Here is a 57,671-nt window from a genome sequence, read left to right as displayed (position 1 = left end):
AGAAAGCAGATGTCCCGCCGTGCCGAGAAGGGGACCGTCGTGCCGAAGACTTCGTACATCAGGGGCCAGACGGCCACCGGCGCATCCGGCATTTCCTGGGCCAGGACTTCGGCCTCTACCGTCGAGTGCGTGATCGTGCAATCGGCCGCCGCGACCGCTGCCAGCTCTCGCACCCGCACTTCCGCTGCCTCCGCCAGCTTCTCGGCGTCGTCCGCGAGTTCCGCCTCGCGCTGCTGACGCAGGAAGTGCAGATCGGCCACGTGAAAGAGCAGCGCGGCATCCTTCGCATGGGCGCGGATGTCATCGATGATCTTTTCAAGAACATGGTAGCGATAGACGAGAACGGCGTCGAACAGGTGGCCGTAGCGGCGGATGTAGTTGGTGAAACCCAGATCATACGGAGCATAAGCGCATTCGACACCGGTCTTCTGCAGATCGGTCGTGTAGCGATCCTGGAACAACCAGTTGTCTTCCGGTACGAAGTAGGCCTTGTAGCCGAGGCGATGGCAGACCCGCAGGGCGAGGACGGTCTGGACCGAACCCGCGTCCTGGTTGGGCGTCGGCGCGGAAACGTCGACAAGAAGAATACGCCGCTGCACGGCCCGCTCGCGCTCGAAATAGGGGGCTTCTGGATCGCGTCGATGGCTTTCCAGGGTTTCACGCCAGCGGAGGTAAAGCTTGCGGGTATTCGTCACCTGATAGGCTTTGACGCCCTTTCCAGTGTCCGTCCCTGAGGTTTTTCCCTCGTAATGGACGATGCGGGATTGCGGCTGCATCCAAACTTCGTAGCCAAGTGCTTCGACGCGGAGGCACAGATCGGCATCTTCGCAATAAGCGGGAGTGAAAAGCGGATCGAAGCCGCCAAGGGCGTGCCAAAGTGCGGTCGGAAGGGCAATGGAGCAACCCGAAATATAATCCACCTGTCGGGCGTGGCTGTACTCGGGACGGTTAGGGTCATCGTTGCGCCCGTAATTCCAGCAGTTCCCGCTGCGCCAGATGATGCCGCCTGCTTCCTGCAGGCTGCCGTCCGCATAAAACAGCTTGGAGCCGACGAGGCCAGCTTTCGGAAAAAGACCGAAACTATCGAGGAGCCCGTCAAGCCATCCCGGAACGACCCGCGTATCATTGTTCAACATGAGAACATAACGACCGCGCGCCATGGCGCCGCCTGTATTGCAGCTCTTGATGAACCCGCCATTCTGAGGCTGCAGGTGGTAGCGGATATCAGTGACCTCAGGCAGATAGCTGCCACTGACATCAGGCGACCGGTCGTCAATGATGATGAGCTCAGCGCTGTAGTTGGACTCGTGAAGGAAAAGACTCTCGAGACAGTTCAGCGTGTAGGCGAGCTGCCCATAAATGGGGATGACAATCGACACATCCGGACGGTCCGACGACGTGCCGCCCAGAACGCGTAAGCGGCGCGGCATCGCGTTCAGGGCTGCTACCGCGCCGGCGAAGTCGGGCGCGTCCCCGTCCAGATCAAAGCGCGCGAGAAAGGCTTTTCCTCTTTCGCCTTCGGCAATGACGACATCGTCCACACGGTGGTCATAGGGCCCGAATTCGCTGAAGGGGGTTTCTGGCTCTTCCGCGCGGCGCCACGGAAATCGCGCCCGCGGCGGTTCAAACCAGCCTCCGGTCCCCGCGCTTCCGCCACCGCCGCTCTCGATCTCCCGGCGCAGCCGGGTAATCTCCCCTCGCAGGGCCAGCGTGCCGTCCTCGACGGTGAGCAAGCGGTTGCACAGTGCAATCGCGTTCCCACCCGATTCGGTGACATCCGGTGCCTTTTCGGCCAGTTCTGAGACCCAGCTCAGGTCCATTGAGGCGAAATTCTCCTAAGGCGCGATTGCGTCGCGTTATGCCGCACCGCAGCGAACTGGATTATCACCACGCTAACGTCGGCTTAACAACATCAATGTCGTGCCGAGTTGCAAAAAATTCTTAACTTCTTTCAGCTGTCATGGCAGTGCCCGCCGGGAGCGCAGCAGCGCTGGATCTCGCAAAGAAAAATCGAGGTCAATCAGCGGCATAGGTAGAGGTTTAGGGCTTCTGTCGATGGTCGAGATGCTAAAAATTTTATCCAAAGAAAACGAGGGGTTTCCTTGGTTCACTGGCGCAGAGCGGAGAAGTTTTTCCCTTGCGTTCCAAACTTTAGTTTGTCTAAAGATATCGGATGACCGACCTCAAAACCCTCTTTCGGCAGAGCGGCAGGCGCCAGCGCGCCATTGCCGAGGCCGTCGGCCGGAGCGAGGGCGCTGTCAGTCAATGGGTCAATGGTGACCGGGAAATTCCCGCCGATCTCGTCCTCCGCATCGAGGAATTCACGGGCATTCCACGCTACCTTCTGCGTCCTGATCTCTGGGAGAAGACCATGCCGAATGACGTCCGCGAGGCTGTTCTGGCGGCGCCGGACCTCACGCATCTCCAGCGCTTGGAGGCCGAGAGCATCCACATCGTGCGCGAGGTCGCGGCCGAGGCCGAACGTCCGGTGATGCTCTATTCCATCGGCAAGGATAGCGCCGTGATGCTGCATCTGGCGATGAAGGCCTTCGCCCCGGGCAAGCCGCCCTTTCCGCTGCTCCACGTCAACACGACCTGGAAGTTTCGCGAAATGATCGGCTTCCGCGACGCACGCGTGAAGGAACTCGGCCTCGAACTGCACGAATGGATTAACCACGACGGCCTGGCGCGGGGGATCAACCCCTTCGATCACGGCGGCGCCTATACCGACATCATGAAGACCGAAGCGCTGAAGGCGGCGCTCGACCACTTCCAGTTCGACGTCGCCTTCGGCGGCGCCCGGCGCGACGAGGAGAAGAGCCGCGCCAAGGAGCGCATCTTCTCCTTCCGCGCCCCCGGCCACCGCTGGGATCCGAAGAGCCAGCGCCCCGAGCTCTGGAACCTCTACAACACCCGCAAGAACAAGGGGGAGACGATCCGCGTCTTCCCGCTCTCCAACTGGACCGAGCTCGATATCTGGCAGTACATCTACAAAGAGAGCATCCCGATCGTACCGCTCTATTTCGCCAAGCCGCGGCCGACCGTGGAGTATAACGGCATGACGGTGATGGTGGATGACGAGCGCATGCGCATCCCCGAAGGCCAGCAGCCGGTGATGAAGAGCATCCGCTTCCGCACCCTCGGCTGCTACCCGCTCACCGGCGCGGTGGAGAGCGAGGCGGACACGCTGCCCGAGATCATTCAGGAGATGCTGCTGACGACGACGAGCGAGCGCCAGGGCCGCGCCATCGACAAGGACAGCGCCGCCAGCATGGAAAAGAAGAAGCAGGAGGGGTATTTCTGATGGACGCCCAGAACGACCTGCTCTCGACTGACATCGAGGCCTATCTGAAGCAGCACGAGCAGAAGAGCCTGCTGCGCTTCATCACCTGTGGCTCGGTGGACGACGGCAAGTCCACCCTCATCGGCCGACTGCTCTATGACAGCCGCATGATCTTCGAGGATCAGCTTGCGGCCCTCGAAGCCGATTCCAAGAAGATGGGCACGCAGGGGCAGAACATCGATTTCGCCCTGCTTGTGGACGGCCTGGCTGCCGAGCGCGAGCAGGGGATCACTATCGACGTCGCCTACCGCTTCTTCGCGACCGAGAAGCGTAAGTTCATCGTCGCCGATACACCGGGCCACGAACAATACACGCGTAACATGGTGACCGGCGCCTCCACGGCGGATGCGGCCGTCATCCTGATCGACGCGCGCCGCGGCGTGCTGACGCAGACGCGCCGCCACTCCTACCTCGCCTCCCTCGTCGGCATCCGGAACGTCGTCCTCGCCATCAACAAGATGGACCTGGTGAACTACAGCCAGGAGGTCTTCAATCGCATCCTCGGCGACTACATGAATTTCGCGAGCGGCCTCGCCCTCGAGAACATCGTCGCGATCCCGATGTCGGCGCTGGCCGGGGATAATATCATCGAGAAGAGTGGCAATACGCCCTGGTATATGGGGCCGACGCTCATGCACCATCTCGAGACGGTGCCGACGCGTATATCCGATCGCGGCGCCTCTTTCCGCATGCCGGTTCAGTGGGTCAACCGGCCGAATTTGGACTTCCGCGGCTTCTCGGGGCTTATCGCGGCAGGCACCGTGCAGCCTGGGGATACGGTTCGTGTCATGCCTTCGGGCCGTGAAAGCCGCGTCTCCCGCATCCTGCTCGATGGCGATCTGCCCGCCGCGGTGGCGGGCCAGTCCGTCACGATCTGCCTGGAGGACGAGATCGACTGCAGCCGTGGAGACGTGCTGACCGGCGTGGATGATCCGATCGAGGTGTCCGACCAGTTCGAAGTGACCCTCGTCTGGATGAACGAGACGGCGATGCTGCCGGGCCGCAGCTATTTGATGAAGCTGGGGGCAAAGACCGTCGTCGCCGCCGTCAGCACGCTGAAGCACAAGGTCAACGTCAACACGCTGGAGCAGGTTGCTTCCAAGCAGCTGGCGATGAACGAAATCGGTCTCTGCAACCTCAGCCTGAGCCAGCCGGTCGCCTTCGACCCCTATGAAAAGAACCGTGAGACCGGCGGTTTCATCCTGATCGACCGCTTCACCAACGAGACGGTCGCCGCCGGGACGATTCATTTCGCGCTCCGCCGGGCTCAGAACATTCATTGGCAGGCGATGGAGATCGATCGCCAGGCCCGCGCCGCGCAAAAGAGCCAGAAGGCCTTCGTGCTCTGGTTCACCGGCCTGTCTGGCGCCGGTAAATCCACCATCGCCAATATCGTCGAGCGGCGCCTCTTCGAACTCGGCAAGCATTCGACCATGCTCGATGGAGACAACGTGCGTCACCGCCTCAATCGCGATCTCGGTTTCACCGAGGCCGACCGCGTGGAGAACATCCGGCGCGTCGGCGAGGTCGCGCGGCTGATGACCGATGCGGGGCTGATCGTGCTCGTCTCCTTCATTTCTCCCTTCCGGTCGGAGCGTCAGATGGCGCGCGAATTGCTGCCCGAGGGCGAGTTCCTCGAGGTGCATATCGACACGCCGCTGGCGGTTGCCGAGCAGCGCGATCCGAAGGGTCTCTACAAGAAGGCGAGGGCCGGGCAGATCGCGAACTTCACCGGTATCTCCAGCCCCTATGAGGCGCCGGAAAACCCCGAGATTCGCATCGACACCACGGCGCTTTCAGCCGAACAGGCGGCGGCCCGGATCATCGACGCGCTTGATCAGCGCGGCTTGTTGCGGAGCCCCGGCCTGTGAGCGGTCGGGTGACGGATAGCCTCGCTCTCTCGGCGTTGCTGGCCGCGGTGCGGCCGATCGCGGAGGAGGCGGGCCAGGCGACGCTTGCTTTCTACGGCGCCCATGCCGGCGTACGGGACAAGGTGGATGGTAGCCCGGTGACACTGGCCGACGAAGCGGCCGAAGCCGTCATCCTCCCCAAGCTGCGGACGCTCACACCCGATATTCCGGTGGTGTCGGAAGAGGAGGCGGCCAACGGGCTTGCCCCCACCAGCGTCGGCGCCCGCTTCTGGCTCGTCGATCCGCTAGACGGCACCAAGGAATTCATCAGTGGCAATGGTGAGTTCACCGTCAATATCGCGCTGATCGAGGGGGGATGCCCAGTGCTCGGCGTGGTCGTGGCGCCCGCCTTGGGGGAAACCTATGCTGGCGCGGACGGCCGGGCTTATCTCACCGATACGGCCGGCGAGCGGCCGATCCTGTGCCGGCGCCCCCCGCAAGAGGGCGAGACCGTCGTGGGTTCCCGCTCGCATGGCGATGCGAACGCGATGGATGCCTTCCTCAGGGGCCGTCGCGTCGCCGCCTTCCGCGCGGCCGGCAGTTCCCTGAAGCTCTGCCTCATCGCGCGCGGCGAGGCGGACCTCTACCCGCGTCTGGGCACAACGATGGAATGGGACATCGCTGCCGGCCACGCGGTGCTGGCCGCGGCCGGCGGTGGGGTGGTGACGCTCGACGGCGCGCCGTTCCTCTACGGCAAGCCGGACTTCCGCAATCCGCATTTTGTGGCCTACGGCGCGGCCGGTCTGTGACCGGCCTGCGCGGATAGACACTGCATCAATGACGGGATGTGTGGCGGCTCCGAAGGCCGCCGCTTGCGCCCGGTCTCGGGAGTGGTGAGCCTATGTCTTTCTCCTTCGCCCATACGCTTTCGGGATTTTTCGTGGGCCTGCTCGTCGGCATCACCGGGGTCGGCGGCGGTTCCCTCATGACGCCGCTGCTTATCCTGCTCTTCGGCATTCATCCGGCCACAGCGGTGGGCAGCGATCTTCTCTATGCCGCGACGACCAAGGCCGTCGGCACCGGCGTGCATGGCTTTCGTGGCAGCGTGGATTGGAAAGTGGTCGGGCGCCTGGCCGCCGGAAGCGTGCCGCTTACCGTGCTCACTCTGCTCTTTTGTTCTGTCTTCGGACTTACCCACCACAATGCCCGCTTCCTCAATGAAGCGCTAGGCGTCGTGCTCGTCATCACCGCTTGTTTCGTGATCTTCCAAGCGCAGGTGACACGGGCCTTTTCCCGCGCCTTGGGCACCATCGGCGAGAGCCAGCGCCTGTGGCTCACCGTCCTGATCGGGGCCATCCTCGGCGTGATGGTGACGCTGACCTCCGTCGGGGCGGGTGCCATTGGCGTCACCGCCCTCATCGTCCTGTATCCGACATTGGCGCCCGCGCGCCTCGTCGGTTCGGACATCGCGCACGCCGTGCCGCTCACCTTGCTGGCCGGCATCGGCCATTGGTGGCTGGGTGACGTCAATTTCGAGCTGGTCGGCGCCTTGCTGCTCGGCTCGATTCCGGGCGTCATTCTGGGCAGCCTCTGGTCCACCCGTATGCCGGATCGCGCCCTCCGCGTGGCGCTCGCCGCAGTGCTCCTCGTCGTCGGCTTCCGCCTCGTCGCCTGAAGGGCGCCGTCTGGCTGGAAAGTCGTTGACAGCCGCGTGACCGGACTCGCATGATCATATGTGTGCAAACGATCGGATGCGGGCAGGCCATGAGCTCGGACGGTGAGACGGGACCGGAGCCTCGGGGGCACCGCGCATGCGGCCGCTAAGGCTGCACGTCAATGGCACGGACCACCGGTTGACGCTGGACCCAGCGGCGCCCCTTCTCTTCATTCTTCGCAACGATCTCGCCCTCAACGGACCCAAATACGGCTGCGGTCTGGGTGAGTGCGGCGCCTGCACCGTGCTGGTCGACGGTGAGGCCGCGCGTTCCTGCTGCCTGCCGGTCGGCCTTGTCGAGGGGCGGCAGATTACCACGCTCGAAGGGCTGGGCACCGCGGAACAGCCCCATCCCGTCCAGGCGGCGTTCATCGCTGAAGAAGGCGCGCAATGCGGCTACTGCCTGAACGGCATGATCATGGCGGTCGTCGCGTTGCTGCGGCGTGATCCGCAACCCGATGACGCCGCGATCGCCGAGGCCTTGCAGCACAACCTCTGTCGTTGCGGGGCGCATGTCGAGATCATGCGGGCGGCGCGCCGCGCGGCGGGGCGGGCATGAGCGCGAAGCGGCATGTGCAGGACTATCTGGCCGAAACAGGCCAGCTTCTGGTCGTGCGGCCGCGGGCCGCCGCTGCGAGCCCAGATGACGTCGAGATTTTCGTCATCGTCCATGCGGATGGTCGCGTCACGGCCTTCAATGGCCATGTCGATCTCGGCACCGGCATCGGCACGGCGCTCGGCCAGATCGTCGCGGAGGAACTGGACGTCGCTTTCGCCCAGGTGACGGTGGTGCTGGGCGATACCGACCGAACACCGAACCAGGGTCCCACCATCGCGAGCGAGACGATCCAGGTCGCGTCCAAGCCGCTGGCGCGCGCGGCGGCGACGGCTCGCGCTGCTTTGCTCGCTCGCGCCAGCGCCCAGCTCGGCGTGCCCGCGGCGTCGCTCCGGATCACGGAGGGGGTGATATCGGCGGCGGCACCCGACAACCGGTCCGTCTCGTTCGGCGCGTTGATCGGCACCGAGCGGATCGTGCTGATCCTCGATGAGGCAGCGGCGCTCAAGCCCGTCGCCGCCTATCATATCGTGGGGCAGAGGGTTCCGCGCGTTGATCTGGCTGCGAAGGCCACGGGTGGTCTCGTCTACGTCCACGACATGCGGGTGCCGGGCATGCTGCATGGCCGCGTCGTGCGGCCCCCCTATGCAGGGATGGATGCCGGCCCCTTCGTCGGTACCAGCCTCATTTCGGTGGATGAGTCCTCGATCGCCGATATTCCGGGCATCGTGACGCTCGTCGTCATAGGCGATTTCATCGGCATCGTCGCGGAGCGTGAGGAGCAGGCGGCTCAGGCGGCCGAGCAGCTACGCGTGGTCTGGCGGCAGACGCCGCACTTGCCGGACCTGTCGGACATTCCGACGGCCTTGCGCGCCAACCCCTCCACCCGTCGGGAATTGCTCCACCGCGGGGATGTCGAGGCGGCCCGCGCGGCGGCGGCCGTGCCGATGGACCGCACCTATGTCTGGCCGTACCAGCTGCATGGCTCCATCGGCCCTTCCTGTTCGCTGGCCCACTGGCGCGAGGATGGGCTGACGCTTTGGTCCGGCACGCAGAACCCGCACATGCTGCGCGCCGATCTCGCTCGTCTCCTCGACATGGAGGAGGCTCGGATCGAGATCATCCGCCTGCAGGCGGCCGGCTGCTATGGCCGCAACTGCGCCGACGACGTGGGCGGCGATGCGGCATTGCTGTCCCGCGCAGTTGGCCGGCCGGTGCGCGTGCAACTCACGCGTGCGCAAGAAACCGCTTGGGAGCCGAAGGGCACGGCTCAACTGATGGAGATCGGCGGCGGCCTGGATGCGGAAGGCGCTGTTGCGGCGTACGACTTCTCCGTCCGCTACCCGTCCAACGGCGCGCCGCTGCTCGCCTCGCTGCTGACAGGCCGGGTGCCGCCGGTGCCGGCCGTCTTCACCATGGGTGACCGCACGGCGATCCCCCCGTATCAGTACGAGACGATCCGGGTCGCCGCGCACGACATGCCGCCGATCCTCCGTGCCTCCTGGCTGCGCGGCGTCTCGTCCATGCCGAATTCCTTTGCGCATGAAAGCTGGATCGACGAGGCGGCGGCGGAAGCGGGTGTCGATCCGGTGGAATACCGCCTGCGCTATCTCGAAGACACGCGGGCAAGAGACCTCGTGCGGGCGGTCGCCGAACGCGCGGACTGGGTGCCGCATACCAAGCCCGGTAGCCTGGGCGGGGAAGGGGACATCCTGCGCGGCCGCGGCTTCGCCTATGCCGTCTATGTCCATGGGCAATTTCCCGGCGTGCCGGCCGCCTGGTCGGCCTGGGTCGCGGATGTCGAGGTCAACCGGGCGACCGGCGACGTCGCGCTGACCCGCGTCACCGTCGGTCAGGATTCGGGGCTGATGATCAACCCCGCTGGCGTGCAGCATCAGATCCACGGCAACGTCATCCAATCCATCAGCCGCGTGCTGAAGGAGGAAGTGGCGGTCGGGCCGCGTGCGGTGGAAACGCAGGAATGGGGCGGCTATCCCATCATTACCTTCCCCGAGATTCCGCCCATCGACGTTGTGATGATGGACAGGCAGGATCAGCCGCCTTTGGGTGTGGGGGAATCCGCCTCCGTCCCCAGTGCGGCGGCCATTGCCAATGCGATCTATGACGCGACGGGCGTGCGCTTTCGTGAAGTGCCCTTTACGCCCGAGCGAGTCCTGGCGGGCTTGCAGGCGGCGGGTATCGCGGCCCCGGCCGCGATGCCGGCGCTCGGGCCGCCGCCCGTGAAGCGGCGTGGGATCTGGGCCGGGCTCGGCCTCGGGCTCGCCGGACTGGTGGGACTGGGCGCGGTCGCTTTGCCCTGGCGTGGTGCCATCGCGCCCGTCTCGCCACCTGCCGCCGGCCTCTATTCCGCGGAGACCATCGCGCGCGGCAAGCTGCTCGCCGCCGTGGGCGATTGTGCGGTCTGCCACACCGCGCCGGGGCGCGCCGTGAATGCCGGCGGCCGTGCGATCGAGACGCCCTTCGGCATCGTCCATTCCACCAACATCACCCCGGACGTGGCGACCGGCATCGGTACCTGGTCCTTCGAAGCCTTCCGCCGCGCGCTGCGCGAGGGTATCGCGCGGGATGGAAGGCATCTCTACCCCGTCTTTCCCTATGACCATTTCACCAAGGTCACGGACGAGGATCTGGAAGCGCTCTATGCCTATCTCATGGCGCAGACACCGGTTTCGGCGCCGGCGAAGCCGAATGGCCTGCCGTTCCCCCTGAACCAGCGCGCGCTGATGGCCGGCTGGAACGCGCTCTACCTCAAACCCGGACCCTTTACCCCCGATCCTGCGCGCTCCGCCGAATGGAACCGCGGCGCCTATCTGGTCGAAGGTCTCGGCCATTGCAGCGCCTGCCACACCCCGCGCAATGCGCTGGGCGCTGAAATCAAATCCCGCGCCTATGCCGGCGGTGTGGCTGAAGGCTGGGAGGCCCCACCGCTCACCGACCTTTCGCACGCGCCGGTGCCCTGGACAGAGCAGGCGCTCTACACCTATCTGCGCACCGGCTTCTCGCCCGACCATGGGCCGGCAACAGGACCGATGGCGCCGGTGATCCATGAATTGCAGGCCCTGCCGGATACCGATCTACGCGCCATGGCGACCTATCTCGCCGCGCTCTCCGCACCGCCTTCGCCAGAAGCGGTGGTGACGGCGCGGGAGGAGGCGCAAGCCCGCAATGCAGGCGCCATGCTGCCTTCCGCAGGGCCTGGCGGCCGTCTTTTCCAAGGCGCCTGCGCCGCCTGTCACGCACCCTCCGCGCCGCAGCTCTTCGGCGTGAAACCCGATCTCGCGCTCAACAGCAATCTGCAGAGCGACCGACCGGACAATCTCATCCGCATCATCCTGGGCGGCGTGCCGCAGCCCGCCATCGCCAGCATGGGCGCGATGCCGGCTTTCGGGCCGGTGCTGTCGGACCGTCAGATCGCCGATCTCGTGGCCTTTCTCCGCCACCAATATGCGCCCGGCCGCCCGGCCTGGAGCGATGTGGAGGCAACCGTTGCTCGGCTGCGCGGTGCACATCAATGAACGAGAACGCCATGGCTGAACCCGCTGCTGCTGTCTCCACCATCCGCTGCGATGCCTGCCCGGTGATGTGCAACATCCGCCCCGGCCTCGCCGGCGCGTGCGATCGCTACGCCAATGCGGACGGCGTGCTGGTCCGCGTCGATCCGCTGGTGCTGCTGGAAGCCGCGCGGGAGCAGGGCGCGCCGATGGTCGCTTTTCGGACGGAGGAGGCGTGGGACGGCAGGCTGGTGCGTGGCGCGGAGACCTTCGTCACCGCCATCGGCGCCGGCACGACCTATCCGGATTACAAGCCGGCGCCCTTCATCGTCTCGACCGAGGTCGACGCCGTCGACATGGTTACGGTCGTGACCGAAGGCGTGTTCAGCTATTGCGGTGTCAAGATCAAGATCGACACCGATCGCCACCTGGGGGAGGAGCGTGCCGTGGTGCGCGCGGCGGGCGAGCCGGTGGGGCACGTCACGACGGCGGAATACGGCTCGCAGATGCTCTCCCTCGGCGGCGTCGCGCATCTCACCGGCGGCAGCAAGAAGGAAGGCCGCGTCACCTGCGAGACACTGCTCGCCCTCTGCAACAAGCAGTCGGTAGAGCTCACCATCGATGACGGAGCAACGATCGTGGTGGCCGCCGGCCAGGCGCCCGTCGTCAACGGCGTGCAGGAGACGCGGATGCGGGTGGGCTGCGGGTCGGCCACCATCGGCATCTTCGCCCCACAATGGCTCGGCCTCGTGGATGAGGTGGTAGTGGTGGATGACCACATCACCGGCGTGCTCTCCGAACATCAGGGAGGCAAGCTGCTCGGCGTCTCGCCGACGGGGATCCGTCTGCGCGGCCGACGCTCCACCCCCGGCCGCTATTTTCAGGTCGCCCATCCGGGCACCGGATGGGGTGGCACGGACATCGCCGATCCGCTGTCGATCCTCGATCCCTTCGATCCCAAACATGCGCGGCCGGGCCTGCGCATGCTCATGGTCAGCACCACGGGCGAGCATTTCGGCTATTACGTGCTCGATGAGAGCCTACGCCCCGTGCAGCAGGAGATGCCGGAGGCCCTGGTGCAGTCGGTGGAGCGCATTGCCGAGAATTGCGAGCCCGCGCGTGCCAGCGTGCTCTTCGTCGGCGGCGCCGGGGGCTCGCTGCGGGCTGGGGTCACGGACAATCCGGTGCGGCTGACACAATCCGTCGCGCGCGGCATCACCCGCCTCACTTGCGGCGGAGCGCCCGTCTATCTCTGGCCCGGCGGCGGCATCACCTTCATGGTGGATGTGACGAAGCTGCCGGACAACGCCTTCGGCTACGTGCCGACCCCCGCGCTGGTTGCGCCCATCGAATTCACCCTGCCGCGGGATCTGTACGAGGCCATGGGCGGCTATCGGGACCATATCCGCCCCGCGGCGGCGCTGGGCCCTGGGCTGCCGCACCGAATCGAACCCCAGTTTCCGGAGAATCCATGGCCGCTCCGGCCTCTCATCCGGCACTGAGCGGGGCGCCCCGGGCGCAGTGCAGACTGCTGCCCCGGGCGGGCGGTCTGCCGCGACTTGCCTTGCAGGACGGGCCGATCGACCTCGTCATTCTCGCAGAGGGCGAGCCGACGGCAGTCGAGGTCGCCTATCGCGCCGCGCGGTCTCGCTTTGAGACCGTGCTGGACGAACTCTGTGCGGAGCTACCGCTGCTCCGACGCGACGTGGGGCAGGGTGGTACACCTTCGGGCACCATTGCCCGCCGCATGCGGGCGGTGGTCCTGTCCCTCCGCCCATGGGGCTTTCTGACGCCGATGGCCGCCGTGGCGGGGGCCGTCGCCGAGGCGGTTCTGGCGGCGATGAGCGAGGCGGCACCGCTTGACCGTGCGGCCGTCAACAACGGTGGTGACATCGCACTGCATCTCGCGCCCGGCCATCGGATCGCGGTCGGGATGGTGGCCCGGCCTGAACTCGGCCAACCCGATCTCTTCGGTCGCCTCACGCTCACCGCAGACAGTCCGGCCCGTGGCCTCGCTACCAGTGGTCGGCATGGCCGCAGCTTTTCTCTCGGCATTGCCGATGCAGTCACGGTGCTGGCCCGGACCGCCGCGGCAGCGGATGCGGCAGCGACGGTCATCGCCAATGCCGTCGACCTGCCCGGCCACTCCGCCATTCATCGCGTGCCGGCACGCCAGTTGCAGCCGGACAGCGACCTCGGTGATCGGCTGGTGGTGCGGGACGTCGCGGCGCTGCGGCCGGCCGAGGTTTCGATCGCGCTCGATACGGGGCTCGCTCGCGCCGAGGCTTTGCGCGACAAAGGGTTGATCCTGGGCGCCGCCCTCCATCTGGCGGGCGAGACACGGGTGACGGAGGAGAGGCATGGCTGAGATCGAACGACGCAAGCGGCTGATGGTGGTGGAGGAGATCTTCCACGAAGGCGGCCCGGTCGCGGCCCGGCCGCTGAAGCGGGCGGCGGTGATCAGCGTCATCGCCAATCCCTTTGCCGGCCGCTACGTGGAGGATATCGCCTTCTTCATGAAGGACCTGGAGCCGCTGGGCGAGGAGATGGCCCGGGCGCTGGTCCAGGCGCTAGGGGGCGATCCGCGGTCGGTGGAAGGCTATGGCAAGGGCGCCATCGTCGGTGCCGCGGGCGAACTGGAGCATGGCGCGCTGTGGCACGTTCCCGGTGGCTATGCCATGCGCGCCGCCTTGGGCGAGGCGAAGGCGATCGTCCCGTCGGCGAAGAAAGTCGGCGGACCGGGCACCCGGCTCGACGTGCCGATCACCCATGTCAACGCCTCCTACGTCCGCTCGCATTTCGATGCCATGGAGGTCGGCGTGCCGGACGGGCCGCGGGCCGACGAACTCGCCCTCGTGCTGGTGATGACGACGGGCCCCCGCATCCACGCCCGCGTCGGCGGCCTCGCCGCCGGCGACATCCGGGGGGAGGATGGTTTACGATGACGGGCGTCGCCATCCGCAAGATCGTCACGGTGACGGAGACGGTGCAGATGGAGATGGGCGAGCCGGTGACGCCCCCGGCGCGCCGTGCCGCTGCGATGGCCGTCATCCGTAATCCTTTTGCTGGACGTTTCGAAAGCGATCTGTCTGAATTGACCGAACTGGGCGAGGCGTTGGGCCGGCTACTGACGGAACGGGCAGTGGCGGCTCTCGGCATCGCGCCCGAGGCAGCGGAGAGCTACGGCAAGGCGGCCATCATAGGGGAGGCGGGAGAGATCGAGCACGCGGCTGCCATTCTGCATCCCAAGATGGGCGCGCCGATGCGGGCCGTACTGGGCGGGGGCGCAGCCCTCGTGCCTTCCGCCAAGAAGCGTGGGCGGCCCGGCAGCGTGATCGACGTGCCGCTGGGCCATCGCAAGGCCGCCTATGTCCGCTCCCACTTCGACGCGATGGAAGTAGGCATCGCCGATGCGCCGCGGGCGGAGGAAATTCTCGTCGTCGTCGCGGTGACGGCGAACGGTCGGCCTTTGCCACGAGTCGGTGGCCTCAACCAGGACGAGATCATCGGCGAGGACGGCTTACGGTGAGCGTGCTGAACGGCAAGCCAGACGCGGTGGATGCCGAGGACTATCTGCTGGACGAGCAGATCGGCTTTCTGCTGCGCCAGGTCAGTCAGCGCCACACCGGCATCTTCGCGCAGAAGATCGGGGATGGGTTGACGCCCATGCAATGGGCCGTTCTGGCGAAGCTGCTCGAAATTGGCCCGACTTCGCAATCCGCGCTCGGCCGCGCCGTCTATATGGACGCCGCGACCATCAAGGGCACGGTGGACCGCCTGGAATCTCGGGGGTTCGTGCAGCGTGCGCCGGACGGGGACGACCGGCGGAAGCTGTTCGTCACCCTCACCGAGGCGGGCCGCGCGACGACCAAGCGCAACCGGGCGGCAGCAGCGGCCATCACCCGCGAGACACTGGCGCCGCTCGACCCCGCGGAAACACGGCAGCTGCGCGCGCTGCTCGAACGCTTGCGCTGAGACGTCGCCGCTTAGCTGCTGCCGAGCAGGCCGCGGGCGGCGAGATTCGCCATCAGTCGGCCAATGCCGAACTCCCAGGCCGGCGCATCCTCGGCGTGCACCACTGTGTTGACCAGTCGCCCGAGCGAGGGCGCCGCGATCTCGACCCGGTCACCGATCTTGTGGGTGAAGCCCTGCCCTGGATGGTCGCGGTCTTGGATCGGCGCGAAGAGCGTGCCGAGGAAGAGCATGAAGCCGTCTGGATACTGGTGATGGCGGCCGATGGTGTGCCGGACCAGCTCTTCGGGGTCGCGGCTGATTTCGCGCATCGAACTGGTGCCGCGTAATTCGTAGCCGTCCTCCGCGCCGGCGACGGTCAGCGTGATGTCGAGCGCGCGGACGTCGTTCAGGCCAAAATGGGCATCGAAGAGGCGGATGAACGGGCCGATGGCGGAGGAGGCGTTGTTGTCCTTCGCCTTGCCGAGCAAAAGCGCGCTTCGCCCCTCGATGTCGCGCAAGTTCACGTCGTTGCCGAGGGTCGCCCCGCGGATGTCGCCGCGGCTGTTGACGGCCAGCACGGCCTCCGGCTCGGGGTTGTTCCAGCTGGATTTCGCGAGAATGCCGATGGGGGCGCCGAGACCGACGGAAGCGAGGACCGGGGCCTTGGTGAAGACCTCGGCATCCGGCCCAATGCCGACTTCGAGATATTGTGACCAATAGCCCGCCTCCATCAGCAGCTCCTTCGCGCGCGCGGCCTCCGGCGAGCCCGGCTTCAGGTCGCGAATCTGGCCGCCGATCGCCTGGCCGATCTGGGCACGGATGGTCTCCGCCGCGCGATAGTCGCCGCGGGCCCGCTCCTCGATTACCCGCTCGATCATCGAGCGGGCGAAGGTGACGCCACAGGCCTTGACGGCCTGCAGGTCGCACGGGGCGAGGAAGTGCGGCTGATCCCGGCGGCCGGCGAGGCTTGCCTCCAGAACCGCGCCGAGATCGTAGCTGCGGGCAGCGGGCGTGCTCTTCAGCCGGCCGACAGGGTCGGTGGTCTCAAGCAGCGCCGAGACGGTGGGACCGGCGGCGGTGACCTCCGCCAGCGCGCCTTCGCGCAGCTGCACGATGACCGGGCCGCCGAGCGCCGGATCATGCAGGCGGCCGACGAGCGTGGCGCGGGCATGGTCCTCGGGCAGGATATGGGCGGGCATCATGGGCTCTCCTCCGGTGTTTTCCGAAGCTTGGTGGGCGCGCCCTTATCAGGCAAGGGCAGGCTGCGGTGCAAAAGCGCAGGGGCGATACGCCTTCGGGGCAATTGTCGCAGCGCACTGGCAAATTTTTGCACTTTTAGGCGGAAAGGGCGGCCGCGCGGATTGTCGGTGCTGCGGGACATGTGGTTTGCTGCGCGTCCAGGGCGGGACGACCGGCACAAAAACATCGGCGCTGGCCCGGATTGAGAACAAGAACGATCGAAACGATCCAGAGGAACGCAAGATGACGAAGTTCGCCCACCCCATGATCGGTCGCCGTCAGGCGGCGGGGCTGCTCGCCGGCGGCGCGGCACTCGCGGCGGGCCTGCCCCGCGTCGCCCGGGCCGATACGCAGAAGGTGATGACCACGGTCGTGAAGATCCAGGGCGTCCCCTGGTTCAACTTCATGCAGAAGGGTCTCATCGAAGGCGGCCAGAAGTTCAACATCAACTCCACGATGGTCGGCCCGGTGACGGTCGACCCGGCGCAGCAGGTGCGCCTGGTGGAAGACCAGATCGCCAAGAAGGTCGACGTGCTCGGTCTCGTGCCGTTGGACGTGAAGGTGCTGGCGCCCGTGCTCGACCGTGCGCAGAAGGCCGGCATCATCGTCATCACGCAGGAGGGCCCAAATCAGGACGGCCGCACCTGGGACGTGGAACTGATCAACTCCACCGCCTTCGGCGAAATGCAGATGCAGGCCCTCGCCAAGGACATGGGGGAAAAGGGCGAATACGTCATCTACGTCGGCACGCTGACGACCCCGCTGCACAATAAATGGGCCGATGCGGCGATCGCCTATCAGAAGCAGCATTATCCGAACATGAAGCTTGCAACCGCCCGCTTCCCCGGCGCCGACGAGATCGACACCGCAGAGCAGGTGACGCGCAACGTCATCCAGGGCTATCCGCAGGTGCGCGGCATTCTGGGCTTCGGCTCCAACGGGCCGATCGGCGCCGGCAACGTGGTGCGGCAGCGGCATCTGCAGAAGAAGATTTCCATCGTCGGCACGGTCATCCCCAGCCAGGCGAAGTCGCTCATCCAGGCGGGCATCATCCGCCAGGGCTTCCTGTGGAGCCCGAAGGACGCCGGCTACGCCATGGTGGCGGTCGCGAGCCTGCAGCTGCAGGGCGCCAAGTTCGAAACCGGCATGGAAATCCCGGGCCTCGGCAAGGCGACAGTCGACAGCGCCAACAAGCTCATCAGCGTCGATCGCATTCTCGCCTTCAACAAAGAGAACATCGACGAGATGATCGCCAAGACCGGTCTCTGACAGCCAAGCCGGCGGAGTGCCCATCGCTCCGCCGGACCCCAGGGAAGGTGAGGGATAGTTGCCCAATTTCATCGAAATGTCCGGCATCTCCAAGCATTTTGGAGGTGTCACGGCGCTGGCGGAGGTCGACTTCGCCATCGCCACCGGGGAAGTGCATTGTCTCGCCGGCGAGAACGGCTCGGGCAAATCCACGCTCATCAAGATCATCTCCGGCGTGCAGCCGCCGGATGCAGGCGGCGAGATCACCATCGACGGCGTGCGCTATCCGCATCTGACGCCAGCCGATAGCACGCGGCTCGGAATCCAGGTCATCTACCAGGATCTGGCACTGTTTCCCGATCTGACGGTCGCCGAGAACATCGGCTTCGCGCAGCATCTTTCCGGTCTTCATGGCGCCCGCTGGAGCAAGCTGGAGACGACGGCGCGTGCCGTCATCGCGCGGCTCGGCGTGGCACTCGACCCTGCAGCGCGCGTGGGCGAGCTGTCGATCGCCCAACGTCAGCTCGTCGCCATCTGTCGGGCGCTCGCGGCCGATGCCCGCCTCGTCATCATGGACGAGCCGACGGCCTCACTCACGCGCACCGAAGTGGACACGCTGCTCGGCATCACGCACGAGCTGAAGCGCCGCGGCATCGCCGTCGTCTTCGTCAGCCACCGGCTTGATGAAGTGCTGGAGATTGCCGAGCGGGTCACGGTTCTGCGCGACGGCCGCAAGCTCGGCACCTGGGACGCGCAGGAGATGACGCCGAAGCGCCTCGGCACGCTGATGACCGGGCACGAGTTCGACTATCAGGTGGCGGTGCCCGATCTGAGCGCCGCACCCGTCGTCCTCTCCGTCCGCCATCTCTCGCGGCGCGGCGATTTCGAGGATGTCAGCTTCGACATCCGCCAGGGTGAAATCCTGGGTCTTATCGGCCTCCTCGGCGCCGGCCGGACGGAGCTTGCTCTGTCCCTCTTCGGCATGCGGCCGGCGGATTCCGGCGAGATCCAGCTCAGCGGCCAGCCTGTCTCCCTCCGATCCAACCGGGATGCGATCGAGGCCGGCATCGCCTATGTCTCGGAAGACCGGCTTTCCCTCGGCCTCGTGCTGGAGCAGCCGATCTCCTCCAACATCATCCTGTCGACGCTGGATAGGCTGACGGATGCGACGGGTCTATTGCGACAGGACCGACGAGACGATGCCGTTCGTCATTGGATCGAGCAACTCGGCATCAAGGTCTCCGACCCCGAGAACGCCGTGCGCACGCTGTCCGGCGGCAATCAGCAACGCGTCGTCATCGCGAAATGGCTCGCCACCAAGCCGCGCGTGCTCATCCTCGACAGCCCGACCGTCGGTGTCGACATCAACGCCAAGGACGGCATCTATGCCATCGTCAAACGTCTGGCGACGGAGGGCATGGCGGTGCTGATGATCTCCGACGAGATCCCCGAGGTGCTCTATCACTCCCATCGTATCCTGGTCATGCAGTCAGGCCGGCTGAAGGGCGAATATCATCCGGCCGAAATCTCCGAAGCGGCCCTCAGGGAGACGATCGATGCCTGATTTCCTCAAGCGCGGATTTCACACGCATGAAGGAAAGCTGCTGATCGTCGTGATCGCGCTTGTGGTCTTCCTGTCGCTGGCGACGCCCTCCTTCTTCAGCGCGCAGAACGCGATCGACATGCTCACCTCCTATGCCTTCTCCGGCATGCTGGCGGCGGGGCTTCTGGTCGTGCTCGTGTCCGGCGGGATCGACATCTCCTTCACCGCTTCCGCCTCCATCGCGCAATACGTTGCGATGACGGTGGCGAATGCGGCCCATATCGGCTGGCTCGGCGTCATCGCCATCTGCGGCGGCGTCGGCATTCTCTGCGGCCTGATCAATGCCGTGCTGATTGGTACCCTGGGCCTATCCACCATCATCGTGACCATCGCGACGCTAAACCTCTATTTCGGGCTGCTGATGTTCGTAACCCATGGCAACGAGATCTTCTCTCTGCCGGACTGGTTCGTGAACGGGGCGAACTGGGTGGTCTATACCGATGCGAACGGCAATCCGTACGTCTTCAACCTGCAAATGATCGGCCTCATCGGCGCCTTCGTGTTGACCGCGCTCATCCTCAACCGCACCAACATCGGCCGGCAGATCTACGCGCTCGGCAGCAATGCCGAGGCGGCGAAGCGCGTCGGCATCAAGGTCTTCCGGCTCAAGCTGCTGGTCTATGGCTATATGGGCTTCGTCGCCGGCATGGCCTCCCTGATCCAGGCGCAGAATGCGCAGTCGGTCTCGCCCAATGCGCTCGTCGGCCGGGAGCTCGACGTGCTGGCCGCCGTGGTGCTGGGTGGCGCCAGCCTCACCGGTGGTGTCGGTACCGTCTCGGGCACCATCCTCGGCGTCGCCCTGCTCGCCTGCCTGGAGAACGGGCTGCTGCTGCTGGGCGTTCCTTCCTACTGGTCGCAGTGTTTCACCGGTGCGGTCATCCTCATCGCGGTGAGCGCGCTTGCCATCGAGCGCACGCGACAGCGCGCGGCGACACGGCGGGTGATGGCATGAGCGAGCGGATCATGTCCTCGAACGGCTCCCAGCGGCCCAGCCGCGGCGCAACCCGTCTCCGACCCGGACCGGTGCTGACGCGGCTCTCGCTGCTTTTCATCGGTCTGCTCATTCTCTTCGCGCTGCTGCTGGGAGACCGGCTGTTCAACGCGACGGCCATCCGCTCCATGGCCTTTCAACTGCCGGAACTCGGCATCCTGTCGCTCGCCATGATGATCCCGCTGCTCTCGGGCGGGCTTGATCTGTCGATCATCGCGACGGCCGATCTATCGGCGCTCGCCGCGGCCTATCTCTTCACCCATTTCGGCACGGGGGGCGGTGCCTCCGCCGTCCTCTGGCATATCCTGGCGCTGCTGGCGGCCTTCGGCGTGGCCGGGCTCATCGGCCTGCTCAACGGCTTCGTCATTGCCTATCTCGGCGTCTCACCGATCCTGGCGACGCTCGGAACCATGACCTTCGTGAAGGGCATCGCCGTGGGCCTTACCCATGGCGGCGTCATCTCGGGCTTTCCGCCCTTCATGGTCTTCATCGGCAACGGCTCCATCCTGTATGTGCCGGTCGTGCTCATCGTCCTCGTGCTGGTCGCGATCCCGGTGAGCGTCATGCTGACGCGCACGCCTTTCGGCCAGAAGGTCGCCATGCTGGGCTCGAACCAGCAGGCCGTGCGCTATTCCGGCATCGACACGCGGCGCGTGCTGATGGGCGTCTACCTGCTGTCGGCGCTGCTCTCCGCCGTCGCCGGGCTGATGATGATGGCCCGCTTCAACTCGGCCAATGCGGCCTATGGCGAGAGCTATCTGCTCGTCACCATCCTCGCCGCCGTGCTGGGTGGCATCGACCCCGCGGGTGGCTTCGGCAAGGTGAGCGGTCTCGTTCTCGCGCTGATCGTGCTGCAGCTGGTTTCGACGGCGGCGAACCTGCTCAACATCAGCCAGTTCCTGAGCCTCGCGCTGTGGGGGGCCATCCTCCTCGGCGTCGCCGGCCTCGGCCGCTTCTGGGGCTGGGCGCGGCCGATGCTGAAACGGCGATGACGGTGTGGGGTGGGCTCGGCGTGAGCCCACCCTGTCACTACGACGGCGCCTAAGCGACCAACCCGCGATAGAGATCGGCGTAGCGGGCAGCGGAGTGGCCCCAGCCTACCTCCATTCGCATCGCATTCTCCTGCACCCGCCGCCAGGCTTTCTGGTCCCGCCACAGCGCGGCGACATGGCCGAGGGTCCGCGCGAAAGCGGCGGGTTCGGCCGCCGTCATCTGGAAGCCGGTGGCAACCCCCATGGCACGCGCGGCTTCGTTCGCATCGATCACCGTATCGGCGAGGCCGCCCACCCGCGTCACCACCGGCAGGCAGCCGTAGCGCATCGCGCAGAGCTGAGTGAGGCCGCACGGCTCGAAGCGCGACGGGATCAGCAGGGCGTCGGCGCCGGCATAGATCAGATGGGCGAGCTGCTCGTCATAACCGAGGAAGAGCGCCATCTCGCCCGGTCGCTCGGCGGCGCGAAAGGCGGCTTCGAGCGCCGGATCTCCCGCACCGAGAATGAGGGTGGCCCCGCCCGCCGCGTGAATGCTGTCGAGTGCTGGAGGCAGCAGGTCGAGCCCTTTTTGCGTGGTCAACCGGCTGACGACGCCGAAGAGCAGGCGGGCCGGATCGAGGCCGAAGCGTGCACACAGCGCCTGCTTGTTTGCGGCGCGCCGGTCCAGGCTGCCCGCATCATAGGTGGCCGCGAGAGCGCCATCGGTTGCAGGATTCCACACCGTGGTGTCGATGCCGTTGAGGATGCCGGAAAGGGCAGAACCTCGGGCCCGCAACAGCCCGTCCATCCCCATCCCGCCCTCAGGCGTGGTGATCTCAGCGGCATAGCTGGGCGAGACGGTGGTGACGTGATTGGCGAGGCGAACTCCGGCTTTGAGGAAGCCGATGCTGCCGTAATATTCGACGCCATCGATGCCATAGGCTTCGGGTGGCAGGCTGAGGGTTGCGAGCAGAGCGGCATCGCACTGCCCCTGGAAGGCGAGGTTGTGGATGGTCATCACGCTGGGCGGGCGCGTGGTGCCCGGCTCGGCCGCGTCTCCGCCGAAATGGAGATAGGCCGGCAGAAGCCCGGCCTGCCAATCATGCCCATGCACCACGTCCGGTCGCCAGGCCGGCAGAAGGCCGCGGGCGAGTTCGGCGCCCACCCAGGCAAGGGCGGCGAAGCGCTGCGGATTGTCCGGCCAGTCGCGCCCCGTGGCATCGACGTAAGGGTTGCCGGGCCGCCCATAGAGATGCGGCGCATCGAGGACGAGGAGAGGCGCGCTCCCCGCGCGCCCGGCGATGAGCGTCGCCGGGCCGCCGAAGACATCCCCGATCGCGCGCGCCGGCTCTGCCGCTTCGAGTTTGGCGAGCACGGCCGGATAGCCGGGCAGCAGCGTCGTCACCCGCACGTCGTGCGGGGCAAGCGCCGCCGGCAGGGCGCCCGCCACGTCCGCCAGCCCCCCGGTTTTGACGAGCGGAAAAAACTCCGAGGAGACGGCCAGAACCTCGAGTGTCATCGGCTGAGGGCGTCGATCATCGGCTGGGTGATGAGGCAGATCCCGCCCTCGCTGCGGCGGAAGCGCGCGGCGTCCTGCACCGGGTCTTCGCCGACCACGAGGCCATCGGGAATGGTGACCCCGGCGTCGATGATCACGTTGGAAAGGCGCGCCCCACGGCCGATGGTCGCGTAGGGCAGGATGACGCCGCCCTCGATCGTGGCAAAGGAATGGGCGCGCACGCCTGTCGACAACAGCGAGCGGCGTACCCGTGCGCCGGAGACGATGCAGCCGCCGGCGACGAGCGAGGCCACGGCTTCGCCCCGTCGCTCTCCAACGTCATGGACAAATTTCGCTGGCGGCGTGAGTTCGGAATAGGACCAGATCGGCCAGGCGGCATCGTAGAGATCGAGCGGCGGGATCACGTCCGTCAAGTCGATGTTGGCCTGCCAATAGGCATCCACGGTGCCGACGTCCCGCCAATAGGGCTCGGCATCCTCCTCGCTGCGCACACAGGACTGGGTGAAGCGATGGGCGAAGGCGCGGCCATGCTCGACCAGATAGGGAATGATGTCCTTGCCGAAATCGCGGCTGGAATTGGGGTCTTCGGCATCGCGCCGCAGCTGCTCGAACAGGAACTTGGTGCGGAAGACGTAGATGCCCATGCTGGCGAAGGATTTGTCCGGATTATCCGGCATCGGCGGCGGATCGCGCGGCTTTTCGAGGAAGGAGATGATCCGGTCGTCGCCATCCACGGCGACGACGCCGAAGCCCGAGGCTTCGCTGCGGGGCACTTCGAGGCAGGCGACGGTCACGTCGGCATTGTTGTCCTCATGCTGCTGCAGCATGAGTTCGTAATCCATCTTGTAGACGTGGTCGCCGGCCAGGATGACGATGTGTTCGGGTCGGTAGTCGCTGATGATGTCGATGTTCTGGAAAACCGCATCGGCCGTGCCGGCGTACCACTGAGTTTCCGAAACGCGTTGGCTGGCCGGCAGAATGTCGAAACTCTCGTTGCGCTCCGGGCGCAGGAAGTTCCAGCCGCGCTGCATGTGCCGGATCAGGCTATGCGCCTTATACTGCGTTGCGACCGCAATGCGGCGGATGCCCGAATTGAGCGCGTTCGAGAGCGCGAAGTCGATGATGCGGGACTTGCCCCCGAAGTAAACGGCGGGCTTGGCGCGCCGGTCCGTCATTTCCATCAGCCGGCTGCCTCGGCCGCCCGCCAGCACATAGGCCATGGCCGTGCGCGACAGGGGCGAGGACGATTTCCATTTTTCGATCATTGTCTTCCTCCCGATTCCGTAATCTAGGCGCGGCCGGCGAGGAACAGAAGGGCTTCCCTAAGGATTACACCCTCGGATGTTGCGTCCGATGCAGCCGATCCGGGGCATAGCCGAGCGCCTGGACGCGCGCGATCAACAGGGCCTGGCGTTCTGGGGTAGGGTGCGGCTCGCGCGTCAGGATCCAGAGGAAACGGCGCGAACCTTCGCCGACGATCGACCAGGAATAATCCTCGGCATGGTCCAGAACCCAGTAGTTGCCCCAGAAGAAGGGGCCGAAGAAGGAGACCCGGAGCTTGGCGTTGCCAGTGCCGGGCACCACGCGGCCGCGCGCCTCCGCCCAGCGCAGCCGGCCGGCGACGCCGCCCTGACGACCTGTGTTGACGATGCGGATCAGCCCGTCCGGCCGGGGGGAATATTTGGCGGTCACCGCTTCCAGGCCGCGTTCGAAGCGGTTCTCATAGCGGGCAAATTCGTGCCAGAGGCCTAGGTAGCGATCGAGATCGACCGTGCGGCGGGGCACCGGCGGCCGGCCGGTCTTGGGGATTGCCTTGATCACGCCAAGCCCGGCCACGAGCAAGGCGAGGGTGGTGACCGACAGCCGCGCGAGGCGGACCCCGGGGGTCGCCGCCGGCAGGCGACCGGTCATCCTTGGCGGCAGCGCTGGGCGAGCAGCCGGGCGGTGTCCCCGTCGATGATCAGCCCGCGGATCAGCCCGCTGCCGAGCACCGCCTGAAGGGCGTCGATCTTCTCCAAGCCGCCGCTCAGCAGGACGATGTCGCGGCCGCGGATGTCCTCGATGTCGACCGCAATGGTGCGGTGGTTGAGGTCGTGCTCGATCGGATGGCTATTGAGGCCGAAGAGCTTACCCAGCGCGTCGCAGACGGCGCCGGCGGCGCGGGCTTCGTGCAGTTCCTCCGCGGTGATGAGATTCTGCTCCCTCAGGGAGGAATGCTCGGTCAGTTCGCCGATGCCGACCAGGTAGAGATCGGCCTGGCGTGCGAGTTCCAGCGCATCGGCGACGGTCCGCTGGGAGGCCAGCACGTCCCGGTCCGCCTTGGAATCGGCGATGAAGGGCACGGGAATGAAGTGGCCTTCGCCGCCGGTGCGCGCTGCCAGCGCCTGCACCACCTCGAAGGGATTGGACGCGGAATTGCGGGTCAGCGAGCCCATCAGCGAGACGAAGCGGGCTTCCGGGTTGCGCACGCCGGACAGATGCAAGGCCAGTTGCTCAATGGTGCGGCCCCAGCTGACGCCCACGGTGATGGGCCCTTGGGTCAGCTTGCCGCGCAGGAAATTGGCACCCGCGCTGCCCACCGCGCGCCGGCTCACCATGCCTTGGGCACGGGCGAGGCCCGGATTGCCTGCAATATCCTCGAAACCAATGAAGGGCGTGGCGAGGCAGAAATCGAGGTTGTAGAAATCGGCGATCGTCTGCTCGGTCTCGAGTTCCCGGGCGCTCTCGTGCTGGATGGTGATGGTGACGAGGCCGCGTTCCCGCGCTTCGGCCAGCAGCCGGTTGACGCGGGTGCGGTGCAGCCCGAGCCGGGTCGCCGTCTCTTCCTGATTGAGACCGGCCATGTAGTAGAGCCAGGCCGTGCGCACGATGAGGGCATCGTCGGACTCGTGAGCCAGATTGATGGTCAAGGGCGCTGCTTTCCGGCTGTCGCTTTTCATTCCACTGTCTTTACTAATCGGATGTTCAGGCCGCCAGGGTTAAGCGTGGCCGCGGGGCGACCGTGGTCGTCGGTGATGGCGAAACGTCGCCGCCCTCCGGCTGTGGGCAGGCTTCCTCCGCCGGTCTTCGGCCGGACCCTGGCACCCCAGGCCGCCCGTTGCAACGCGCAAATAAGGTGCAGTGCGCCCGCTGTGCATTCGGTCAGGCGGTTCGGTCAGCCGGCGCGGTCGAGCGCAATCCCGCCGTCAGGCCAGACATCGGCCGTCAGCTCCGGCTCCTCATAGCGCAGCAGCCCGAGGTAATGGGTCTCGGCATCTTCCAGGAAGAAGTCCCGGGTGATCGCGTCCACCAGGCGGCGCACCCCGAATTTCAGGCCGCTGATCGAGGCGCCGGACAGGCCCATGCTCGGCATGGCGCCGAAGGTGAAGTTGTAGAGCTGGTCCAGCCCGGGCACCGGCGCACCGTCGCGGCTGGTGAAGGTGAAGTTGCGCGCGAGGTAGGGGTAGGTAGCGAGCACCGGGTCTTCCTCCCCGGCGGGCGGCGCAAAGCGGTCCCCCCAGCTCGCGATATGGGGGGCGAAGCGGCGGAGTTCCGGACGGCGCGCAGCATCCATGACGAAGCCCGCACCGATGATCACGAAGTCGAAGGCAAGTTCCCCGTCCGGCGTGCGGATCCGGATCTCGTCCCCCTCCATGCGGGCATCGAGCCAGGGCGTGCCCGGATGGGCGGAGAACTGGGGGAAGGCGGCGCAGCGCGCGACGGTATCGGGTGGCGGCGGCTGGTTCATCGTGAAGATGTGCCGCATGAAGCGCCAGCGCATCAGGTCCGGCAATTCCGCGAACTGGCCAAGGAAGCCGGCCTGTTCCATCCAGCGATAGGGGTTCACCCGGGGCAGGCGGCGCCGGCGGACGCAGAGCTGTACCCGGGCGGCGCCGGCTTCCAGGGCCGTCGCCGCATTGTCGAAGGCGGAGGCCCCGGCCCCCAGCACGCCGATCCGCTTGCCGGCAAGGGCCGCAAAATCGATCTCTTCCGAGGTATGGGCGTAGCGCGCCCGCGGCAGGTTGTTTTCGATGAAATCGGGGATGAGCCAGGCCCCGGAACCCGCGATGCCGGTGGCCAGCACGACCTTGCGGGCGCGTAGAACCTCGCCGCTCGTCGTGGTCGCGGCCAGGAAGCGGCCTTCCGGGGCTATGTCGATGATGCCCGTCTCGTTCCGGACGGGCAGGCTGAGCACCTGCCGGTACCAGTCTAGATAGTCCTGCCAGACCTCGCGGGGGATCTTGCCGAGGCTGGCCCAGGCCTCGGCGCCGAATCGAGCCTCGTACCAGGCTCGGGGGGTCAGACTGCCGATGCCGAGATCGGGACCGCAGACATGTTTTGGCGTGCGCAGGGTGATCATGCGGGCGAAGGTCGTCCACACGCCTTCGCCACCCCGCGACGCCTGGTCCACGACCAGAATGTTGCCGACCTTCTCGCGCATCAGGCCGAAGGCGGTGGCGAGCCCCCCTTGCCCTGCCCCGATGATCAGAACGTCCAGCACCGGCTTGCCGTCGACGGAATGCGCCGGTAGCCAAGGTTTGGAGGGATAGTCGAGGCAGGCAAGATCCGCCCGCACGCGGGCTTCGAGATCAGTCAGGGTCATCGGCGCATCCGCGGCAGGAGATATCCTGCGATTTTTGCATGCTGCGGCGCGCCAAAGGCAACAGGAAGCTGTCAGCCTATCCGGCGACGGCCACGACGAAGGGAAAGAGCGGATCATAGGGCAGCGGCCCTTCGGTGGCGCTGGTCTCCTCCACGAGAACGGCGTGCCAGGCGCCTGTCTCCGCCGGGGGCAGCTGCGGCGCCTGGGCCGCCGCCCGCCGGCGAAGGGGCAGGGCGACCAGCAGATGCTCCCCCGCATGGCTGCGGGTGAAGCCGATCCAGTCCGGGCCGGGGTCGAAAGGCTGATAATCGCCTCTCGCGAAGAGCGCCGGGTGGGCGGCGCGAAGCGCCAGCAGGCGATGCGTGATGAAGAGCTTCGCTTCCCCTGTCTCATCCTCCGCAAGCGGCGGGCAAGCCCCGCGGGCAAGGGCTGCCGCCCGCGCCGCATAGTCCACCGGGCGGCGATTGTCGGGGTCCACGAGGCTGAAGTCCCAGAATTCCGTTCCCTGATAGACGTCCGGCGTGCCGGGGATGGTCATCTGCAGGATCAGCTGCGCGATGGCGCTGACCCGGGCGCGGGGCTCGGCCTCCGCCACCATCTGCGCCAAAGCCTGGCGGAAGCTGGCGGCGCGCGGATCCGTGAGCAGCCCCCGGGCGAAGTCTTGCACCGCGGTTTCATAGGCTTCGTTCGGATGGTCCCAGAAGGTGTGGCGCTTCGCCTCCCGCATCGCCTTGGTGAGGTATTCGGCCAGCCGCTCCTCACTGATCGGCCAAGTGCCGAGCAGCGTCTGATAGATCAGCCACTCGTCGATCGGATCCGGCGCCTCGCGCCCGGCAACCTCCGCCCGCAGCGGCGTATTCTGCGCGTGCCAGGCTTCGAAGCGCGCGATCCAGCCCGAGGCATCCTCCGCGATCGTGTTGATGCGGGCGCGAGTTTCCGGCCCGCGCTTCGTATCGTGGGTCGCGAGCGGGATGAGGTCGGCCGCCGAGGCCTTTGCCCGTGCTTCCTGAATGGCATGGAAGCCCTCGAGGCTGCGCCAGGGCGCGTCCAGGTCGCCACCCACTTCGTTGACCGAGGTGAGTGCCACGCTGCGGTAGAACTCCGTATCCTCGAGGCCCTTGGCCATGGCAGGCCCGCTCAACTGCTGGAAACGGCGGATGAACTCCTCCTCGGCCGAGCCAGGGGCCGCATGTTCCAGGCGCTCGAGGAGATAGGTCGCAGCTTCGGACACCCAGGGATGGTCCTGGGTGGCCAGCCGCTCCCGCGTCTCCTGCCACAAGGCGGCATCCACGGGGTCGGAGACCGTATCGGTGCCGTAGCTGCGATAGACCGGGAAGCGGACGAGCAGGGCGATCACCGCCTCCCGCAGCGCGCCGATGCCAAATTCCTGCCCCGCTGGATCAGCGGTAGCCAGCGACCGCGCGAGCATCGTCAGCTTGTCGATCTCGCCGACGAAGCTCGTCCGCAGCATGAAGGCCTTAGCTTCGGCCAAGCGGGCGCTACGGTCTGCCGCCAGCAGACGGTGGTCGACGAGGTAGCGGTCGAGCGTCTCGTAGCCGTCCGGTTCGACGAAAAGGCCCTGGAGGTCGTTCAGGCGCTCGTAGCCGGTGGTGCCGGTGATCGGCCACGGCCGCAGCGCTTCGCCTGCGCCGAGGATCTTTTCAACCAGAAGGATGGCGCGCGGGCCGGTGGCGGCGCGAAGTCGGGTGCAATAGCCGGCAGGATCGGAGAGGCCATCGACATGATCGATCCTGAGCCCGTCGACCAGCCCCTCCCGGAGCAGGCGCAGCGGCAGGGCGTGGACGAGGTCGAAGATTGCAGTGTCTTCGACACGGAGACCGATGAGCCCGGTGATGTTGAAGAAACGGCGGTAGGTCAGACTATCGCTTTCCGCCCGCCAATGAGTGAGCCGCCAGTGCTGGCGGTGCAGGACGCCGGCGATATCCATCTGGGCGAGGGCGGCCTCGACCAGGCTGCGGTGCTCGGCGTCCACCTCGCGGAGGCCGCGCCGCGCTTCCTCAATCGCGGCCTCCTCGGAGGCGCCAGACCCATCGAGGGCGATGAACCGCCGCGACAAGCCGGACAGCCCGCCTTCGTCCTTCGCGTCGGCGATCTGCAGGGCAGCCGCCACCGTTTCCGGGCGCAGCGGCCAGGCGTTGTCATAGTAGCGGGCGACGAGCCGCCCGGCCTCCCAATCAGCGGCAAGCGTGATCTCGCCCTCTGCGATGGCGGCCGTCAGTGTCTTGCCGAGGGCCGGAAGGATGACTTGTCCCTGCTCCCAATCGATGTCGAACATCCGGCCGGCCGGGCCGTCTTGCCCAAACTCCAGTGCGGCCATCCAGAACGGGTTCGCGGTATCGACGGCAAGGTGATTGGGCACGATGTCGAGGATGATGCCCATACCCTCTGTCCGCGCGGCTTCCGCCAGCGCCCGGAAGCCGGCTTCGCCACCCAGTTCCGGATCGATCCGTGTCGGATCCGTTCCGTCATAGCCGTGGGTGGAGCCGGCGCGCGACATCAGGATGGGGGAGGCATAGAGATGGCTGATGCCGAGCGTCGCCAGATAGGGCAGCTCGCGGGCCGCATCCGCGAAGGTGAAGCCGGCATGGAACTGCAGCCGGTAGGTCGCGCGGAGGGGGACGGCCATGGCTCGGATCTCGCAATTCTGTGTGGAACGACCCGGACCGGGCCCCGGGCTCTCTCGGCCCGGCTGCCCTTACTTGGGGGGAGGCAGGCCCGCGTCCAGACTGTTCTGATGAATGATCTTCGGAATGCGGAAGGACTTTCTCAACGAAGCCAGCCGCCAGAAGGGCGGCGCCACGCCATCGTCATGCTGCACCTGCGGAATGCCTCTTTTCATTGCCGCCGATCCTGCGCAAGCTAGCGTTGCCCATGACTGGTCACGGCTCTCGCGGCCGAAGACGGTCGGACCCCCTGCCATAGGCCGTTCTGGCCGACGATGCCGAGGAGAGAGTTTCGTGACGCTCAAGGACGACAGCGCTTCCCTGCACGCTTCGCTGCCGCATTATAGCGACGAGACGCCGGCGGAGGTGCGGCAGCGTGAGGTCGCCGCGATGCGGGACGCGATCGAGCAGAAGCTCTACTACCAGGTGGGCAAGAACCGGATCGCGGCCAATAACAGGGACTGGTACGTGGCAACCGCCCTCGCGGTAAGGGACCGGGTGGTCGACGGGTGGCATCGCAGCACGGACCTCACCTATGAGTCCGGCGCCAAGCGCGTCTACTACATGTCGCTGGAGTTCCTCATCGGCCGCCTGCTGCGCGACAATCTCGGCAACCTCGGTCTTTCGGACGTCGTGCAGGCGGCCCTCGACGAGCTTGGCGTCGATTTCGATGCCATTCGCGGGATGGAGCCGGATGCGGCGCTCGGCAATGGCGGCCTCGGCCGCCTCGCGGCCTGCTATCTCGAAAGCATGTCGAGCCTCGCCATCCCAGCCATCGGCTACGGCATCCGCTATGAGCACGGCCTGTTCCGCCAGATCGTGAAGAATGGATTCCAGCTCGAATATCCCGAGGACTGGCTTGAACTCGGCAATCCCTGGCAGTTCGAACGGCCGGAGATTTCTTACGACATCGGTTTCGGCGGCGCCGTCGCGATGGTGTCCGACACGGATTCGATGGCGGAACATGTCTGGCATCCGGCGGAGCGCGTCTCCGCCATCGCCTACGACATCCCGATTGTCGGTTGGCGCGGCCGCCACGTGAACGCGCTGCGCCTGTGGTCCGCCCGGGCGGTCGACCCCATCCGTCTCGACGCCTTCAATCAGGGCGACCACGTCGGAGCGCTCAGCGAGCGCGCGCGCGTGGAGGCGATCTCGCAGGTACTCTACCCGAGCGACGAGACGGCGGCAGGGCAGGAACTGCGCCTGCGGCAGGAATATTTCTTCGCCGCTGCCAGCCTGCAGGACCTCATCCGCCGCCACCTCAAATCCTTCAAGGTCATCGAGACGCTGCACGAAAAGGCGGCGATCCAGCTCAACGACACGCATCCGTCGATTGCGGTGATCGAGCTGATGCGCATCCTGGTCGACATCCACAAGGTGCCCTGGTCCCAGGCATGGGACATCACGCGAAAGACCTTCTGCTACACCAACCACACCCTGCTGCCGGAGGCGCTCGAAACCTGGCCGGTGCCGCTGATGGAGCGGCTGCTGCCGCGCCACATGCAGATCATCTACCTGCTCAACCTGATGTTCCTGGACGAGGTGAAGCATCGTCATCCGGACGATGTCGGGCTGATGAGCAATCTGTCCCTGGTGGACGAGACGCATGGCCGCCGGGTGCGCATGGGCAACATCGCGTTTCTCGGTTCGCATAAGGTCAACGGCGTTTCGGCGTTGCATACCGATCTCATGCGCAAAACCGTCTTTCACGACTTCAACGAGATGTATCCGGACCGGATCAACAACAAGACCAACGGCATTACCTTCCGCCGCTGGCTCTACCAGTCCAATCCGGGGCTGACGTCGTTGCTCGTTGATGCCGTGGGGCCCGAGATTCTCGACGATGCGGATCTCTTTCCCAAGCTCGCACCCTTCGCGACTGACGCCGCCTTTCAGGAGAAGTTTGCGGCGGTGAAGCAGGAGAACAAGGCGGCCCTCGCCCGGCTGGTGCGGGAACGGGTGGGTGTGCGGCTTGATCCCCATGCGCTCTTCGACGTGCAGATCAAGCGCATTCACGAATACAAGCGGCAACTGCTCAACATTCTGGAGACGATTGCGCTCTACAACGCGATCCGTGCCCAGCCGATGCGGGATTGGGCGCCGCGCGTGAAGATTTTCGCGGGCAAGGCCGCACCGAGCTATCATCGTGCGAAACTCATCATCAAGCTCGCGCATGACGTGGCACGCGTCATCAACAGCGACCCCACGCTGCGCGATGCGCTGAAGGTCGTCTTCCTGCCGAACTACAATGTCAGTCTGGCGGAGGTCGTCATTCCTGCGGCCGACCTCTCCGAGCAGATCTCGACGGCCGGTATGGAGGCATCGGGCACCGGCAACATGAAGTTCGGCCTCAACGGCGCGCTGACCATCGGTACGCTGGACGGCGCGAATGTCGAGATGCTGGAGCATGTGGGTGCGGAGAACATTTTCATCTTTGGCATGACGGCCGAGGAAGTGGCGGCACGCCGCGCCAAGACGATCGACTCATCCGATCTGATCGCGAAGTCGGAAATTCTCCAGGAAGTGCTGACGGCGGTCGAGAACGGCAACTTCAGCCCGGACGAACCAGGCCGCTATCGCGGCCTGATCGAAGCGATCCGCTATCACGACTATTTCATGGTCTCGGCGGATTTCGATGCCTATTACGCACGCCAGCGTGATGTCGCAACCAACTGGCGGAAGCCCAGCGAGTGGCGGCGGGCGGCTATCCTGAATACCGCGGGCATGGGCTTCTTCTCCTCGGACCGGTCCATCCGCGAATATGCGGCCGATCTCTGGAACGTGCCCACCTGGCCCAACCGGTAGCCTAAGGCCGTGGCGACCGAGCGCGACCGACGGGGACCGAGACGCGTTCAGGACTGGCGCGTCTCGGACAGCGATCTTCAGGCGATCCTGGGTGCGCGCCATGCGGACCCCTTCGGCGTTCTCGGCCCCCATATGACGGATGCCGGCATGGCAGTGCGGGCCTTCGTTCCCCATGCCGACCAATTGCTGGTGGTGACGGCCGAGGGCGAGGCCTTGGCAACGCTCGCGCGCAAGCACCTCCACGGCTTCTTCGAAGCGCTGGTGCCTGGTCTCGCTCCGGGACAGCTATATAAGCTGCGCGCCAGCAACGCCGGCGGCAGCTGGGAATTCTACGACGCCTATGCTTTCCTGCCCGTGCTAGGGCCGGTGGACGACTATCTTTTCGCCGAAGGCACGCATGCCCGCGTCTATGAACGGCTCGGTGCTCACGTGATGACGCACCAGGGCGTGGACGGCGTGCATTTCGCGGTTTGGGCGCCGAATGCGCGGCGCGTCGCGGTGGTCGGCGATTTCAACAGCTGGGATGGGCGGCGCCACCAGATGCGCAAGCGCCACGGCCCCGGCATCTGGGAGATTTTCGCGCCGGGGCTCGCGGCGGGGGCCGCCTACAAATACGAAATCGTCGGACCGGGCGGGGAATTGCTGCCGCTGAAGGCCGACCCCGTGGGATTTTCCGCGGAACTGCGGCCTTCCACCGCTTCGGTCATCGCGCGGATCGACGACTTCACCTGGCAGGACGATCAGCACCGGGCCGCCCGCGCGGAAGGAGATCCGCGCCGCAAGCCGATGGCGATCTACGAGGTACATCTCGGCTCCTGGGCGAGGGGCGAAGGTGGCCGCTTCCTGAGCTATGACGAACTCGCCGACCGTCTCATTCCCTATGTGTACGATCTGGGCTTCACCCATATCGAGTTGATGCCGATCACGGAGCATCCCCTCGACGCCTCCTGGGGGTATCAGCCGGTCGGCCTCTTCGCGCCGACGCGCCGCTTTGGTGACCCGGCGGGCTTCGCCCGCTTCGTCGACCGTGCGCATCGGGCCGGTCTTTCCGTGCTGCTCGATTGGGTGCCTGCGCATTTCCCGACCGACAGCCACGGCCTGGCGCGCTTCGACGGGACGCATCTCTACGAGCATGCGGACCCTCGGCGCGGATTTCATCCCGACTGGAACACGGCGATCTTCAATTTCAGTCGACGCGAGGTCTCCGCCACCCTCGTGTCCAACGCGATGTATTGGCTCGAGGTCTTCCATCTCGACGGGTTGCGTGTCGATGCCGTGGCATCGATGCTCTACCTTGATTACTCACGCCGGCCTGGTGAGTGGATTCCGAACGAAGACGGCTCGAACGACAACCGCGAGGCCGTAGCTTTCCTCAGATGGGTCAACGAGCTGGCTTACGCCACCCATCCCGGCACCACCATGATCGCTGAAGAGTCAACAGCCTGGCCCGGCGTTTCGGCGCCGAGCTATGCCGGCGGCTTGGGCTTCGGCTTCAAGTGGAACATGGGCTGGATGCACGACACGCTGGACTTCATGTCCCACGAGCCCGTGCATCGCAAATGGCATTACGACAGGATGACCTTCGGCCTCGTCTATGCCTTCAGTGAGAATTTCGTCCTTCCCCTTTCGCATGACGAGGTCGTCTACGGGAAACGCTCGCTGCTCGGACGCATGCCAGGCGATGAATGGCAGCGCTTTGCGAATCTTCGCGCCTATTACGGCTTCATGTGGGGTCATCCAGGCAAAAAGCTGCTCTTCATGGGTGGCGAATTCGCGCAAATCGGTGAGTGGAATTTCGAGCGCGAACTGCAATGGGATTTGGCTGGCCGCCCTCTGCATGCGGGTGTCCGCGCCCTCGTGCGCGACCTCAACAACCTCTATCGCGGCACCCCCGCGCTGCACCAGCGGGACTGCGAGGCGGAGGGATTCCGCTGGATCGTCGCCGACGACCGTGACCAGTCAGTCTTTGTCTGGGCAAGATTTGCAGCCGAGGAGGGGATTGCGCCTTTGGCGGTTGTTTCCCATTTCACCCCTGTGCTGCGGGAAGGCTACCGCATCGGCCTTCCTTTCCCGGGGCGTTGGCGGGAAGTCCTGAATACGGATGCGGCATGCTATGGCGGCGGTGACAAAGGGAACGGCGGGGCAATTTGGGCGGAGCCCGTGCCCAGCCACGGTCTGCCGGCCTCGGCGGCCATTACCGTGCCGCCTCTTGCCACCCTTTACTTCCTCTATGATCCTGAATGAAGGCAGCGGCCGATGACGGCGCACTGGATGGGGCCTCGGGTGAAAACACAGGTGACCGTCCTTTCGGTGGTGTCTGAGCTCTACCCTTTCGTGAAGACGGGGGGATTGGCTGACGTCGCGGGGTCTTTGCCGCCCTTCCTGAAGGAAGAGGGCATCGCCATCACGTCCCTTCTGCCGGGCTATCGCGCCGTGATGAAGAAGCTCACGGATGCGAGCGAAATCCATCGCTTTCCCGATCTTTTCGGCGGCCCCGCCCGTCTGCTGCGCGCGACCAGCGGCGCGCTCGACCTCATCATTCTCGACGCACCGCATCTCTACGACCGTGACGGCACACCCTACCTCACCCCCGATGGGGAGGACTGGCCGGATAATCCCCTGCGTTTTGCGGCCCTTTCCGCAGCGGGGGCAGCCATCGGCCTGGGCGAGGTTGCGTCCTACCGCCCGGACATCGTCCATGCGCATGACTGGCAGGCCGGCCTCACACCGGCCTATATGCATTATCGCGCGGGACCGGAGGGACGGGCCGCCACGGTGATGACCATCCACAACCTCGCCTTCCAGGGGCAATATGCGCCGGAACTCCTCGGCGCGCTCGGTCTGCCCGAGGAGGCGATGGGTGTCGATGGGGTGGAATATTACGGCGGCATCGGCTTTCTGAAGTCCGGCCTGCAATTCGCGGACCGCATCACCACGGTCTCGCCCAAATACGCCGAGGAGATTGCCACCAGCCAGGGCGGCATGGGGCTCGGCGGCCTGCTGCGCGACCGCATCGGCGACCTTCAGGGCATTCTCAATGGGATCGACGAGACGGTGTGGGACCCGTCCACCGATACTCTGATCGCGGCGAAGTTCGACCGTTTACACATCAAGCCCCGCCGCATCAACAAGGTGAGCCTGCAACGCCGGGTCGGCTTGCGGGAGGACCCGGACGTGCTGCTCTTCGGCCTTGTCAGCCGGCTCACCTGGCAGAAGGGCATCGACATGGTGCTCGACGCGCTGCCGCTCATCCTCGGCACCGGTGCCCAGGTTGCCTTCATCGGCCAGGGCGACCGCGCCATGGAGCGGGCGGTGCGCGATGCCGTCACCGCCTATCCCGGACGCGTCGGTTGCGTCATCGGCTATGACGAGGAACTGGGCCATCTGATGCAGGCGGGCTCGGATGCGCTGCTGCTCCCCTCCCGCTTCGAGCCTTGCGGCCTCACCCAGCTCTACGCCCTGCGCTATGGCTCGATCCCGGTCGTGGCCCGTGTCGGCGGCCTGTCCGATACCGTGATCGACGTCAACGAGATGGCGCGGGCCGAGGGCATCGGCACCGGCTTTCAGTTTCACCCCTCGAGCGTCGAAATGCTGGAATCGGCGGCCCTCCGGGTGGCGGCGCTGTGGCGTAAGCCGGCGCTCTGGCGGCGAATCCAGAGGAACGGCATGCGCACGGACGTCTCCTGGCGCCGGTCCGCCCGGCTCTATGCGGAGCTCTATCGGGAGCTTGCCGATCCGGCGCCGGTTCAGGCTCTCAGCGCATGAGCCGGCTTCGCGTCTCCCCGGGATGGATCGAGCCGCTCGGCGTATCGCTGACGGAGGAGGGCATCAACGTTGCCGTCTTCTCGACGCATGCGACGGCGATCGAATTCTGCCTTTTCGACGAGAGAGGGGAGACCGAGGTTGAGCGCATTCTGCTGCCGATGCGCACCTTCGACATCTTCCATGGTGCGATCACCGGCATCCGCGCCGGCGCCCGCTACGGCCTGCGCGCCTATGGACCTTGGGCACCGGAGCAGGGGCATCGCTTCAATCCATCAAAGCTGCTGATCGACCCCTATGCGACGCGTTTGGACCGTCCGCTGAAGCTGCATCCCTCCATGTTCGACTGGCCGCCCGGCACGCCGATGGGGGCGCCGCCGAACCAGGAAGACAGCGCCCCTTTCATGCCGAAATGCGTGATCGAAGCGCCTGACCCGGTGCTGGCGCCGCCGCCGCTCTCCTGGCAGAGGCAGGTGATCTACGAGATGCATGTCCGCGGCTTTTCGAAGCAGCGGATGGACATTCCGGAGGCGGTGCGCGGCACCTACGCCGGGCTGCTCGAACCGCCCTTGATCGACCATTTGACGACGCTCGACGTCGGCGCGGTGGAATTTCTGCCTTCCGCCGCCTGGCTCGAGGAACGGCACCTGCCGCCGCTCGGCCTCACCAATTACTGGGGGTACAATCCCGTCGCCTATATGGCGCCGGATCCGAAGCTCGCACCCGGTGGCTTTGCCGAGATCCGCCAGGTGACGGACGCGTTGCGCGCCCGCGGGATCGCTGCCCTGCTTGATGTCGTCTATAACCACACGGGGGAGGGGGATGCGATGGGCCCCACCGTCTCCTTCCGTGGGCTCGACCACCGCAGCTATTACCGGCACGATCCTAATGACCCGTCGGTGCTGGTGAACGACACCGGCTGCGGGAATACCCTGGCTGCCGATCATCCGATGGTGCTGCGGATGATCATGGATAGCCTTCGGCTCTGGGTGCGGCGCGCCGGCGTCTCCGGCTTCCGCTTTGATCTTGCCGCTTCGATCGCGCGCAATCCCGCCGCCTTCGAGCATCGTGCGCCCTTCCTCCAGGCGCTGGCGCAGGATTCGGCGCTGCATGGCGTCGCGATGATCGCCGAACCCTGGGACGTCGGCATGGGCGGCTATCAGCTCGGTGGCTTCCCGGCGCCTTGGGGCGAATGGAACGATCGCTTCCGCGACACCATGCGCCGCTTCTGGCGGGGCGACGGGGGCATGCTAGGTGAAGTCGCCACCCGTTTCGCCGGCTCTTCCGACATCTTCGGGCAGGCGAAGCACCAGCCATCGCGCAGCATCAATTTCATCACCGCGCATGACGGCTTCACCCTGGCCGATCTCGTTTCCTACGCCGCCAAGCACAATGAGGCGAACGGCGAAGGCAACCGGGACGGCACCAACGACAACCTTTCCTGGAACCATGGCGTCGAAGGGCCGACCGAGGAGCCGGCGGTCCGTGCCGCGCGTCTCTCGGACGTTCGCGCAATGCTCGCGACGCTCCTCCTGGCTCATGGCACCCCGATGCTGTGTGCGGGCGACGAGCTCGGCCGCACACAGCATGGCAACAACAATGCCTATTCTCAGGATACGCCCGTTTCCTGGCTCGACTGGGCATCGGCCGACGCCGGGCTACTTGCCTTCACCGCCAAACTCATCCGCGCGCGGCGGGATTGCCCGGCTCTGACGGCGCTCGCGCATCTCTCCGGCGAGCCGCTGGACGAGACCCTGCAGCCCGACGTGACCTGGCGTCGCTGGACGGGCGAGGAGATGCGTGTCGAGGATTGGAACAACCCGATCTACCGGACGCTGATCGCCGACCTTTACCGGCCGGTGCCCGAGGGCGGCGGCAGCCGCGCGCTCGTCGTGCTGCATGCCGGATGGCAGAGCTTCGACCTGACGCTGCCGCCGCCGCGGCCGGGCCATGTCTGGCGACGCGAGATCGACAGCGCAGTGCCGGAGGCGGGACCCGTCGTCTCCATGCGATTGCTGCGTGTGGAGCCGCGCACCGTGGTGCTGCTGATCGAGGAGGCCGAGCAGGCGGCGCCGGCGGTTCTTCCCGAGCGCACGCTGGCCCGCGTGCGCGCCGATGAAAGCGGGGCGCTCGCCCGTTTGGCCCAGGCGGCTGGGCTTGCCCCCGATTGGTGGGACATCGCCGGCACGCACCACATGGTGCCGCAGGAGACGCAGCGCGCCCTGCTGGGCACCATGCGGCTGCCGGCCGCAGGCCCCGCGGACATCGCGCGCAGCTTGCACGACCTGTCGCTCCGCACCTGTTTCGCAGCGCTGCCCGCAACCCTTGTGCTGCGGGACGGGGAGGCTCCGGTCGTCACGCTCGGCCCCGCGCTCGCCTCCTTGCCGCGGGCGCTCGCCCTCATTTTGGAGCGCGAGGACGGCAGCCGCGCCCGGTTCGTGGTGCCGCCGGACGGTGTCGGAGAGGGGCAGGTCACGGCGCCCGATGGCCGCACCGGCCGGGTGCGCCGCATTCCGCTGCCGCCGCAGCCGGTAGGCCGGCATCGCCTGCTCTGCGAGGATGGCGGCAAGCGTTTCGAGAGCACCCTGATCATCGCGCCCCGCCGCTGCTATCTGCCGCCCGATCTCGAAGGCAGTGGCCGGCGGTTCGGCCTGGCCGCCCATCTCTATTCCCTGCGCCGCGATGGAGACCAGGGCATCGGCGACTTCACGACGCTCGCGCGCCTCGGGCCCGCCACGGCCGCGGCCGGGGGGGCGGTCCTCGGCCTCAACCCCCTGCACGCGCTCTTCCCCGAGAAGCGCGGCCTCGTCAGTCCCTATTCACCGTCGGACCGCCGATTCCTCGACCCGATCTTCGTTGATGTCACAGCCTTGCCCTTCCTCGGGGATGATCCCGCGGTGCGCGCGGCTGTGCAGGCGGAAGCGCCGCGCTTCACGGCGTTCCATGATCTGACGGCGGTGGACTACCCGGAGGTTTGGGCCGCGAAGGAACGCGTGCTGCGCGTGGCGGCGGAGAGGCTTGCGGCCCTTCCGGCGGAGCATCCGGCGGCCGCGGCGTTCCGCAGCTTCCGCGCGACCGGTGACCGCAGTCTGCAGCGGCTCGCGACCTTCCAGGCGATCAGCGCCGCCTATCCGGCGCAGTCTTGGCAGGAATGGCCGGAGGCGCTGCGTGATCCGGCCAGCGCCGCGGCCGCCGCCTTCGCGGCAGACCACCCGGGCGAGGTCGATTTCTTCGCCTTCCTGCAGTGGGCCGCGGATCATCAGCTGGCGGCGGCGGCCCGCCTCAGCCGGGAGGCGGGGCTCGCGCTCGGCTTCTATCGCGACCTTGCGGTCGGCACGGCGCCGATCGGTGCCGAGGCTTGGTCCGAGCAGGAGCTGCTGATGACGGGCGTTTCCGTCGGCGCGCCGCCCGACCCTTTCTCCGTCGAGGGACAGAACTGGAATCTGCCGCCACCCGATCCGCTCGCCATGCGCGCCCAGGGCTTCGCGGGTTTCAGCGAGCTGCTGCGCGCCAACATGCGCCATGCCGGGGCGCTGCGGATCGACCATGTACTCGGCCTCAACCGCCTGTTCCTCATCCCGGAAGGTGGCAAGCCGGCGGATGGTGCATACCTCGCTTATCCGCTGGGCGACATGCTGGGGGTGACGACGCTCGAATCCCAAGCGGCGCGTTGCATGGTGGTGGGCGAGGATCTCGGCACCGTGCCGGATGGCGTGCGCGAAGCGATGGCCGATCATGGCCTGCTCTCCTATCGGGTCTTCTGGTTCGAGCGGGAAGGCGAGGGGTTCAAGCCGCCATCGGCTTATCCGACCCTGGCTGCGGCTTGCGTCTCGACGCATGACCTGCCGACGCTCGCCGGCTGGTGGGAGGGATCGGACATCGAGGAGCGGCAGAGCTTGGGCCTGGCCGATGCAGCCGGGACAGAGGCGGCGCGGCTTGCGCGCCAGGAAGAAAAGCGCGGGGCGCTCGCCGCGCTCGCCGCGCAGGGCCTGATCGCCTCCGTCGATGCGATCGACCTGTCAAAGCCGATGGAGACGGCGGTTGCGGTCGCCTTCCATGCCTATGTTGGCCGCACCGATTGTCTGCTGGACCTGGTGCAGGCGGATGATTTGGCAAGGGAAACGGTGGCCCTGAACCTGCCGGGCACGGATCAGGAGCGTCCGAACTGGCGGCGTAAGGTGATGCCGGCCGCCGATGGCCTGTGGCAAACGGAACTCGGGCGTGCCGTGCGTGTTGCCCTGGTGTCACGTGCGATCAACAACTCCGCGACAGAAGAGACATAAGCGAAGTCTAGCTATTGGAAAGTTCGGTTTTTTGCGCAAAGGTTCCGAACTGCAAACCGCTTCTCTTTTCGTTTCTTCCTTCTCAGGGGCCCATGCCGAACATGGACGTGGATATAGCCCGGGCATACCGCCTGCCGGGATCGACCCGGATTGCCGTCTTGGCTGCATTGGCCCTGGCGTCCGCTGCCGCCGTGAAGCCCGCCGCCGCGCAGAGCGTGCTACCGCCCGAAGATCACGGCAGCATCGTCACGGTGCGACTGGAAAACGACGTCACTGGGTCGACTGACGAATACTATACGAGCGGACTTGAACTGGGTTGGACGGGGCCGACGGGTGAGGTGCCTGGCTTCATCGCCAATGCCGGACATGCCTTGCTGGGAGCCGGCAACCAGCGCATCAGCATCAGCCTCAGCCAGCAGATGTACACGCCGAGCGACACGCAGCTCGATCCGCCGGACCCGAACGACCGGCCCTATGCGGCGACGCTGCTGCTCACCGGCCAGCTCATCCAGGATACGCTCTTCACGCGCACCCGGCTGGGGCTGCAGGCGGGGGTGCTTGGCCCGGATGCGGGCGGCGAGATCGTGCAGAACGGCTTCCACACGCTCATCGGCGACGACAAGAATCAGGGCTGGGATTATCAGCTCGACAACCGGCCGGTGCTGAACTTCTTCGCGGATCGCACCTGGCGCGTGCCGCTGCTCACGCTGGCGCAGGATCGCATGCTCGACGACGGGCCGGTTGCGATGGAACTGCTGCCGGACGTCACCGGCTTCGTCGGCACCGAACAGATTTACGCGCAGGCCGGTGCAACCTTGCGTCTCGGCCAGGGGCTCGATGATGATTTCGGCGCCGGACGCCTGATGCCAGGGCTCGATGGTGGGGATGCCTATCTGCCGGATTCGGGCCTCGCCTGGTACGTCTTCGGCGGCGTGGACGGGCGCGCCGTCGCCTACAATACCCTCCTGGAAGGCAATTCCTTCGCGAATGGCCCGAGCGTAGACAAGAAGCCGTTCGTCGGGGATTTCAGCCTCGGGCTCGCCGTGATCTGGCACGGAGTACGCGTGACCTTCAGCCAGACCTGGGAGACGCACGAATTCACCACGCAGCAGGGCGGTCTCTTTGACTTCGGCTCGGTCGCCGTCTCCGCGCGCTTCTGAGCGGCTCCTGGGCTACAGGAAACGCTCGTAGAACCGGGCGTCGAAGCACATGCGGCGGAAGATGCGGGCCTGCAACCGCGCCATGGCGCGGTAGTCCGCGGTCTTGTCGTAGTCTTCCAGGCTGAGGCCCGACCGATTCAGGTCGAGCCGCGAGATCACCTTCCGGTAGCCCGCGCCGTGATGATAGATCACGTCGTCATAAATGCCGAACCACAGAGGATGCGGGTTGTGCCGGTTGGTGCGATGCAGCTTGTGCCAGTTGACGTCATGCTGAGTGAGGATCCGCAGCAAATTCCCGCCGGCATCCGTGACCAGCTGGCCAAGATGATTGGTCCATTCGAAACCCGGATTCCAGTCGCCTCCGATCTCCTGCCAGAAGCGTAGGGTTGTAGCGGCAAAGCTCGGATGTGGCTGGATGTCGCCATCATTCTCGAGCCGCTGCACCGCGATGAAGGGATGGCGTGCGAGCATCTCCCGCAGGTAAGGTCCGAACGGACGGATCGGAAAGGCATCGCCGTCGAGAAAGACGAGGATGTCGTCCGGCTTGGCCTCGTCCGCTGCGATGCGCGCGAGGTAGTTCAGCTTGTCGGCGTGGTTCCAGCTGATCTTGCTCTCGGGCTCATAGCTGCTTTCGACGTGGAAGCTGCGGCGGGTGCGCCCAGGCGGCACGCAAGCGAGGACGCGGTGGGCATCCGTGAGATGGCGCCGCAGGAACGCGCTTTGCCGGCTGATCCAGCGTTCAGTCTCGAAGTGAACGGTGCAGATATAGATCATCGCCCAGCTGGCTCGTCGCCGCGGCAGCCTATTGAGCCGGGTCGGCCATGGCTAGGGCACGATCTGTTCACATTGAAGCGGGCAGCCCGCCGCCGGCGGTTCAGCCTCGACTGACGCGCTCTAGAATGCTGCGGATCACGTCCTGGAACATCTCGTCCGTCAGGCGGCCGGTGTTCGTGTTGTAGCGGGAGACGTGATAGCTGTTCGCGAGGATCAGCCCATCTGGCAGCTCGTGCAGCGCGCCATGGCGGAACTTCACGTGGCTCTGCTTGATGCCACAGGCCTTCAGCACGGCGGTATGTGCCAGGACGCCGAGGGCGAGCGCCACCTGCAGGTTGGGCATGACCTGCAATTCCCGGGTCAGGAAGCGGTTGCAGGTGGTGGTTTCCGCCGGTGTCGGCAGATTGGCGGGGGGCACGCAGCGCACGGCATTGACGATGCGCACGCCGGTGAGTTCCAGCCCGTCATCGGGGCGGGCCTCGTACTGGCCGCGCGCCAGGCCGAAATCGAGCAACGTCTTGTAGAGCAGGATGCCGGCATGATCCCCGGTGAAGGGCCGGCCGGTGCGATTGGCCCCGCGCACGCCCGGCGCCATGCCGACGATCGCGATCGGCGCATCGATCGGCCCGAAGCCGGGCACCGGACCGTTATACCAGTCGGGATTGGCCGCCTGGTTGGCATGCCGGTATTCGACCAGACGCGGGCAGAGCGGGCAATCCCGCGGCGGCGTCTCAAGCTCCGACTGCAATTCCGGCATCTGTGCAACTCACGCGTGTAGAGGGCGAGATGTGTTCTGGCACAGCATTTATGGCAGGCCAATGCTTGCCGCGGGCTTGCGCCCGGCCGGGGCATGGGGCAGGGAGCGGCGATGATCCTCATCGCATTTGGGGCGAACCTGCCGGCACCGGACGGCACGCCGCCGCTGGAGACCTGCCGGCGCGCCATCGCCGCCGTCGCGGCCCTGCCGGGCCTGCGACTGGCCGCCGTCTCCGCCTTCTATGAAACGGTGCCCGTTCCGGCCTCCGACCAGCCGTCCTACGTCAACGGTGTGCTGCGCCTGGAGGGTGAGGCCGAGGCCGCCGCCCTTCTGGCCGATCTTCTGGCGATCGAGGCGCGCTACGGCCGGAAGCGGAGCGTCGCGAATGCGGCCCGCAGCCTCGACCTCGATCTTATCGCCCTAGGCGATCTCGTTCGGGAGCCGCCGCTGCCCGACCCGGTCCTGCCCCATCCACGCATGCAGGATCGCGCTTTCGTGCTGGTGCCGCTGGCCGAGATCGCGCCTGCCTGGCGGCACCCGCGGCTCGGCAAGACAGCGGTTGAATTGCTGTCCGCCCTGCCGCCCGCTGCGGTCGCCGAGGTGCAGCGCCTGCCGGAATAAGGCAGGTGGGATGCCAGCCATGCTGCCTCGGCCTCGGCGAATCCTTGCGCCGCGGAGCCCGAACGGCTAGTGAGCCCTTTCACTCATCTTTCTAGCGGAGATTGAGCGGATGGCACGCGTCACCGTTGAAGATTGCATTTTGCAGGTTCCGAACCGCTTTGAGCTGGTTCTCCTGGCCTCTCAGCGGGCGCGGAACATCTCCCGTGGCGAAGAGCTGACGCTCGATCGCGACAACGACAAGAACCCGGTCGTTGCCTTGCGCGAGATTGCGGAGGAGAAGGTCGATCTCGACCGTCTCGAGGGGGATCTGGTGCGCTCGCTGTCCCGTGCACCGGAGCCGGAGCCGGCGGACGAGGAGGTCATGGACCTCATCCCGACCGACCAGAACATTTTCGGCTTGCAGGATGTCTCGGCCGAGGAAGAGAATGCCTCCATGGCAAACGACTCCTCTGTGGACATCGAAGCGGCGATCGAGGCGGAACTCGGCGGTCGCGGTCGGCGATAAGCGCTCATGGCGGATGGACGGCGTACAGCTTCCGTCCATGGTCTTCTGACCGGCGTCTGCCGCTTGCCTGATGGGGTGGCGGCGGGGCCGGCCGGGGCTGAGGGGCCCAGGCCTCTGCCCTATGCCGAGCGCGAACAGGCGCTCACCCGAAAAATTCTGGGATATGATCCGAAGGCCGATGTCGCCCTGATCGACACCGCCTTCTCCGTCGCCTCCGCGGCCCATGCCGAGCAGCAGCGCGACAATGGCGAGCCCTATATCACCCATCCCCTCGCGGTCGCCGACATCCTCGCCGGCTACCGGCTCGATCCCGGCAGCATCATCACCGGGCTACTGCACGATACCATCGAGGATACTGGCGTCACCCAAGCCCAGATCGAAAAGCAGTTCGGCCCGGACGTGGCCCTGCTGGTCGATGGCGTCACCAAGCTCACCCGGCTCGAACTCCAGTCCGACCGCACCAAGCAGGCGGAAAATTTCCGCAAGCTGGTGCTCGCCCTGTCGAAGGACATCCGCGTCCTCCTGGTGAAGCTCGCGGACCGTCTGCACAACATGCGGACGCTGCATTTCGTCACCAATCCCAGCCGCCGCCAGCGCATCGCCCGCGAGACGATGGAGATCTACGCGCCGCTCGCCGGCCGCATCGGCATGGATGCGATCAAGAGCGAGCTGCAGAACCTTTCCTTCGCCCAACTGGAGCCCGAGGCCTATGGCAGCATCCAGGCCCGGCTGAACTTCCTGCGCGGCCAGGGTGCGGACGTGATCGAGGAGGTGCGGCGGGAGCTGATCCGCGTCTGCGCGGCCGCCGGCCTGATCGGCATCGAGGTGACGGGCCGGGAAAAATCGCCCTTCTCCATCTGGGAGAAGATGCAGAAGCGCAACGTCGCCTATGAGCAGCTGTCCGATATCATGGCCTTTCGCGTCCTCGTGGGCACGCGGGACGAGTGCTATATCGCGCTCGGCGCCATCCATTCCGCCTTTCCCGTCATCGCCGGGCGCTTCAAGGACTATATCTCCACCCCCAAGGCCAACGGCTATCAGAGCATCCATACCGGCGTCACGCTGCGCGAGCCGCGCAATCAGAAGATCGAGGTCCAGATCCGGACCTTCGACATGCACGACGTGGCGGAAAACGGTGTCGCGGCGCACTGGCTCTACAAGGATCGGGACCCGCAGGTGGCGGCCGATCTGCAGCGTTTCCGCTGGGTGCAGGACTTGCTCGAAATCCTGGAAAACAGCCAGGCGCCGGACGAGTTTCTCGAAAATACCAAGCTCGAACTCTACCACGACCAGGTCTTCTGCTTCACGCCAAAGGGCGAGCTGATCCAGCTGCCCCGCGGCGCGACCCCGGTGGACTTTGCCTATGCCGTGCACAGCCAGGTGGGCGACACCTGTGTTGGCGCCAAGATCAACGGCCGGCTGATGCCGCTGCGCTACGAGCTGCAGAACGGCGACCAGGTTGAGATCATGACGGCGCGGGGCGGCACGCCCTCCCCGCAATGGGAACGCTTCGTCGTCACCGGCAAGGCGCGGGCGCGCATCCGCCGCTTCGTGGCGCAGCAGCAGCGCACGATCAACCGCGAACAGGGGCGGGCAGTGCTCGCCAAGGCCTTCCGCCAGGAAGGGCTGGATGGGTCGGAGCGCGCGCTGGAGCCGGCGCTCAAGAGCCTCAAATTCGCGACCATCGACGATCTCTATGTCGCCGTCGCCTCCGGCCATGTCGGCCCGAAGGACGTGGTGCATGCGGCCTACCCCGAGATGCGGGAGGCGGCGCGGGCGCCGCGTTTGCTGCCCGGCATGGGCCTGCCGCCGCGCCCTGCAGGCGGCCGCCTCGGCTCCAAATCCGACGACAGCCCCTCCGGCCCGCCAATCCGCGGCCTCATCACCGGCATGGTGGTGAGCTATGCCGGCTGTTGCCACCCCCTGCCGGGGGACCCCATCGTCGGCATCGTCGCGACGGGCCGCGGGGTGACGATCCACACGCGGGATTGTGCCCAGTTGCAGAGCTTTGCGGCGACGCCCGAACGCTTCCTCGACGTGGAATGGGATGACACGCTGCCGGCCTCGGCGCGCGGCGGGCAGGCCTATTCCGGGCGCATCAGCATCATCGCGAGCAACGAGCGGGATCTGCTGCCCAATATCTCCAATGCCGTGACCAAGCATGACGGCTCGGTGCTCAACCTGCGCGTCGTCAGCCGGCAGCAGGATTTCTGCGAGATCCTGCTCGACGTGGAGGTGCGGAACCTGCGCCATCTCTCAACCGTCATCGCCGGCTTGCGGGCGACGACGGGCATTACCCAGGTGGAGCGCGCCAAGGGATGATCATCGGCATCGGCTCGGATCTCTGCGACATTCGCAGGGTGGAGCGCAGCATCGCGCGCTTCGGGGATCGCTTCCTCAACCGCGTCTTCACCGAGACGGAGCGGCGGAAGGCGCTGCGCCGGACCGAAAAGCTTCAGGCGGGCACCTTCGCCAAGCGCTTCGCAGCGAAGGAAGCCTGCGCCAAGGCGCTCGGCACCGGCTTCAACCAGGGCGTCTTCATGTCCGATCTCGGCGTGGTCAACCTGCCCTCGGGTGCGCCAACGCTGAAGCTCACCGGCGGCGCGCTGGTGCGGCTCGCGGCCCTGACGCCGCCGGGCATGGAGGCGCAGATCGCGCTCACCATGACCGACGAATACCCGTACGCCTTCGCGCAGGTGATCATCTCCGCGGTCCCGCGGCCTGAGGGTTAGGCCGCTAGTTCCGAGAGATAGGCGGCGGCTTCCGCCCAATCTCCGGGGCGGCCGCAAAAGCCGATATAGCCGTCCGGCCGCACCATCAGCAGCAGCCCGGCCTCGGGTGCTGGCCGCAGGCTCTCGTCCAGCAGGCCCGAGAAACGGCTGAGCAGCGCGGTACTGCCCTCGTTCTCTTCGGCATAGAGCACGAAGCGGGCGCGCCCGCCGCTGCCTGGCGGCCTGCCGCCATAGAGATCGGGCGGCAGTCGCGCGCCGGCGACCAAGCCGTGCCCGCCTTTGGTCAAGCCCCGTGACAGCGGGCTTGCGCCATAGGCAATTTCGATCTCACTCATCTGCAAAGCCATCCTGTCCCGGATGGGGGCGAGGCCCAGGGCGAAGCGCAAGGCGAGATTGCGCAGGCTTTGCGCGGCAGGATTGGCCAGGGTCGCCATGTCCGTCATGCGCGAGGCATTGCGCAGCACGACGTCCCCCACCGCGCTGCGCTCCGGGCTGTAGCTCAGCAGCAGATCCGGACCGGCAACCCCTTCCCGCACCATGGCGAGCTTCCAGGCGAGGTTGATGGCATCCTGCATCCCCGTGTTCATGCCTTGGCCGCCGGCGGGGCTGTGGATATGGGCGGCGTCGCCCGCCAGAAAGACGCGGCCGCGCCGGTAGTCCGCGACTTTCCGCTCATGCACCCGGAAATTGGCAAGCCATTGCGGGTCTTCCGCGGTGAAGCCGCCGCCGGCCCGGCTGTCGATCAGGGTCTGGATGGCGCCGAGCGTCGGCTCCGGCGGCGGATGCGCGGGGTCTGCTGGGCCGAGAGTCGCAACCACGCGGAAGCGCGGACCCGGCATAGGAAAAACGACGAAGAGGCCGTCCCGGTGCAGATAGAGGCTCACCTCGTCTGCCGGGGGGGCGGCAGGGCCGGTGAGCGTGACGTCCGCCAGCACCCAGTCATTCGGCTCCGGCGCGCCGGCGAAGGTGAAGTTCAGCGCATGGCGCACGGTGCTGTGCGCCCCATCGCAGCCGACCAGCCAGCGGCAGGCGACGGTTTCCGTTTGGCCATTCCCGTGCTGCAGCCGGGCTTCGACCCTGTCGCCCCGATCTTCGAAGTCAAGAAGCTCGACCGGCCGCTCCACCGCTGCGCCGAAGCTGCCGAGATGGGCCGTCATCAGCCGCTCGGTCTCGCGCTGCGGGATCATGAGGGCGAAGTTATAGGCGCTCGGGATCGCCTCGAGCCGGGCATGGCCCAGGACCTGTCCGCCGGCGCGGATGGAGGCGCCGTGGCCGCGGATGCCCGCGGCGAGAAAGGCCTCCGTACAGCCCATGCGGTCGAAAAGTTCGAGGCTACGGCTCCAGATCGCGAGCGCCTTGGAGGTCGTGGTGGCTTGCGCGGCCCGATCGATGATGCGGAGGGACAGGCCGTAGCGCGCCAGCTCGGCGGCAAGCGTGAGGCCCACTGGTCCGGCGCCGACGACGAGAACATCCAGCATGGGATTTGCTCCTCTATTGCCGAAACGTCACGTTTAAGGGCCTTTTCGGGGAAGGAATAGATCGAAAGCCGACCCCGCCGGAATTTCACATAACCGTGACATTGGTTTCGATGCCATGAAGATGAGGGCCTGTCCATATCTTGCGTGTCTTGCCCGCGGCCGGTTCGGATCTTCTCGCGCGGTCCTCGCTCGCGCAGCTTTGTCACGCGCTCCGAGGCTCCGCCGTTGTTCACTCCGTCGTTGCCCGGTCCACGGGTTGCGCGGATTGCCTAAAGGCCCAATTACAGGGTGGTTAGATTGAGAGGTCATGCCATGTCCTGGAACAAGCCCCGTATCGTCTCCATCGCCCTCGGCGCGGAGATCAACAGCTACGTCTCGGCGAAGACCGCCTGATCTCCGTCCGCCCAACAAGGGCGGCACGTTCGCGAATGATCTCCATCGTCGTCCTCGGGGCGGCGGCCGGTGGCGGCTTTCCGCAATGGAACTCCAATGCGGAGAACTGCCGGCGTGCACGCGCCGGTGAGGCTGCTTGCCCCGTCCAAACCCAAGCTTCACTTGCGGTGAGCGGCGATGGTCAGGCTTGGACGATTCTCAATGCTTCGCCCGACATTGGCCGCCAGATCCTGGCAGCTCCTGTGCTTCATCCAAAGGGAGCCGACCGATCCTCGCCGATTGCGAGCGTGATTCTGACGAGCGGCGAGGTGGACGCGATCGCAGGTCTACTGACCTTGCGCGAGCGGCAGCCCTTCACGCTCTTTGCGAGCGAGCGGGTGCTGTCGATCCTCGCCGCCAATCCCATCTTCGACGTCTTGCAGAGAGACATCGTGCAGCGGCAGAGCGTCTTGGCGGGCGCCCGCTTTGTGTTGCCCTGCGGGTTGCAGGCGACGCTGTTCGCGGTACCGGGCAAGGTGCCGCTCTATCTCGAACGTGGCACGGCGTCTGCCGCGTCGGAGGACGATGTCTTTGGCGTTGAGCTGTCGGATGGACACCGGCGCGCTCTCTTCATCCCGGGATGCGCCTCCATCGATGACAGTCTCCGAGCGCGGCTGCGTGATGCCGATCTCCTCTTTTTCGACGGCACGCTTTGGGAAGACGATGAGATGATTCAACGTGGACTCGGCCCGAAGACAGGCCGGCGCATGGGTCATATGCCCGTCTACGGCAAGGGCGGAACACTAGATTCCCTCGCGGATCTGCCGATTGCGCGAAAGATCCTCATCCACATCAACAACTCCAATCCGATCCTGGACCGCAGTTCGGCGGAGCACGCGGCGGTGCGGGCGGCGGGGTGGGATGTCGCTCATGATGGAATGGAGATCACCGCATGAGTACGGGGCCGCTGTCGCCTGACGCGCTGGAAGAGGCGCTTCGCGCCATTGGCGCCGAGCGGTACCACAATCTGCATCCCTTCCACCGCTTGCTGCATGACGGGGACTTGACGAAGGGACAGGTGCAAGCGTGGGCGCTCAATCGCTACTACTATCAGAGCCGTATTCCTGCGAAGGATGCGAGCCTGATGGCGCGCCTGCCGACGGCGGAGCTGCGACTGGCATGGCGGTCGCGCATTCTGGATCATGATGGAGACGCCCCTGGCACCGGTGGCATCGCCCGCTGGCTGAAACTCGTGCAAGGTCTCGATCTCGATCGCGACTATGTCGAATCGACAGTCGGGATCCTGCCTGGCACGCGCTTCGCAGTAGATGCCTATGTCCACTTCGTGCAGGAACAATCGGTTCTCGAGGCGATTGCGTCGTCACTCACCGAGATGTTCTCGCCGTCGATCATCGGTGAACGTGTGTCGGGCATGCTGCGGCATTATAGTTTCGTCACGGAAGAGACGCTCGCCTACTTCGCGCCTCGGCTGACCCAGGCGCCGAAGGACGTGACCTTCGCATTGGACTACGTGCGCCGGCACGCGACCGACGTCGAGAGGCAGGAGGCGGTGCTCGCCGCGCTCCGGTTCAAATGCGACGTGCTGTGGGCCCAGCTTGACGCGCTCTACTTCGCCTATGTGGCACCGGGCCTCGTGCCGCCTGGTTGCTTCCGGCCCGCCGGTGTTTGAGAGATCCGATGCAACCCACTGCCGAAACCGTTCCGAGCTTTCCGCGAGGCGTCCGCTATCGCTTCGATGCCGCCCGGAACAGCTGGGTGCTGTTGACTCCGGAGCGCGCCCTCATTCCCGACGGGCCGGCGCAGGCCGTTCTGGCGGAAATCGACGGTAGCCGCAGCATTGCGATCATCGTCGCTACGCTCGCCGCACGCTTCACGGCACCGGCGAAGGTCATCGAGCAGGATGTGGTGGAAATGGTCGCCGAGCTGATGCAGCAGGGCGTCCTGATCGTGCGCGGTGCGGCGGCGTGACGGCGCCGCTGCCCATGGCGCTCGTCGCCGAGGTCACGCATCGCTGTCCCTTGCGCTGCCCCTATTGTTCTAATCCCCTCGAAATCGCCGGGGCCCGGGAGGAGCTGGCGGCCCGCGATTGGGCCCGCGTCTTCGCCGAGGCGGCCGCGCTCGGCGTTCTCCATCTGCATCTGTCGGGCGGCGAGCCAATGGCGCGCGGCGACCTTCCCGAACTCGTGCGGGCGGCGTCCGAGGTCGGCCTCTACACCAACCTCATCACCTCTGGCGTTCTGCTCGATGCACGGCGGATAGAGCAACTCGCCGCGTCAGGCCTCGACCACGTCCAACTCTCCTTTCAGCACGCCGACACGGCGGAGGCAGAACGGATCGGCGGAATGCAAGGGGCACAGGCGCGCAAGATCATGGCGGCGCGAGAGGTCATCGCTGCGGGTCTGCCGCTCACCTGCAATTTCGTCATTCATCGGCAGAACGCCCGTGCCGTTCCTGCCATGGTGACGCTGGCCGCGGAACTCGGGGCGCAGCGGGTCGAAATCGCCCACACCCAGTATTACGGATGGGGCCTGCTCAATCGCGATGCCCTCCTACCCGATCCCGAGGATCTGCGTCAGGCGACGGAAGCCGTGGAGCAGGCGCGCCACCGCCATGCCGGCCGCCTGACGATCGATTACGTGACGCCGGATTATCACGGCGATCGGCCTAAGCCCTGCATGGCTGGTTGGGGGCGGCGCTTCATTGTCATCGGGCCCCGCGGCCAGGCACTGCCATGCCATGCCGCGGAAACCATCTCCGATCTTGTCTTCCCCAACGTCCGGGCACGGTCTCTCGCCGACATCTGGGAGAATGATCCCGCGTTCCGGCGCTTCCGCGGGACCGACTGGATGCCGGAACCCTGCCAGAGTTGCGCCCATAAGGAAGAGGATTGGGCCGGCTGCCGCTGCCAGGCGCTGGTGCTTGCGGGCGATGCCGCTGCGACCGACCCCGTTTGCGTCCGATCGTCACGGCATGAGGATCTGCGGCAGCTGATCGCAGCCCGTCCACCCGAGCCGCCGGCCTTCGTCTTCCGGCACAACGCCAAAACCGCATAGTCCTGAAGGAGCGCAGAGCGATGAGCGCAAGCGCGCGACCCCCGATCATCGTGATCATCACAAGTCTGATCCTGGCCCTGGTCGGCCTCTATCTCGGAATCGGCGGCGCTTGGCTGCTCGCCATCGGTGGTTCGGCCTATTATCTGATCGCTGGCATCTTCATCGTCATCACCGCCATCCTGACATGGATGCGCCGGCCGACGGCGTTCTGGGTCTATGCCGCGGTGCTGCTCGGCACGCTGATCTGGGCGGTGGTCGAGGTCGGCTTCGACTTCTGGCAGCTCGCGCCGCGTGGCGACATTCTGGCGCCGCTCGGCGTCTGGCTTCTGCTGCCCTTCGTTGCCAATCGGATCGCCGTCCCGGCCCGAGGCGGGAAGGCGGCGCTCGGCGCGACGGTGCTGCTCGCGGTCGTCACGCTCGGCGTCTCGCTCAGCCATGATCGCCATGCCATTCGCGGTGTCGCCCAGTTCGCCAATCAGCCGCCCGGCAGCGTCGCCGGCGCGGATTGGACTGCTTACGGCGGCACCAATTGGGGCAACCGCTTCTCCAGCCTCGACCAGATCACGCCCGCCAATGTCCACAAGCTCAAGCTCGCCTGGCAGTTCCGTACCGGTGACATGCGTGGCCCGCACGACCCGGTGGAGACCACGTACGAGGACACGCCGCTCAAGATCGGCGATACACTCTATGCCTGCTCACCCCATCAGATTCTCTTCGCGCTCGATGCAGCGACGGGGAAGCTCAAATGGAAGTTCGATCCGCACATCAAGGACAATCCGACCTTCCAGCATCTGACATGCCGCGGCGTCTCCTATCATGAGACGACCCCGGGAGCGACGACGGTGGACGGGGCGGCAGCGCCCGCGGATTGCCCGCATCGCATCTTCCTGCCCACCGACACCGGCCTGCTTTACGCCATCAATGCGGATGACGGGTCTCTGTGCCAGAGCTTCGGCGATCACGGCGTCGTCGATCTGAAATACGGCAGCCCTTACCAGGTCAGCGGCTTCTATGAGGGGACATCTCCCCCGGCGGTGGGCGCACAGGTTCTCGTGATGGGTGGATCGGTCATCGACAATTGGTCGAAGAAGGTGCCGTCCGGCGCCATTCGCGGCTATGATGTCTATTCCGGTAAGCTGCTCTGGGTTTTCGACGCGGGCAATCCCGATCCGAACGAAATGCCCTCCGCCACGCATACGCTTACGGCGGGCTCGCCCAATGCCTGGGCGCCGTCGGTGATCGATCAGAACCTCAACATGGTCTATGTGCCCCTTGGCACCGGGGCGGACGACATTTGGGGCGGCAACCGCACGCCGGATGAGGAGCGCTACGATTCCTCCCTGGTCGCGCTCGACATCAAGACCGGCAAGCTCGTCTGGTTCTACCAGAATGCTCATCACGACCTGTGGGACATGGACTTTCCGTCCCAGCCGACGCTCGCCGACGTGAAGACGCAGAACGGTGTCGTGCCGGCGATCTACGCGCCCGCCAAGACCGGCAACATCTTCGTGCTCGACCGGCGCAACGGAAAGCTGATCGTGCCGGCGCCGGAGACGCCGGTGCCACAAGGGGCGGCCCCCGGCGATCACGTCTCTCCGACCCAGCCCTATTCCGAACTCAGCTTCCGGCCGCGCAAGAAGCTCACGGGCGCGGATATGTGGGGCGGCACCACTTTCGATCAGCTGATGTGCCGCATCATGTTCCATTCGCTGCGCTACGAGGGGCCGTTCACCCCGCCCTCCGTCCAGGGCACGCTCGTCTTTCCAGGTGACTTCGGCATGTTCGAGTGGGGCGGCATATCCGTCGATCAGGCAGGGCAGATCGCGATCGTCAATCCGATGGGTATGCCCTTCGTCTCGCGCCTCATCCCGCGTGGGCCGAACAATCCGCCTGAGCCCGGCAAGAACCAGCCGGCCGGGTCCGAAACCGGGGTACAACCGATGTTTGGCACGCCCTTCGGCGTGCGGCTGACCGGCTTCCTCTCGCCGGTTGGCGTGCCCTGCCTCGCGCCGCCCTGGGGCAATATCGCGGCCTTCGATCTGCAGACGAACAAGGTGGTGTGGGAGCATCGCGTCGGCAGCATCCGGGACGAGACGCCGATTCCGCTGCCCTTCAACCTCGGCACGCCGATGCTGGGCGGCCCGCTGGCAACCGCCGGCGGCGTCACCTTCCTGACCTCGACGATGGATTACTACATCCGGGCCTTCGACATGAAGAATGGCACGCTGCTGTGGCAGGACCGTCTGCCCGCTGGTGGCCAGTCGACGCCGATGACCTACGCCGTCGGCGGCAAGCAATACATCGTCACGGTCGATGGCGGGCACGGCTCCTTCGGCACGAAGATCGGCGACTATATCCGCGCCTATGCTTTGCCCGACGGTTCGTGAACTGAGGGCATCGCAGACAGAACGAACCCCAGCCGGTCCACGGCTGGGGTTTGTCGTTCAGACGGCATGGCCGACGAGCGCCCCCACGGCGGCCGTAACACCCATGGCGAGGGCGCCCCAGAAGGCAACGCGGAGCGTCGGCTTCAGGATCGAGGCGCCGCCGGCCCGCGCGCCGACTGCGCCCAAAACCGCGAGCACGATCAGCGCGACGAGGAAGACGACCGGCAGAACGGCGCCGCGTGGCGCCAGCACTGCTGCGATCACCGGAAGAATGGCGCCGGCGGCAAAGGTCGCGGCCGAGGTCACGGCGGCTTGGATCGGCTTGGCCGTCGACAGCTCCGACAGTCCGAGTTCGTCGCGCGCATGGGCCCCGATCGCGTCCCGCGCCATCAGTTGTTCCGCCACCTGGCGCGCGAGGTCAGGCGCCAAGCCTCGCGCCGTATAGATTTGTGCGAGTTCCACCGTCTCGCCTTCCGGATCGGCGGCGAGTTCCCGCCGTTCGCGGGAGAGATCGGCCCTCTCGGTATCCGACTGCGAACTGACCGAGACGTATTCGCCGGCAGCCATCGACATGGCACCCGCAATCAAGCCCGCGATCCCGGCGGTCAGCACCTCGCCCCGCGAGGTGGCGGCGGCCGCGACGCCGAGCATCAGGCTCGCGGTCGAGATGATGCCGTCATTGGCACCGAGGACCGCGGCCCGCAGCCACCCGATCCGGGCGATGAGGTGGGTCTCGGCATGGCGAAAAGGCATCGGCGGCTCCGCAGGGTTCAGAGGTCAAAGCGTGCCTCATCCTCAGGCTATCACCGCGTGATGCCTTGATGACGATCAGGGCAATGAGCCCGTCGCGCCGGCACCGGGCGCTTGTGTTGCCGTCAGGGCGGGGCCGCAGCGACTGCGGCCGGACCCTTTCGCGGTGTAGAGCGAGGTGTCCGCCGCGTTCACGAGGTCGGCAAAGCGGGCGCCTGGCCAGGCGAGGCCGGCGCCGATGCTGACTGTCACCCAGGAGCCGGTCGGGCTATCCGGATGCGGCAGAGCGAGCGCCCGGACGATGCGCAGAATCGATTCCGCGCGCGCCGTCACGATCTGGGTGTCGGCCGCGGGCAAGACGACGCCGAATTCCTCGCCGCCATAGCGGGCGACGAATTCACCCTCCTCCGTCAGAGCCGCCTGGACGGCTTGGGCGATCTGATGGAGGCAGCGGTCCCCCGCGAGATGGCCCATCGCATCATTGTAGCGCTTGAAGTGGTCGACATCGATGAGGAGCAGAGCGAGCGTGCGGTGTTTCGTTGCCGCGGCGCTCAAGGCCTCCGACAGCGTTATGTTGAAATACCGCCGGTTATAGATGCCGGTGGTGACGTCGAACCGGGCTTGTTCCGCGAGCTGCATGTTCAGTCGAGTGACGCGGGCATAAAGCCAAGTCAGCTCCACGAGATAGATCGTCAGAATCGGCAAGGCACAGGAGGCTGAAAAGCCGCGGCCCAGATACCAGCCGAGCGAATAGCGGGCGCCCGCCGCCAGGGTGAAGGCGACGTCGAAGGTCGCGGCAAGGATGGTCACGCAAAGCCCGAGATCGAGCAGGCTGCGGCCGCGCGACGCGAACAGGACGAGGGCTGCGGTCGCGAGGTTGATAAGGATGACCGTTTTGCCGATCGCCGTATTGGCAAGATGGCCATAGGCGCGGCCGGTGATCAGCGGCGGCAGCAGATCCTGGAAGCGCGTGACGAGGATGCCGAGTGCCACGACGGCCAGCAGAACGAACAGCCCGAGCAACAGGCCGTGCTCCGCATGCATGGTGGGGCGCGGGGCCTGATCCCGAAGCCCGGCGCGGGCGCGGCGCTCCAGCCACAGGCGGCGCAGGAAGGCGATGGCGAAGAGGCCGGGAAACCCTGCATGCCAAAACACCCAGAGCCACACGGCGGTCTGCGGCCCCGCTCCGAAGAGACCTGTGTCCTTCACGATGCCGGGAAAGACGAGGAATTGGACGCAGGCGATTCCGCCGCTGAAGAGATAGGCGGCGGCGAGCCAGCTCAGGTCTGGGCGGCGGGCAAGCGGCGCATGCACGAAGAGAAGAGACGCCGTCACCAGATCCGTCACGAAGACCACGGCGAGGAAGGCCGGCATGAAGCCGGGGATCGGGACGATCGGCCGCGCGGCCTGTGCGACGGCGCCGAGGAAAAGGAGCGTCATCGCCAGTGCGACGCTGCCGAAGATCAGCTTCTGGGCGAGCGTCGCGGGCTCGGTGCCGAAACCTTCCGCCAAAGGCAGCGGGTCCGGATCCGGACGAGCGGAGCCTCGTCGCCAGGTGGGAAACGGGCGCTTCAGAGTGAGGCTTGAGGAAAGCTTCACGGCCGCTCCAGGGTGAAACGTTTTGAGGATATCTGCGCCCTCCCATCGGAAATGTCTATCATCCGCGCGGCAAGAGACGGAACCATCCGTGCTGGCGGCGGATCATCGCCGAAAGCGGAACGAGCAGGGGATTGAGGCGCGCGGGTGGCAGTGCCGCAGGGGCGGCCTCGGCGAGGGCGGTATGCAGGGCCGTCGCTGCCGGGTGACACGGCGCCTCCGTTTGCCCGTGGTGACGCAGCCCGGCGTCGAGGAGATGCACTGGCCATGCCGCCGGGCAAGCTAGGCCGAGATGCGCGCAAAGATGGGCGCAGAGGCTGGAAGGCCGCACGAACCACAGGTCGTAATCGATGACCGCGGTCAGCTGGCCGCCAGCCGTGGCCAGAACTTCCTGCATGTTGAAGGCCCAGAGTGCTTGGGCGAAGCCGAGGCGGTGGCCATTCCGCTGCCGCAGCGATTGCGCGACTGCCGCCGGGTGACGCATGGCGAGGATGAGCTTCGTCTCCAAGCCAAGTTCCTCCAGAATCTCCTGCCACAGGGGCAGGAAGCGGAGCGTGCGCGGGTCTTTGAAGCCCCAGAGCCCGGGGGCGCTGGCGAGTTCGGCGCGGAGAATGTCGCGCAGCGCGCGCCGGGCCGCCTGCGTGGCGGCAGCGTTCTGCCACCCGTGCGGGAGAGGGGACAGGGCGTGGCGGCCCCACCAGCTGCGATCCAGAGCGGCCAGCAGCCCGTCCTGGATGGCCACGATCTCCGCATGCTCCCAATAGCCTTGGGGATTGTCCGGCATTGGTCCGGTCAGCAGCCGCTCACCCAGGGGAAGGCCAAGGTGGTGCAGGATGCGCGCGAGCAGGG

45 protein-coding genes (2 of these 45 only partly in view) are annotated in these 57,671 nt (G+C 66.2%); 30 read left to right on the top strand and 15 right to left on the bottom strand.

Annotated elements, in window-relative coordinates; all coding sequences use genetic code 11:
* Positions 1-1,820 carry the 5' portion of a glycosyltransferase gene (locus ACYQ6W_RS06695; protein WP_459674331.1) on the bottom strand. Its footprint begins 592 nt before the window's first position, so only the first 1,820 of its 2,412 coding nucleotides appear in the window; it begins with the start codon at positions 1,818-1,820; its stop codon lies beyond the left edge, outside the window.
* A gap of 353 nt (positions 1,821-2,173) precedes the next feature.
* Here ACYQ6W_RS06695 and cysD point away from each other — a divergent pair, with 353 nt between their 5' ends.
* The 11 genes from cysD to ACYQ6W_RS06640 all read left to right on the top strand — a co-directional run bounded on the left by cysD (position 2,174) and on the right by ACYQ6W_RS06640 (position 14,950).
* A complete protein-coding gene (gene cysD / locus ACYQ6W_RS06690; protein ID WP_459674329.1) occupies positions 2,174-3,304 on the top strand; it encodes a sulfate adenylyltransferase subunit CysD in 1,131 nt (376 codons plus the stop codon).
* Positions 3,304-5,214: a sulfate adenylyltransferase subunit CysN gene (gene cysN, locus ACYQ6W_RS06685; protein WP_459674327.1), complete on the top strand. Its 1,911-nt coding sequence runs from the start codon at positions 3,304-3,306 to the stop codon at positions 5,212-5,214. The genes cysD and cysN overlap by 1 nt, the downstream gene beginning before the upstream one ends.
* Positions 5,211-6,002, top strand: coding sequence for a 3'(2'),5'-bisphosphate nucleotidase CysQ (cysQ, locus tag ACYQ6W_RS06680; protein WP_459674325.1), 792 nt, complete (start codon positions 5,211-5,213; stop codon positions 6,000-6,002). The genes cysN and cysQ overlap by 4 nt, the downstream gene beginning before the upstream one ends.
* Before the next feature lie 92 nt (positions 6,003-6,094).
* The gene (locus ACYQ6W_RS06675) at positions 6,095-6,868 is read left to right on the top strand and encodes a sulfite exporter TauE/SafE family protein (RefSeq protein ID WP_459674323.1); all 774 of its coding nucleotides are present in this window, start codon (positions 6,095-6,097) and stop codon (positions 6,866-6,868) included.
* A 136-nt stretch (positions 6,869-7,004) separates the two neighbouring features.
* Entirely contained in the window at positions 7,005-7,466 is a 462-nt protein-coding gene (locus tag ACYQ6W_RS06670; RefSeq protein ID WP_459674322.1) for a (2Fe-2S)-binding protein, read from the top strand.
* Positions 7,463-10,999 (top strand): molybdopterin cofactor-binding domain-containing protein, encoded by a 3,537-nt coding sequence (locus ACYQ6W_RS06665; RefSeq protein WP_459674321.1) that lies wholly within the window; start codon positions 7,463-7,465, stop codon positions 10,997-10,999. The genes ACYQ6W_RS06670 and ACYQ6W_RS06665 overlap by 4 nt, the downstream gene beginning before the upstream one ends.
* A gap of 11 nt (positions 11,000-11,010) precedes the next feature.
* Entirely contained in the window at positions 11,011-12,477 is a 1,467-nt protein-coding gene (locus ACYQ6W_RS06660; protein ID WP_459674320.1) for a 6-hydroxynicotinate reductase, read from the top strand.
* On the top strand, positions 12,447-13,343 hold the full coding sequence (locus ACYQ6W_RS06655) for a UPF0280 family protein (protein ID WP_459674319.1): 897 nt from the start codon (positions 12,447-12,449) through the stop codon (positions 13,341-13,343). Before ACYQ6W_RS06660 ends, ACYQ6W_RS06655 begins: the two co-directional genes overlap by 31 nt.
* Positions 13,336-13,920 carry an amino acid synthesis family protein gene (locus ACYQ6W_RS06650; RefSeq protein WP_459674318.1) on the top strand — a complete coding sequence of 195 codons (585 nt, stop codon included), beginning with the start codon at positions 13,336-13,338 and terminating at the stop codon, positions 13,918-13,920. The genes ACYQ6W_RS06655 and ACYQ6W_RS06650 overlap by 8 nt, the downstream gene beginning before the upstream one ends.
* The gene (locus ACYQ6W_RS06645) at positions 13,917-14,504 is read left to right on the top strand and encodes an amino acid synthesis family protein (RefSeq protein ID WP_459674317.1); all 588 of its coding nucleotides are present in this window, start codon (positions 13,917-13,919) and stop codon (positions 14,502-14,504) included. Before ACYQ6W_RS06650 ends, ACYQ6W_RS06645 begins: the two co-directional genes overlap by 4 nt.
* Positions 14,501-14,950 (top strand): MarR family winged helix-turn-helix transcriptional regulator, encoded by a 450-nt coding sequence (locus ACYQ6W_RS06640; RefSeq protein ID WP_459674316.1) that lies wholly within the window; start codon positions 14,501-14,503, stop codon positions 14,948-14,950. Before ACYQ6W_RS06645 ends, ACYQ6W_RS06640 begins: the two co-directional genes overlap by 4 nt.
* Before the next feature lie 11 nt (positions 14,951-14,961).
* Here ACYQ6W_RS06640 and ACYQ6W_RS06635 read toward each other — a convergent pair whose 3' ends face one another.
* On the bottom strand, positions 14,962-16,131 hold the full coding sequence (locus ACYQ6W_RS06635) for a fumarylacetoacetate hydrolase family protein (protein ID WP_459674314.1): 1,170 nt from the start codon (positions 16,129-16,131) through the stop codon (positions 14,962-14,964).
* Between the two features lie 280 nt (positions 16,132-16,411).
* On the opposite strand from ACYQ6W_RS06635, the gene ACYQ6W_RS06630 reads away from it, so the two are divergent.
* The 4 genes from ACYQ6W_RS06630 to ACYQ6W_RS06615 are packed head-to-tail and all read left to right on the top strand — an operon-like array spanning position 16,412 to position 21,002.
* Entirely contained in the window at positions 16,412-17,437 is a 1,026-nt protein-coding gene (locus ACYQ6W_RS06630) for a substrate-binding domain-containing protein (protein WP_459674313.1), read from the top strand.
* Positions 17,438-17,495: 58 nt separating this feature from the next.
* Positions 17,496-18,980: a sugar ABC transporter ATP-binding protein gene (locus tag ACYQ6W_RS06625; RefSeq protein ID WP_459674312.1), complete on the top strand. Its 1,485-nt coding sequence runs from the start codon at positions 17,496-17,498 to the stop codon at positions 18,978-18,980.
* On the top strand, positions 18,973-19,971 hold the full coding sequence (locus ACYQ6W_RS06620; protein ID WP_459674310.1) for an ABC transporter permease: 999 nt from the start codon (positions 18,973-18,975) through the stop codon (positions 19,969-19,971). Before ACYQ6W_RS06625 ends, ACYQ6W_RS06620 begins: the two co-directional genes overlap by 8 nt.
* Positions 19,968-21,002: an ABC transporter permease gene (locus tag ACYQ6W_RS06615; RefSeq protein WP_459674309.1), complete on the top strand. Its 1,035-nt coding sequence runs from the start codon at positions 19,968-19,970 to the stop codon at positions 21,000-21,002. The genes ACYQ6W_RS06620 and ACYQ6W_RS06615 overlap by 4 nt, the downstream gene beginning before the upstream one ends.
* Before the next feature lie 49 nt (positions 21,003-21,051).
* Here ACYQ6W_RS06615 and glgA (ACYQ6W_RS06610) read toward each other — a convergent pair whose 3' ends face one another.
* The 7 genes from glgA (ACYQ6W_RS06610) to ACYQ6W_RS06580 form a co-directional block, all read right to left on the bottom strand.
* Complete coding sequence (gene glgA / locus ACYQ6W_RS06610) at positions 21,052-22,500, bottom strand: glycogen synthase GlgA (RefSeq protein WP_459674308.1); 1,449 nt, start codon at positions 22,498-22,500, stop codon at positions 21,052-21,054.
* Positions 22,497-23,765 carry a glucose-1-phosphate adenylyltransferase gene (gene glgC, locus ACYQ6W_RS06605; RefSeq protein WP_459674306.1) on the bottom strand — a complete coding sequence of 423 codons (1,269 nt, stop codon included), beginning with the start codon at positions 23,763-23,765 and terminating at the stop codon, positions 22,497-22,499. Before glgC ends, glgA (ACYQ6W_RS06610) begins: the two co-directional genes overlap by 4 nt.
* Before the next feature lie 64 nt (positions 23,766-23,829).
* Complete coding sequence (locus ACYQ6W_RS06600; RefSeq protein WP_459674305.1) at positions 23,830-24,411, bottom strand: lipocalin family protein; 582 nt, start codon at positions 24,409-24,411, stop codon at positions 23,830-23,832.
* On the bottom strand, positions 24,408-25,439 hold the full coding sequence (locus ACYQ6W_RS06595; protein ID WP_459674304.1) for a sugar-binding transcriptional regulator: 1,032 nt from the start codon (positions 25,437-25,439) through the stop codon (positions 24,408-24,410). Before ACYQ6W_RS06595 ends, ACYQ6W_RS06600 begins: the two co-directional genes overlap by 4 nt.
* 215 nt (positions 25,440-25,654) lie before the next feature.
* The gene (locus ACYQ6W_RS06590) at positions 25,655-27,076 is read right to left on the bottom strand and encodes an NAD(P)-binding domain-containing protein (protein ID WP_459674465.1); all 1,422 of its coding nucleotides are present in this window, start codon (positions 27,074-27,076) and stop codon (positions 25,655-25,657) included.
* A gap of 82 nt (positions 27,077-27,158) precedes the next feature.
* Positions 27,159-29,729, bottom strand: coding sequence for a malto-oligosyltrehalose synthase (gene treY / locus ACYQ6W_RS06585; RefSeq protein WP_459674303.1), 2,571 nt, complete (start codon positions 29,727-29,729; stop codon positions 27,159-27,161).
* 69 nt (positions 29,730-29,798) lie between these two features.
* Positions 29,799-29,942: a hypothetical protein gene (locus ACYQ6W_RS06580; RefSeq protein ID WP_459674302.1), complete on the bottom strand. Its 144-nt coding sequence runs from the start codon at positions 29,940-29,942 to the stop codon at positions 29,799-29,801.
* A 118-nt stretch (positions 29,943-30,060) separates the two neighbouring features.
* Between ACYQ6W_RS06580 and ACYQ6W_RS06575 the strand changes: the two genes are divergently transcribed.
* The 5 genes from ACYQ6W_RS06575 (at position 30,061) to ACYQ6W_RS06555 (ending at position 41,776) form a co-directional block, all read left to right on the top strand.
* Complete coding sequence (locus ACYQ6W_RS06575; RefSeq protein WP_459674301.1) at positions 30,061-32,571, top strand: glycogen/starch/alpha-glucan phosphorylase; 2,511 nt, start codon at positions 30,061-30,063, stop codon at positions 32,569-32,571.
* Between the two features lie 9 nt (positions 32,572-32,580).
* Positions 32,581-34,815 carry a 1,4-alpha-glucan branching protein GlgB gene (glgB, locus tag ACYQ6W_RS06570; RefSeq protein ID WP_459674300.1) on the top strand — a complete coding sequence of 745 codons (2,235 nt, stop codon included), beginning with the start codon at positions 32,581-32,583 and terminating at the stop codon, positions 34,813-34,815.
* Between the two features lie 51 nt (positions 34,816-34,866).
* Positions 34,867-36,336 (top strand): glycogen synthase GlgA, encoded by a 1,470-nt coding sequence (gene glgA / locus ACYQ6W_RS06565; protein WP_459674464.1) that lies wholly within the window; start codon positions 34,867-34,869, stop codon positions 36,334-36,336.
* The gene (gene glgX / locus ACYQ6W_RS06560; RefSeq protein WP_459674298.1) at positions 36,333-40,616 is read left to right on the top strand and encodes a glycogen debranching protein GlgX; all 4,284 of its coding nucleotides are present in this window, start codon (positions 36,333-36,335) and stop codon (positions 40,614-40,616) included. Before glgA (ACYQ6W_RS06565) ends, glgX begins: the two co-directional genes overlap by 4 nt.
* A gap of 158 nt (positions 40,617-40,774) precedes the next feature.
* A complete protein-coding gene (locus tag ACYQ6W_RS06555; protein WP_459674297.1) occupies positions 40,775-41,776 on the top strand; it encodes a lipid A deacylase LpxR family protein in 1,002 nt (333 codons plus the stop codon).
* 12 nt (positions 41,777-41,788) lie between these two features.
* On the opposite strand, the gene ACYQ6W_RS06550 is transcribed toward ACYQ6W_RS06555, so the two are convergent.
* The gene (locus ACYQ6W_RS06550) at positions 41,789-42,550 is read right to left on the bottom strand and encodes a hypothetical protein (RefSeq protein ID WP_459674296.1); all 762 of its coding nucleotides are present in this window, start codon (positions 42,548-42,550) and stop codon (positions 41,789-41,791) included.
* Positions 42,551-42,650: 100 nt separating this feature from the next.
* Complete coding sequence (locus ACYQ6W_RS06545; protein ID WP_459674295.1) at positions 42,651-43,307, bottom strand: uracil-DNA glycosylase; 657 nt, start codon at positions 43,305-43,307, stop codon at positions 42,651-42,653.
* A gap of 111 nt (positions 43,308-43,418) precedes the next feature.
* Here ACYQ6W_RS06545 and folK point away from each other — a divergent pair, with 111 nt between their 5' ends.
* The 4 genes from folK (at position 43,419) to acpS (ending at position 47,165) form a co-directional block, all read left to right on the top strand.
* Positions 43,419-43,928: a 2-amino-4-hydroxy-6-hydroxymethyldihydropteridine diphosphokinase gene (gene folK, locus ACYQ6W_RS06540; RefSeq protein WP_459674294.1), complete on the top strand. Its 510-nt coding sequence runs from the start codon at positions 43,419-43,421 to the stop codon at positions 43,926-43,928.
* A 109-nt stretch (positions 43,929-44,037) separates the two neighbouring features.
* Positions 44,038-44,433 carry a DNA-directed RNA polymerase subunit omega gene (gene rpoZ / locus ACYQ6W_RS06535; RefSeq protein ID WP_459674292.1) on the top strand — a complete coding sequence of 132 codons (396 nt, stop codon included), beginning with the start codon at positions 44,038-44,040 and terminating at the stop codon, positions 44,431-44,433.
* Positions 44,434-44,439: 6 nt separating this feature from the next.
* Entirely contained in the window at positions 44,440-46,755 is a 2,316-nt protein-coding gene (locus tag ACYQ6W_RS06530) for a RelA/SpoT family protein (RefSeq protein WP_459674291.1), read from the top strand.
* Positions 46,752-47,165: a holo-ACP synthase gene (gene acpS, locus ACYQ6W_RS06525; RefSeq protein ID WP_459674290.1), complete on the top strand. Its 414-nt coding sequence runs from the start codon at positions 46,752-46,754 to the stop codon at positions 47,163-47,165. Before ACYQ6W_RS06530 ends, acpS begins: the two co-directional genes overlap by 4 nt.
* On the opposite strand, the gene ACYQ6W_RS06520 is transcribed toward acpS, so the two are convergent.
* The gene (locus tag ACYQ6W_RS06520) at positions 47,162-48,643 is read right to left on the bottom strand and encodes an FAD-dependent monooxygenase (protein ID WP_459674289.1); all 1,482 of its coding nucleotides are present in this window, start codon (positions 48,641-48,643) and stop codon (positions 47,162-47,164) included. The genes acpS and ACYQ6W_RS06520 overlap by 4 nt on opposite strands.
* A 297-nt stretch (positions 48,644-48,940) precedes the next feature.
* Here ACYQ6W_RS06520 and pqqA point away from each other — a divergent pair, with 297 nt between their 5' ends.
* The 6 genes from pqqA to ACYQ6W_RS06490 are packed head-to-tail and all read left to right on the top strand — an operon-like array spanning position 48,941 to position 54,476.
* The gene (pqqA, locus tag ACYQ6W_RS06515; RefSeq protein ID WP_459674288.1) at positions 48,941-49,036 is read left to right on the top strand and encodes a pyrroloquinoline quinone precursor peptide PqqA; all 96 of its coding nucleotides are present in this window, start codon (positions 48,941-48,943) and stop codon (positions 49,034-49,036) included.
* 35 nt (positions 49,037-49,071) lie between these two features.
* Entirely contained in the window at positions 49,072-49,971 is a 900-nt protein-coding gene (gene pqqB / locus ACYQ6W_RS06510) for a pyrroloquinoline quinone biosynthesis protein PqqB (RefSeq protein ID WP_459674287.1), read from the top strand.
* Positions 49,968-50,705, top strand: a complete 738-nt coding sequence (gene pqqC, locus ACYQ6W_RS06505; RefSeq protein WP_459674286.1) for a pyrroloquinoline-quinone synthase PqqC — start codon at positions 49,968-49,970, stop codon at positions 50,703-50,705. Before pqqB ends, pqqC begins: the two co-directional genes overlap by 4 nt.
* 8 nt (positions 50,706-50,713) lie before the next feature.
* A complete protein-coding gene (gene pqqD / locus ACYQ6W_RS06500; RefSeq protein WP_459674285.1) occupies positions 50,714-51,004 on the top strand; it encodes a pyrroloquinoline quinone biosynthesis peptide chaperone PqqD in 291 nt (96 codons plus the stop codon).
* Positions 51,005-51,018: 14 nt separating this feature from the next.
* On the top strand, positions 51,019-52,089 hold the full coding sequence (gene pqqE, locus ACYQ6W_RS06495) for a pyrroloquinoline quinone biosynthesis protein PqqE (protein ID WP_459674462.1): 1,071 nt from the start codon (positions 51,019-51,021) through the stop codon (positions 52,087-52,089).
* Between the two features lie 20 nt (positions 52,090-52,109).
* Positions 52,110-54,476 (top strand): membrane-bound PQQ-dependent dehydrogenase, glucose/quinate/shikimate family, encoded by a 2,367-nt coding sequence (locus ACYQ6W_RS06490; RefSeq protein WP_459674284.1) that lies wholly within the window; start codon positions 52,110-52,112, stop codon positions 54,474-54,476.
* Between the two features lie 57 nt (positions 54,477-54,533).
* On the opposite strand, the gene ACYQ6W_RS06485 is transcribed toward ACYQ6W_RS06490, so the two are convergent.
* The 3 genes from ACYQ6W_RS06485 to ACYQ6W_RS06475 all read right to left on the bottom strand — a co-directional run.
* On the bottom strand, positions 54,534-55,229 hold the full coding sequence (locus ACYQ6W_RS06485) for a VIT1/CCC1 transporter family protein (protein ID WP_459674283.1): 696 nt from the start codon (positions 55,227-55,229) through the stop codon (positions 54,534-54,536).
* A 75-nt stretch (positions 55,230-55,304) separates the two neighbouring features.
* Complete coding sequence (locus ACYQ6W_RS06480; protein ID WP_459674282.1) at positions 55,305-56,738, bottom strand: GGDEF domain-containing protein; 1,434 nt, start codon at positions 56,736-56,738, stop codon at positions 55,305-55,307.
* A 145-nt stretch (positions 56,739-56,883) separates the two neighbouring features.
* Positions 56,884-57,671 carry the 3' portion of a sulfotransferase family protein gene (locus ACYQ6W_RS06475; protein WP_459674281.1) on the bottom strand. 58 nt of this gene lie beyond the right edge of the window, so 788 of the gene's 846 nt are visible here — the last part of the coding sequence; its start codon lies beyond the right edge, outside the window; it ends in the stop codon at positions 56,884-56,886.

The sequence above is a fragment of the Acidisoma sp. 7E03 genome (assembly GCF_054665075.1).
Note: the sequence above shows the minus strand (reverse complement) of the source record. Positions and strands in the feature narration are given on the sequence as shown.

What these genes read in the sequence shown, in the direction of transcription:
- treY (WP_459674303.1), bottom strand. Translation starts at nt 29,729, where the DNA reads ATGGCCGTCCCCCTCCGCGCGACCTACCGGCTGCAGTTCCATGCCGGC.
- ACYQ6W_RS06670 (WP_459674322.1), top strand. Translation starts at nt 7,005, where the DNA reads ATGCGGCCGCTAAGGCTGCACGTCAATGGCACGGACCACCGGTTGACG.
- cysN (WP_459674327.1), top strand. Translation starts at nt 3,304, where the DNA reads ATGGACGCCCAGAACGACCTGCTCTCGACTGACATCGAGGCCTATCTG.
- ACYQ6W_RS06675 (WP_459674323.1), top strand. Translation starts at nt 6,095, where the DNA reads ATGTCTTTCTCCTTCGCCCATACGCTTTCGGGATTTTTCGTGGGCCTG.
- ACYQ6W_RS06520 (WP_459674289.1), bottom strand. Translation starts at nt 48,643, where the DNA reads ATGCTGGATGTTCTCGTCGTCGGCGCCGGACCAGTGGGCCTCACGCTT.
- ACYQ6W_RS06635 (WP_459674314.1), bottom strand. Translation starts at nt 16,131, where the DNA reads ATGATGCCCGCCCATATCCTGCCCGAGGACCATGCCCGCGCCACGCTC.
- ACYQ6W_RS06550 (WP_459674296.1), bottom strand. Translation starts at nt 42,550, where the DNA reads ATGATCTATATCTGCACCGTTCACTTCGAGACTGAACGCTGGATCAGC.
- ACYQ6W_RS06580 (WP_459674302.1), bottom strand. Translation starts at nt 29,942, where the DNA reads ATGAAAAGAGGCATTCCGCAGGTGCAGCATGACGATGGCGTGGCGCCG.
- ACYQ6W_RS06615 (WP_459674309.1), top strand. Translation starts at nt 19,968, where the DNA reads ATGAGCGAGCGGATCATGTCCTCGAACGGCTCCCAGCGGCCCAGCCGC.
- ACYQ6W_RS06665 (WP_459674321.1), top strand. Translation starts at nt 7,463, where the DNA reads ATGAGCGCGAAGCGGCATGTGCAGGACTATCTGGCCGAAACAGGCCAG.
- ACYQ6W_RS06545 (WP_459674295.1), bottom strand. Translation starts at nt 43,307, where the DNA reads ATGCCGGAATTGCAGTCGGAGCTTGAGACGCCGCCGCGGGATTGCCCG.
- pqqE (WP_459674462.1), top strand. Translation starts at nt 51,019, where the DNA reads ATGGCGCTCGTCGCCGAGGTCACGCATCGCTGTCCCTTGCGCTGCCCC.
- ACYQ6W_RS06660 (WP_459674320.1), top strand. Translation starts at nt 11,011, where the DNA reads ATGGCTGAACCCGCTGCTGCTGTCTCCACCATCCGCTGCGATGCCTGC.
- pqqD (WP_459674285.1), top strand. Translation starts at nt 50,714, where the DNA reads ATGCAACCCACTGCCGAAACCGTTCCGAGCTTTCCGCGAGGCGTCCGC.
- acpS (WP_459674290.1), top strand. Translation starts at nt 46,752, where the DNA reads ATGATCATCGGCATCGGCTCGGATCTCTGCGACATTCGCAGGGTGGAG.
- ACYQ6W_RS06600 (WP_459674305.1), bottom strand. Translation starts at nt 24,411, where the DNA reads ATGACCGGTCGCCTGCCGGCGGCGACCCCCGGGGTCCGCCTCGCGCGG.
- cysD (WP_459674329.1), top strand. Translation starts at nt 2,174, where the DNA reads ATGACCGACCTCAAAACCCTCTTTCGGCAGAGCGGCAGGCGCCAGCGC.
- ACYQ6W_RS06620 (WP_459674310.1), top strand. Translation starts at nt 18,973, where the DNA reads ATGCCTGATTTCCTCAAGCGCGGATTTCACACGCATGAAGGAAAGCTG.
- glgC (WP_459674306.1), bottom strand. Translation starts at nt 23,765, where the DNA reads ATGATCGAAAAATGGAAATCGTCCTCGCCCCTGTCGCGCACGGCCATG.
- ACYQ6W_RS06645 (WP_459674317.1), top strand. Translation starts at nt 13,917, where the DNA reads ATGACGGGCGTCGCCATCCGCAAGATCGTCACGGTGACGGAGACGGTG.
- ACYQ6W_RS06595 (WP_459674304.1), bottom strand. Translation starts at nt 25,439, where the DNA reads ATGAAAAGCGACAGCCGGAAAGCAGCGCCCTTGACCATCAATCTGGCT.
- pqqB (WP_459674287.1), top strand. Translation starts at nt 49,072, where the DNA reads ATGATCTCCATCGTCGTCCTCGGGGCGGCGGCCGGTGGCGGCTTTCCG.
- ACYQ6W_RS06490 (WP_459674284.1), top strand. Translation starts at nt 52,110, where the DNA reads ATGAGCGCAAGCGCGCGACCCCCGATCATCGTGATCATCACAAGTCTG.
- pqqC (WP_459674286.1), top strand. Translation starts at nt 49,968, where the DNA reads ATGAGTACGGGGCCGCTGTCGCCTGACGCGCTGGAAGAGGCGCTTCGC.
- glgX (WP_459674298.1), top strand. Translation starts at nt 36,333, where the DNA reads ATGAGCCGGCTTCGCGTCTCCCCGGGATGGATCGAGCCGCTCGGCGTA.
- ACYQ6W_RS06485 (WP_459674283.1), bottom strand. Translation starts at nt 55,229, where the DNA reads ATGCCTTTTCGCCATGCCGAGACCCACCTCATCGCCCGGATCGGGTGG.
- glgA (WP_459674308.1), bottom strand. Translation starts at nt 22,500, where the DNA reads ATGACACTCGAGGTTCTGGCCGTCTCCTCGGAGTTTTTTCCGCTCGTC.
- ACYQ6W_RS06630 (WP_459674313.1), top strand. Translation starts at nt 16,412, where the DNA reads ATGACGAAGTTCGCCCACCCCATGATCGGTCGCCGTCAGGCGGCGGGG.
- ACYQ6W_RS06655 (WP_459674319.1), top strand. Translation starts at nt 12,447, where the DNA reads ATGGCCGCTCCGGCCTCTCATCCGGCACTGAGCGGGGCGCCCCGGGCG.
- rpoZ (WP_459674292.1), top strand. Translation starts at nt 44,038, where the DNA reads ATGGCACGCGTCACCGTTGAAGATTGCATTTTGCAGGTTCCGAACCGC.
- ACYQ6W_RS06530 (WP_459674291.1), top strand. Translation starts at nt 44,440, where the DNA reads ATGGCGGATGGACGGCGTACAGCTTCCGTCCATGGTCTTCTGACCGGC.
- folK (WP_459674294.1), top strand. Translation starts at nt 43,419, where the DNA reads ATGATCCTCATCGCATTTGGGGCGAACCTGCCGGCACCGGACGGCACG.
- ACYQ6W_RS06650 (WP_459674318.1), top strand. Translation starts at nt 13,336, where the DNA reads ATGGCTGAGATCGAACGACGCAAGCGGCTGATGGTGGTGGAGGAGATC.